The organism is Streptococcus infantis, from assembly GCF_047463175.1.
GTDB classification, from domain to species: Bacteria; Bacillota; Bacilli; order Lactobacillales; family Streptococcaceae; genus Streptococcus; species Streptococcus infantis_AC.
Map to the genome: position 1 here is coordinate 517313 of NZ_JASHEJ010000001.1, position 57309 is coordinate 574621.

Genomic DNA, 57309 nt, shown 5'->3' on the forward strand with positions numbered 1-57309 from the left:
AAATTCTTTCAAATTCCTCCCTTTTCAACTTGGCTAACTTGACCTGCATTACCTAGGTCGCTTTGCTTTAAATTATACTTTTTTCTTAAACATTTGATACGAGTAGGTATTTCTTGTGAGTAATTTTCATCAAAAAATTTCATAGATAAGTCCTATATATAATCATGGTAAAGTAGTAAAAATAGTTGTTATCCTAGTTGATTAAAAAAGTCTTTGATTTCCTCATCTTTTATAAAATAATATATAATTTTCCCCTCTCTTCTAGTATCCAAGATGTTTTGATTGGCTAGTTTACGAAGATGGTGGGAGGCAGATGCCATACTGAGATTTAGTAAACAGGCTATATCACATACACAGAGTTCTTCAACAGCAAGAAGATAAAAGATGATATTTATCTGTTTATTATCGGTAAACTTTGATAAAATACGAAGTGATTTTTGGACTTTTTCCTTTTCAAGGTAGTTCGTTGCGGTTGTAACATTTTGTTGATTTATAATATTCACTTGGCAGATACTATCTTTTTTCATAATTTTTTCTCCTAGCCGAACACAGTCCTTAGCATGTCAAAGCTGTTGTTTTCAATCAGGATATACATCCCCAATCCTAAATAAACAACGGCAATAAACCATCTGCTATATTTTTCCAAAGTTTCTCCAACAGAAGGGACTTGTGCCAATTTTTGGGCAGAAAAAACCAAGAGATAAATCATGACTAGAAAGGTAAGTAAAGCCACTATCAAATTCGCTAAATTTAAGGTAATAAAATATGGGACAAAAACACCTATATTGTCAGCACCACAACTTGCAAAAGTAATCATAGCGACTAGAAAAATCAGGTTTTTATCATCTTTGCGCAAACCATCTTTTGCAATAGCTTCTCCATCAGAATCTCCTAAAAGCAAAACTTTGAGTCCTAGGAAAATTGGAATCAAACCGAGAAAACCTAAAATCTCTTTACTAGGAATATAATTTAAGACAAATGCAAAAAGTAAACTTAGCAATATTAGACTAACAGAGCCTAGAAATTGTCCTAAATAGATGTTAATAATGTCTTTTCTGCTTTTTCTTTTGGCAAAAAATAACATTAGGATAATAAGTAAGTCTACGGCTGTCCCAGAATACAGGATTATTGAAGTAACAACATTTTGAACCATAAAACACCTCATTCAAATATATTTTTGAATGTATTTTAACATTAAACTTTGTAGATGTCAACTTCAGCTCCATCAAAGTATAGATAAGAAGGTAGAGATTGGACTGAAATATAGTGAAATGTATTAAAATTGAAAAAAGAAAAAACGCTTGAAATCAGAGTTTTTCTTATGTATTGATTCGTATTGAATGCTTAATTCACTTCTGTAAAAATTAACTTCTACACCTACAAAGCTTATTCTGACAGACTTTATAAGAGTCTAAGAAAAAAAGTAGAGATCCATACAGTATCTAGATTTTCCAAAGATTCTTTATCATCAAATATTATTAACAAAACTATCCAAACCAAATCCGATGCATTGCTTCAAAGAATTCTTTAGTTGTTTGACTAGCGAGGTCTTTAATTAAAAAATTTTTTCAAATAATTACCACATTGACACATAAAATTCTTGCTTTCTAAATTTAAGTGTGATATATTTATAACATAACATTTAAATGTTATATATTTATAACACAAAAAAGGAGTCTATCATGAAAAAAAGTCAAAAAATGCGTGGCCTCATTGCAATGATTGCCGTAGCTCTCATTATTGATTTTATTGTTTTATTTGGTTCTAATCTTAGTTGGGGACCCAAGTTAGTTATTACTGGTATTTCAGTGCAATGTCAAATTGTAGCTATTTGGAGCTGGCTACATATGAAACTATGGTCTCATAAAAGTCAGAAAGGTAAGGGAAAGATTATTTTTGACTTGTCTGCTAAGCTTTACACGATACTTTTGTTTGCAGCAAGTATTTTTTATACATTAGGAATTTGGGTTGCGACCCCAAGCTTAAGTTCTGGTATTAAAGAATGGATTTTGGGAATTGGCCTCGTTATTGAAGTGATTTTATTTGCTTTTTTCTGTTTGAAAAATGTCAAGGAAACTCCGGACGAACGCTTTTATGCTAATTTAGGCAAGGCAGCTAGCTTGATGTTTGTTTTTATACTAGGCGCACTGATGATCCTAGCAGTTATCATTGGGTATATGGGGTCTCTCACTCTTTACATGGGACAGATATTTTTTAGCATAGCTGCCTTGATTTGCATCTTTGCGGTTGTCTATCTTATCTTGGAACGGAGAGGATAAGCATGGCCAAAGAAAGCAATATTATTACTAATCTCAAATCTGTTCGTGAGTCCACAGGCATGACCCAGCAGGAGTTAGCCGACCTCATCGGCATGCGACGCGAGACAATTCTGCACTTGGAAAATAACCGTTACAATCCTTCACTGGAAATGGCTCTTAAAATTGCTCAAGTTTTTAATCTGAAAGTAGAAGACCTCTTTGAACTCAGACAGAAAGAGGAAGCATAATTCTTTTTAAGAACTAGTATTAAGTTCATTGATTAATTAGGAATTGAAGCCAAAGGGAGAGCGGATACTGGAACAATACCAGGACATTTTCGACCGTCATCCAAAGAAAAATCTCTAATCAAACTACTTTTTAGTTGATTTCCTCTTAAACTACCTTGTGACTAATATTTGAAATCCACTTCTTTTTAGGGTACAATGGTAGAAATGATTTTTGAAAGGACTAACATGAAAAAACTAGCTACACTACTACTCATTTCGACTTTTGCTCTCGGTGGATGTACAAGTATCCAACGTGCACTTCGTGGTGATGATTACGTGGATTCTAAGATTGCTGCTGAGGAGAGTTCCAAGGCTGCTTCCCAAGCAGAAAAAGATTTGAAAGACGCTTTAACCAACGAAAATGCGAACTTCCCTCAACTTTCTAAGGAAGTCGCTGAAGACGAGGCTGAAGCTATTCTCCACACTAGCCAAGGGGATATCCGTATCAAGCTCTTTCCAAAGTTAGTTCCACTTGCGGTTGAAAACTTCCTTACTCACGCTAAGGAAGGCTACTACAATGGGGTTACTTTCCACCGTGTGATTGACGGATTTATGGTACAAACCGGAGATCCAAAAGGGGATGGTACAGGTGGTGAATCTATCTGGCACGATAAGGACAAAACCAAGGACAAGGGGACCGGTTTTAAAAATGAAATCTCTCCATACCTTTATAATATCCGTGGTTCCCTATCTATGGCCAATACTGGTCAACCAAGCTCAAATGGTAGCCAATTCTTCATCAACCAAAGTACCACAGACTATTCAGCTAAACTTCCTACTAATATCTATCCTAAGAAAATTATCGAAGCCTACAAAGAAGGGGGAAATCCAACTCTTGATGGTAAACACCCAGTCTTTGGTCAAGTGATTGATGGTATGGACGTAGTAGATAAAATCGCAAAGGTTGAAAAAGACGAAAAAGACAAGCCGACTACTGCTATCACTATCGACAGTATCGAAATTGTTAAAGACTACGATTTCAGTAAACAATAACACCATTGACTATAACTATAAGGAGATGTTAAAATGATTCTATTTTGGGGGTCAAAAGGTTACCAAAAAGTGTTGGGACATACACAAACTGCTATCGAATGTGGCCATTGTAACAATGTTGGTACTTGGGAAATTACGGAATACGGACGTAAGTTTACTCTTTACTGGATTCCGCTCTTCCCTTATGGTAAAACTTATTTCGTTTCTTGCCCGATTTGTCACTACGGTAAAGAAATTCAAAAATCTGAGATTGAAACCTATTTGAATTACTAGTCAAAAAGCCAAGTCACACAGACTTGGCTTTTTCCTATTCTAGTTTTGCGAGTTTCTCTTTTTATGTTAGCTCATTAAAATCCCAGATTTGATCCATCCATCCTTCATAGAAGTCTGGTTCATGGCAAACCATGAGGATAGAACCCTTGTATTCTTTCAGAGCACGTTTGAGTTCGTCCTTGGCATCCACATCCAAGTGGTTAGTAGGTTCATCTAGAACAAGGACATTGTTCTCACGGTTCATCAAGAGACAGAAACGAACCTTGGCTTGCTCTCCACCTGAAAGAACTTGAATTTGACTTTCGATGTGTTTAGTCGTCAAACCACAACGGGCAAGGGCTGCACGAACTTCAGCTTGGTTAAGTGCAGGAAAGGCATTCCAGACCGCTTCTAGAGGTGTTTGGCGATTGCCACCTTCCACTTCCTGTTCAAAGTAGCCGAGTTCTAGGTAGTCCCCACGTTCAACCTCCCCAGCAATTGGTGGAATAATTCCCAAAAGAGATTTCAAAAGGGTTGTTTTCCCGATACCATTGGCACCGATAATGGCAACCTTTTGATTGCGCTCAAAGGTGAGGTTTAAGGGTTTAGTAAGAGGACGGTCATATCCAATCTGCAAGTCCTTGGCTTGGAAGATAAAGCGTCCAGGTGTACGAGCTGTTTTGAAATCAAAGGACGGCATTGGTTTCTCACTTTGAAGCTCGATAATGTCCATCTTGTCCAATTTCTTCTGGCGAGACATGGCCATATTTCGAGTTGCGACACGAGCTTTATTACGGGCCACGAAATCCTTGAGATCCGCAATTTCTTTCTGTTGACGCTCATAGGCTGCTTCCAGTTGCGATTTCTTCATGGCATAGACTTCTTGGAACTGGTAGTAATCGCCTGAATAACGTGTCAACTGTTGATTTTCAACGTGATAGACGATATTGATTACATCGTTGAGGAAAGGAATATCGTGCGAAATAAGAACAAAGGCATTCTCATAGTTCTGAAGATAACGCTTGAGCCAGTCAATATGTTCGGCATCGAGATAGTTGGTCGGCTCGTCCAGAAGCAAGATATCTGGCTTTTCAAGGAGGAGTTTTGCCAAAAGTACCTTGGTTCTTTGTCCACCTGACAAGGCTGTTACATCTGTATCCATACCATAATCCATGACACCAAGAGCACGCGCGACTTCGTCAATCTTAGCATCTAAGGTATAGAAATCACGACTCTCCAAACGGTCTTGAAGTTCTCCAACTTCTTCCATCAATGCATCAATATCAGCGCCCTCTTCTGCCATTTCCATGTAGAGTTCATTGATACGCGCTTCGGCTTTGAATAATTCGTCAAAAGCTGTACGCAAAACATCACGCACAGTTTGACCTTCTTTGAGCACAGCATGCTGGTCCAGGTAACCTGCTGTCACGTATTTAGACCATTCCACCTTACCTTCATCAGGTAGCATTTTACCAGTCACGATGCTCATGAAGGTTGATTTCCCTTCACCATTGGCACCGACCAGACCGATATGTTCACCTTTTAAAAGACGGAAAGACACGTCTTCAAAAATCGCACGGTCTCCAAAACCGTGACTCAAATTTTTAACTTCTAAGATACTCATTCTAATTCCTTATCTTGTTTCTATGTAGTAGTTTATAAAGGACCCAAGCCAGGTAGCCACCCAAAGTATTGGTCCATAAATCATCAATCTCAAATACCCGGTTAAAATCAAAGAAAAAGTCTAAAACTAGTTGCGTACACTCGATGCTCAAGCTCAATAAAAAGCTAAACAAAATTACTTTCTTCGTTTTTCTTAGAGCAGGTATAAGATAGAGAAGCTGGAAAATTAATGGGAAGAGCAAGAGGACATTTAAAGCATTTTGCAAAAAGATCCAAAATAGCTGTGTGATACTTGTTACTTCTCCCAGTTTCCAAAGGGAGTTAAAAGGCGTCAAAAGAAAAACCAGGCGTCCAATAGTTTGAATACCTGGAGTTTCCACTCCTATCGGAAGTTTTGGCTGAGGAGTAAAACAAAAACAGATAATACAGATACTGTATAGCACGACTCCCAAGCTAAGTATTTTTTTTCGTTTCATCTTATGGATTTACTTCAGCTACTACTTTTTGGCGATCACGTTTCATGGTATTTGAACGCAATTGTCCGCATGCGGCATCGATATCTGTACCGTGTTCCTGACGAACAACACAGTTGACACCTTTTTTCTTGAGCGTATCATAGAAGGCCATGACACGCTCTTTGGGACTACGACTATATTGGTCATGCTCACTGACCGGGTTGTAAGGAATCAAGTTGACGTATGACAATTTCTTAATGTTCTTGAGCAATTCTGCCAACTCAAGCGCTTGTTCGACTCCGTCATTGACTTCATTAAGCATGATATACTCAAAAGTCACACGGCGGTTGGTTGTTTCGATATAATACTCAATCGCTGCAAAGAGTTTTTCAATTGGAAAGGCACGGTTAATCTTCATAATGCTTGAACGCAGTTCATTGTTTGGAGCATGAAGGGAAACAGCAAGGTTAACCTGTACTCCTTCATTGGCAAACTCACGAATCTTATGAGCCAAGCCAGAGGTTGATACGGTGATATGACGAGCGCCGATAGCCATTCCCTTATCGTCATTGATGGTACGGATAAAGTTCAAAACGTTATTGTAGTTATCAAATGGTTCTCCAATCCCCATAACAACGATATGGCTAACACGCTCATCTTGACCACGTTCGTCAAAATATTTTTGAACAAGCATAATTTGAGCCACAATTTCTCCGTTATTGAGGTCGCGTTGCTTCTTGATCAAACCTGACGCACAGAAGGTACAACCGATATTACATCCTACCTGCGTAGTGACGCATACTGATAAGCCGTAGTGTTGACGCATAAGTACAGTTTCAATCAGCATACCATCTGGCAACTCAAAGAGGTACTTCACAGTACCATCGGCTGACTCTTGAACGATACGTTGTTTCAAGGGATTGACTACAAACTGCTCGTTGAGTTTGGCAATCAAATCCTTAGACAAGTTAGTCATTTCTTCGAATGTCTGAACACGTTTACGGTAAAGCCATTCCCAGATTTGATCCGCTCGGAATTTCTTTTCTCCTTGCTCTAAGACCCATTCTTGCATACCTTGGCGTGTTAAACTATAAATCGACGGTTTCATCTTTTCTCCTTATTTTCTAGTCTTTCTTACGGATGACGAAATGACGTTGTCCCTTTTCTTCATTCTGAGGTTTCTGTTCTTTACGGCGACGTCTATTTCTCTTGTCCGTATGATTTTTTTTCTTATTTTGAGAAGACTTTTTCCCTTTACGGGTGTCTTTCTCTTCTTCTTTCTTGCGCATTTTTTGGTCAAATGGTGCTCGTTTAGGAGTCTCATTTTCTAAGACAAAATAGGCACATCCATAGCTACAATACTCGAGTAGATAATCTTGTAAACGACTGATTTTCTCGAGAGATTCTTCAGCTCGCTCATTCTTGTAGAATCCTCTCAAGCGCAACTGCTCATTGCTCCAGTCTCCTACAATATAATCATACTTGTTTAAAACTTCCGAAAAGCGTTGAGTAAAAGCTGTTGCATCAAAGGCTTCCTTACTATTTTCAACCAAGTTGAAGGTGAAACCTTCAGCCTCGACTTTATCTCCAGATAGATGAAATTCTGGACCAGGGAATTTATTGTAATTATATAATTCAGGTGCAATTTCTTTACGCATAATATTCCTTTTTAACGTTTACTTAATACTCTATTTTACCATATTTTTGCCATATTTACATCTTTTGATTTAAAATGAAAAAAGTCTGACGATTTCACCCTTTAATTCTAAAAGACACAACTGTACAAAAAAGAAAAAACTGGGAAAACCCAGTTTTTAAATTTTATAGGTAAAGTAATTTGAAAAGTGCTACAGCGGCAATAGCAGCAACAATCGGTGCAACTACTGGTACCCAAGCATACCACCATTTTGAATCACCCTTGTGTTCCCCAAGGATTGATTTAGGAAGTACTGCGTGAAGAAGACGTGGTCCAAAGTCACGAGCTGGGTTCAAACCTGGTCCTGAAGGTCCACCAAGAGATGTTACCAAGGCCATTACTAGGAAACCAAGAGCCAAGTGTGCAATACCAAGACCTGGTGACAAGAATGGAGCCACTTGAGTTTTTGCTTGTTCAAGATATGTAGCGACTTGTTCTTGAGGAATTGTTTGACCTTGAGCAGTCGCTTGTGCCACTTGTTCATTAATCAATGCTTGAGCTTTTGTAACTAACTCAGCACCAAAGAAGTTCTTTGTTAAACCAAGTGCTGCAAAGAAAAGAACAAATGATCCAATAAACTCATTGATAAATCCGTTCACAGTTGCTGCATAACGTGATTCTTTTGTTCCGTGGTCGATACTTGAAATTGTTGAAAAAGTTCCCAAGATGTTATTTGGATTTTCTGTTTTCAAGTAGTAGGGACGGTGAGTCGCAACAACCAAGGCTTGTCCGAAGATTGCTCCCAAAACTTGCGCGATGATGTATTGGGCTACTTGTGACCAAGGGAAGAGACCGCTAACTGCAAGTCCAAGAGTGAAGGCTGGGTTGATGTGGTTACCAGAAACGTTACCAAACATCAAAGCTGGGATCATAACCCCCATACCGTAACCAACAGCGATAACGAGCCAGCCACTTTGGTGACCTTTCGTACCTTTAAGTTCAACGTTGGCAACTGCACCATTACCTAAGATAATCAAGATAGCTGTTCCCAAAAATTCAGTGGCATATTTGACTGCCCATGTGAAATCCATTGATAGATTCTCCTTATTATTTTTTAGACAATCCCTATTCTATCAATTTTTAAACCTTTTAGCAACAGATTTTCTAAAAGAATCCTATGGAAACGCTTTTATTTAGGGATTTTAAAAAGAGAGTGGGACAGAAATCGGTAATTCGTTAGAATTCGATTTCGTCGTCCCACCTCCGCACAGTTGAGTAGGGCTGTAAAAGCTGATGAAATCAGCGAAGTAAAGCCCACTCAACCACTGCGTCTTGCTCGACAATCCAAAGAAAATTGAGAGGCTAGGACTTTTGTCCCAGCCTCTTCATATCCTATTACTGACGCTGACCAAAGTCCTTAATCATCTGCTCCATTTCCTCACGACTTGGTGTCGTAAGCATATAGAGATAGTCTCCTTGCAATTCAGCAAAGGCTGCCGGCATAATTTTCTTTACTTTGAACTGCTGACCATATTTAGCGAGCAAGTCTTCTTCTGAATAAACATAGTTAGCATTGGCGCGACGAGATGTTGCCAAGCAATACTGGGTTTCAAACGGAGACTCTGGGAAGGGTTCACCTGCAACGATAGCTGCATAGCCCTTGTACAAATCCAAGGAATGCGCATAGTTATAGACATCAATAGTGAAGCCACCCGCTGGACGGTTATTGTACTCAATGGCAATATAATCATCACCCTCACGGAAGAACTCGATATGGAAGAAACGTTCTTTCATACCAAACTCCTTGACAATAGCCTCACCATATTTACGCAATTTTTGATCCATATCTTTAAGAACATAGTAAGAATTGTCCATCTTGTAAATCATGAGATCAAGGGGTGTATGGGCATAGTCAAAGGTAGTTGAAAAGACAATATTTCCATCTCTATCTACCAAACCATCAAAGGTACAGATTTCACTAGAGGTAACAAATTTTTCAAAGAAATAAATGGTTGAGTGGTCCCATTCAGCCTTAAAGTGGTTTACATCATCTTCTGTTTCAAGTTTGAAGGTTGCTGCCGCACCTACTCCATTGTCAGGTTTTGCAATCATGGGAAGACCGATTTCTTTCACAGCTTTGTCAACATCTGCTTCTGTTTCAATGACAGCTCCTGGAACGACTGGTACTCCCGCTTTTTTGAAGAGTTTCTTCATCTCAGACTTGAACTTGGTCTTCTTGAGATCTTCTGGTTTGGCACCAAAAACATTGAACTGTTCACGAAGGGCAGCATCCAACTCTAGCCAGTATTCATTGTGTGATTCAATGCGATCAATTGGGCCATGCTTATAGAAAAGAAAGGCAACTGCTCGTTTAACCTCATCCATATTTTCAAGATTATCAACTCGGAAGTACTCCGTCAAACTATTGCGCAATGGTTCATCTAGTTGTTCGTAGGGTTCTTGCCCAATCCCTAGAACTGTGATTCCTTTATTGGCTAACTCAATACTAAATTGCTGAAAATTTTGTGGGTAATAGGGTGAAATTACAAGATAATTCATAAGCAACTCCTTTTATAGACTCATATGACCGAGGAAATAAGGCATTTGTTTGCGCCACCATTCCCAGTCATGGGCAACATCGTGCCCCCATTCTGCAAACCAGGCAGGAATTTGTTTTTGGTCAAAGGCTTCTTTTAACTTGTAGTAAGAAGGAAGGCCATCCTGTTCCCAAGCACCTAGTCCAGTACAAATCACAATCTCAGCCTGACGGTAACGATCAATAAACCAACCATCATTTTGATTCCAGATATAGTCTATTGGTGAATTTTGATAGATAGCATCATCGTTGTAGTAATCTCCAACAAAGAAACGAGCATCATAGACACCACTGAGGGCGATTACCTTGGTAAAGACATCTGGATGTTGGAGGAAGAAATTCAAAGCGTGATAGGCTCCCATAGAGCAGCCTGTTGTCATCATACCGTCAAACCAGCCTGTCTTGTGCTTGATAAAAGGAATAGCTTCTTCAATCACATATCGTTCATAGGCACGGTGCATCTCAGCTTGATCATGACTATTTTTCCAAGTCGCAAGCCAGCTCTCACTATCTACACTTGAAAGGGTAAAGAACTGCACGCGACCTTCTTCAATAAAGGATGCACAAGCATCAATCATTCCAAAATCATAGTATTCATTGTGGCTACCACCTGAAGAAGCAAAGACAACAACTGGGATGCCTGCATGTCCGTATCGATTGACATACATTTCACGGTTAAGATGACCACTCCAGTGGCTAAGATGTTCAATATGCATATCCTGTCTCCTTTATACTAATTACCAATTTTCTGCAAAAAAACGTAGGCAAGCTGGAAGATTTTCTGACCATGGAATTTCATGGTGGATGGCTCCAGCCTGAACCTTGAGAGAGAGATTTTCCAACTCAACTCCTCCTGCTATCAGATCATGATAATAGCGAAGAGAAGAGTCAATATAGGCCTGCTTAATATTACCAGCCATAAGGGTCTTATCCGTGTCATCTGCTTCTTCCGTCCCGACATAGATAAAGACTCGCTGGTCTGGCAATAGTTTTTTACGCTCTATATAGCGATCAAAAGCCTCTTGGTGAAGCCAGTTGGCTGATGAGAACACTCCCAAACACCCAATCTGATCCTGATACTCCAAGCCAATAAACTGGGTAATATTGCCACCTAGAGAAGACCCAACCATAGCAGTGTGTTTACGGTCTGATTTTGTACGATAGTTTTCATCGATAAAGGGTTTGACCACTTCCATGACAAACTCAGCGTACTCGACTCCCTTACCACCAAACTGTTGACCGGGAATATTAGACTCTTGGAATTTCCATGCCGCATACTCATTCATTCGTCCTAGACCATCATTATCAATGGCCACTACAATCATACGGCTGATATCCGGATTACGTTTAATGGTAGGAATGATCTTCCATGAATGACCGACATAGGATTCTTTACTGTAAAAGACATTTTGACCATCATGAAAATAAACAACCGGATAAGTGCGATCCGTGTCTTTCTCGTAGTTTTTCGGGAGGAGAACACGTACACGGCGGTCCTTGCCTGTGTATGGAACCTTGAGTTTATGCTCTCGCATTTTCAGGTAAAAGTAGGATTGATTCATTGTCAGAAAACTCTCTATATTCAAAATTTTACCTAATTATATCATAAAAATAGAAAAAAAGTCAGTTTCCATCCAGATTTAGGACAATAAACTAACTTTTTTTACTTATTTTATCTTTTCCTCTGGTTTTTCTGATTAAAGGAGGTCATCAATTAACTCATCAACCGCATCTTTCTCAGCTTGAGGGGTAATTTCAGTAATCATAATTCCTGCTACTGCTCGCTCAACCAATCCTTCAACATCCATACGTGTTTCATACTGTTCAGCATTCTTAATCTTTGGATTTGTTTTGGGACGATCAGGCGCAAAAATCGTACAGCAGTCTTCAAAAGGTTGGATAGAAATTTCAAAGGTATCAATTACCTGAGCAATATCTATGATTTCCAACTTATCCATGGTCACAACTGGTCGGATAATCGGTGTATTGGTTACGGCGTTGATAGCCTGCATACTTTCTAGGGTTTGGCTTGCCACCTGACCAAGACTTTCACCATTGATGATGACCAAACCATTTCTCACTTCACGGATACGGTCTGTAATGCGCATCATAAAGCGGCGAGTCAGAGTCATGAGGTAAGCTTCTGGTGCCTTAGCCTTAATCTCTTCTTGAATCTCCGTGAATGGCACTTCGATAAACTGGATATTCCCACCGAACTTGGTCAATTTACGGGTCAAATCCTGCGCTTTCTTGAGGGCACCTGGACTAGTATACGGTGGGCTCGCAAAGTGAACAGCCTCGATATCTACTCCACGTTTTAGAGCTAGATATCCAGCAACAGGTGAGTCAATCCCACCTGACAACATGAGCATTCCTTTACCAGAAGTTCCAACTGGCAAACCACCAGCCCCACGAATGGTCTCATAGGAAAGATAAGCCGCCTCTTCACGAATCTCCACTTGCAGATTAATATCAGGATTTTTCATTTGTGCTTGCACATTTGGAATAGCATCAAATACTGCTCCACCAAGAGTTTGGTTGAGTTCACGACTGTCTAACTCGAAGTTATGGTCACTTCGCTTACTTGAGATTTTAAAGGTCATCCCTTCCTTATAGATGTCTTTCATAATCTCTTGAACAGCAGACTTAAGAACTTCTACGGATTTTTCAACCTTATACACTGGAGAAAAGTTTTGAATCCCGAAAACCTGTTTGAGAGACTCTGCTACTGCTGCATAGTCGGCTCCATTAAGATAAGCATGGGCACGGTCGCGATCAGCAGTTACCTTGACTTGAGGATAGATAGATAAAACATCTGAGATATTATTACGTAGTTTATTGATGAAACGCATACGGTTTTTACCTTTGGTTGAAAGCTCCCCATAACGAATCATAATTTCTGAATATTGCATGAATACTCCTATCTTACTTTTCTAGTTTGATTGTAAATTAATTTTAGCTTAGTCAAAAATTGCTCAACTTGACTCATGTCATTTTCTAGGTCTAGACTGAGGCGGACTGCTGACTGAGCCTTATCTTTTTCAACCCCCATGGCAATCAAGGTGCCTGCAGGTTTTCCTGCCTTGGACGAGCAAGCAGAGGTTGTGGAGATGAAAATATTATAGTCCTCAAATGCATGAACGATGACTTCACCACGGACACCCTTAATCCCAAAGGTCAGAATATGAGGAGCAAAATCCTCTTCTCCCGAGAAGACAAAAATATCAGGATAATCAAGAAGGGCTTGACGGATGACTGCCTTCATCTGACTTGTTTTGCTCGTAAACAAATCCAGATTTTCCATAGCCAAACGTAGGGCCTTGGCTGTCGCAGCAATACCCGCTATATTCTCAGTAGTTGAACGATAGTCACTCTCTTGGCCACCACCAGTTAATAGGGGAGTAATCTTTTTACCTGACTTGATATAGACAAATCCAACACCACGAACTCCGTGGAATTTATGACTAGAGAAGGTCACAAAATCCACTCGGTCAGTCAAATACTTTTCTGTCGGAATCTTAGCTAAAGCTTGAACCGCATCAACATGGAAGGAAATCGTTGGCTTATCTGCTAATAGTTCTGAGATAGCTTCAATAGACTGGATTGATCCAATTTCATTGTTGACTGCCATAACAGAGACTAGCGTTGTATCAGGACGAAGTAGATTTTCTAAAGCAACTACATCTACAAATCCTTTTTCATCAACTGGTGCAAAATCCACCTCGAATCCTTGAGCCTGAAGCCAAAGAGCAGACTCCTTAACCGCTGGATGCTCAATTTCTGACACGATGATGTGTTTACCAAACTGAGCTTTTTCAAAAGCGACACCTTTGATAACCCAGTTATCTCCTTCGGTACCGCCAGAGGTAAAGAATACTTCTTCGCTTTTCTTACCAATTAAGTCTGCAATCTGCTGACGAGAAGCTTCTAAAATTCTGGTAGATTGGTCGCCCAATCGATGGAGACTGGAAGGATTTCCTATAATTTTTGAAGCAACTTGCATATAGGTCTCTAATGCTTCTGGGTAAGGCTTGGTCGTAGCTGAATTATCAAAGTAAATCATGGTTTCTCACGCTTTCTAAAATCACTCCTTCTATTGTAACACGAAACAGTTCAGGCGACAAGAAATGCCGTTCAGGTTCATTTAAGTTTTTTTTAAAGATTTTGGGTATAATGAATCATGGTAAAGGAGAGAAATTATGTCTAACTATCGCAGAAAATTAAAACCTAAAACTGAACATATCAAAAAAGGCTTTACCGTCTTTCAAAAAACAATTGCAACTTTAGCCAGTATCCTTGGTTTGATTACAGCTAGTATCACTATCATGAATGCTTTAGATAAAAACAAGGATCATAAAGATACGACTCCACAAACAACCATTATCAAGGAAGTTCAAAAGGAAGCTCCCGCTGAATCCAACGCACCTGCACAGAATCAAGGAAGCAACCAAGAAACTAATTCTGCAAATGGTGGAGTTAACGATAAAAACAATAATGTTCAATCAGAAGAGACTACTCAAGCTTCTAACAACGTCCCAAAAAATCAAACTGATGGAGTTGCTCAATCTGATACAGTTGCGACAGACAATAAAACAAACCCTTAACAATAAAGCTTCTCTCCAGTTTCGGAAAGAAGCTATTTTTTTATTGTTGTAAGACTTTTCGAGGTTTTGTCCCTTCAGCAGGACCAATAACTCCAGCCATCTCTAATTCTTCCATCAATCGAGTTGCTCGGTTAAAACCAACAGATAGACGGCGCTGAATCATGGATGCACTTGCTTTTTGTGTCTCGATGACAAGAGCTTTTGCTTCTTCAAAGAGAGGGTCTCCAGCATCATCGCTAGAGCCAAAATCACCTTCTGACTCAGATACTTCTCCTGGGTCAAAGCTTTCATCATAATCCGCATCAGCTTGAGCCTTAATGAAGTTTACGATGCGTTCCACATCATCATCTGAGATAAAGGAACCTTGGAGACGAACAGGATGGTTTTCATCAATTGGTTTAAAGAGCATATCCCCTCGGCCGAGCAACTTCTCCGCACCATTTTCATCCAAAATCGTACGTGAATCCGTTCCTGAAGAAACAGCGAATGCTACACGTGACGGCACATTAGCCTTAATCAAACCAGAGATAACATCAACTGAAGGACGCTGGGTTGCAAGAATCATGTGAATACCAGCTGCACGCGCCTTCTGTCCAAGTCGGATAATGGCATCTTCTACTTCCTTGCTAGCAACCATCATGAGGTCAGCCAACTCATCCACAATCACAACGATTAAAGGTAGAGGTACTTGTTTGTACTCTGATTGAGCGTTGAATTCCTCAACTTTAGCATTGAAACCAGCAATATTTCGAACTCCGACTTTGGCGAAAAGTTCATAGCGGTTTTCCATCTCGTCAACGACTTTTTGAAGGGCCTTGCTGGCCTTACGAGGGTTGGTTACAACTGGAATCAAGAGATGAGGGATATCGTTGTAAACTGATAACTCGACCATCTTAGGATCCACCATCATAAACTTGACTTGGTCTGGACGAGCCTTCATCAGAATACTTGCGATAATACCATTAACTGCAACAGATTTACCAGAACCTGTAGACCCAGCTACAAGTAAGTGAGGCATTTTAGCCAAGTCAAAACTACGAGCCGTACCATTGACTGCTTTCCCAAGAGGGATTTCTAGAAGGTTTTCAGGCTTAGTTTGAGACTGTTCCCATAGTTCTCGGAAGGAAACTGTTGCGATTTCTGAGTTTGGAACTTCTATACCGACTAGCGACTTTCCGGGAATCGGTGCTTCAATACGGACATCCTTAGCAGCCAAGGCCAGAGCCAAGTCGTCTGCTAGATTGGAAATACGATTGACACGAACACCAACTGCGGGTTTAACCTCATACTTGGTCACCGATGGACCGATTTCTGCTCTTTCTACAGTCACTTTAATACCAAAACTTGCGAAGGTCTCTTCCAAAATTTTAATATTTTCTCGAACGATTTTCTTTTCTTTTGACTGATCTTTTGGTTTATCTGGCGCAAAGAGTTGCAAGCTTGGGAGCTTATACTCCAAGGCCTTTTTAGCAGAAAAATCTACTTCAACCTCTTCGTCATCATCATCTTCTTCAGAGAAAACTTCTTCCTCTGGATAGTCTCCTTCTTCAGGATAATCAAAATCAGCTTGCGGGAGAATAATCTCAGGTTCTACCCATTCCTCCTCTGGAAGTGAAGGAAATTCTTGCAGTGGTTGGTCTGATAAGATTTCTCCAGTTTCCATATCTACAGGCTGCATGTCAAGCAAAGCCTGCTCTTCTCTTTCTTTTTCAAGTCTTGCTTGCTCTTCTACTTCTCTTCGTGCCTTTTCCTCTTCACGCTTGATAAAGCGCTCTTGTTTTTTCTGTTCACGGCGCTCCATCCAGATAGCAAATCGAGCTGAAAGAAAATCGGCGATATCATAGATAGACCATGGACTCATTAAAAGAGCTCCGATTAGGATTAAGATTGCCCCGATGAAATAGGTACCGATATTTGAGAACAAAAAGGCTACCGGAATGTAGAGACCTACCCCTAACAAGCCTCCCCCTGCAAAGCTGGTCACTTGAAAGCTAGTTAAATCTTTAAAGATTTGTCCAATCGTTCCTTGAAAAATAGCATTTGCCATGCTAAGCTTCCAGACAAGATAAGCTTGAAATATGAGGAGTAAACCTGCAAAAATAAAGAAGAAACCTGCTAACAAGCCTTCTTGTTTATGAATCCATTTAAAGAAGAATAGATAAATCAAGAGAGAGAAAATAGCTAAGTATGCTAAACTCCCTACGAGTAAGCGAATCAGGTTATAAACTGTGATTCCGACAGCTCCCCATTTGAGGGCTGCAAAAATTAAACAGATAGCCAAAGCTAAAGAAATCAGCATTCGTTGAATCGCTTGTTTTCTTTCCAATTCTGCTTTAGACGGTCTTCGTCTTGTTTTAGTTGTATTCTTGTTTGTCATGCTTCTATTATATCATATTTCAGAAACTTTTCGAGGGGTTAAAAAATGACTGCCCACTTTCGCGTTCAGTCATTTGAATGTGTTTGTGATTATTTTTCTAATGGTTTACGAAGGTAACCGTAAACTACACCACTAACAAGTGCTCCTACCAAGACAAAGACAAGATAAAGAAGGGCATTTGTTGTAAGGGCGATAACGAAGATTCCTCCGTGAGGTGCCATCAGTTTGATACCTGCAAGACCAACAAGTCCACCTGCCACTGCTGAACCAAGGATAAAGCTTGGGATAGCACGAGCTGGGTCAGCTGCACCAAACGGAATCGCACCTTCAGTGATGAATGACAAGCCCATAACAATGTTAGTCAAACCAGAGTTGCGTTCTTCTTTGGTAAATTTGTCCTTGAAAAGAAGAGTCGCAATGAATACTGCTAGCGGAGGAACCATTCCTCCAGCCATAACTGCTGCCATAGCTACTGAACCACCTGTTGACACTGTTGCTGCAAGAGTACCAGTACCAAAGACATAAGCGGCTTTATTGACAGGTCCACCCATATCGACAGCCATCATTCCTCCAAGAACAAGACCAAGAAGAATAGCAGATCCTCCACTAAGACCAGCGAGGAAGTTATTCATACCAGTATTGATTGCGGCCATTGGGATATTAACAGCTAGCATAACAAATCCTGTCAAGATTGTTCCAAAAAGTGGCAAGAGAAGGATTGATTTAGCACCTTCAAGTGAGCGAGGAACCTTCACGTATTTCTTAACTAAGAGTACCAAGGCACCAGCGATAAATCCACCAACAAGAGCTCCAAGGAAACCTGATGATACACCTGCAAGAGCTGAAGTTGCTTCACCACCTTGAGCATAAGGGATTTTACCAAAGGCAAAACCTTCTTTAGCAATAGCTCCAGCTACGAAACCTGCTACCAAACCTGGTTTTTCAGCGATTGAGTAAGCAACATATCCTGCAAATACTGGAAGCATCAAACCAAAGGCTGCGCCACCGATTTTCATGAACATAGAAGCGAGTTCATGGTAAGATCCAAGATTTCCGAGGCTATCGTTTGGTACACCCATAGCACCATCAATCAAGAAAGCAAGGGCAATCATAATACCACCACCGATAACGAATGGCAACATTTGAGATACACCACTCATCAAGTGTTTGTAGAAAGCACCACCGACACTTTGTTTTTCGTTAGATGCTGTTGAAGCTTGCGCTCCATTTGCAGCACGATATACTTCAGCATTACCAGAAAGAGCCAAGTTGATCAACTCTTCTGTCTTACGAATGCCATCTGCAACTGGACGATTGACCAACGGTTTGCCATCAAAACGATCCATTTCAACTGCCTTATCAGCAGCGATGATAACAGCTTTAGCCTTACGAATATCTTCTGATGTCAATTTGTTGCCAACACCGCTAGCACCATTGGTTTCAACCTTGATACCGACACCCATTTCCGCGGCCACTTTTTGAAGAGCTTCTTTTGCCATGTATGTGTGGGCAATTCCTGTTGTACAAGCTGTAACTGCTACGATAAAGTCACCAGATTCATTCGCAGGAGCTTGTACTGGTTCTTGAGCTTTTTCTGAAGCTTGGTCAAAGAGTTCAATGACTTGATCAGCTGATGTTACTTGACGAAGTTTATCAGCAAATCCGTCTTTCATCAAATATTGTGACAATTCTGCCAAGGCAGCCAAGTGCGTATCATTGGCACCTTCTGGAGCAGCAATCATAAAGAAGAGGTCTGTTGGTTGCCCATCCAAGCTTTCGTAGTCAACACCCTTGTTCGACTTAGCAAAGAGAACAGTAGCTTCCTTTACAGCAGCATTTTTGCTGTGTGGCATAGCGATACCGTCGCCCAAGCCTGTAGAAGTCAAAGCTTCACGCGCTAAGATTCCTTCTTTAAAGGTTTCAAAATCTGTCACGTATCCGTGTTCAACCAAGCTATGAATCATTTCTTCGATAGCTGCTGTTTTTTCAGTTGCTTGCAAATCAAGCAACATGACATCTTTTCTCAATAAATCTTGAATTTTCATCTTTTTTCTACCTCAACTTTTTCATAAGTTTCTTTAATAAATGCTGCAGTTGCTAAATCATCTGAGAAGGTGGTTGCTGTTCCACATGCCACTCCCCACTTGAAGGCTTCTACTACGTCTTTTGATTTGACAAACTCACCAGTAAATCCAGCAACCATCGAGTCACCAGCTCCCACTGAGTTTTTTACTGTTCCCTTGATCGGTTTAGCAAAGTAAGCTCCCTCTGATGTTACCAGAAGGGCACCATCACCAGCCATAGAGATAATAACGTTTTGAGCACCTTTAGCTAGCAATTCTCGAGCGTATTTCTCTATTTCATCAAGGCTTTCAAGCTTGACTCCAAAGATAGCTCCCAGTTCATGATTATTTGGTTTGACCAAAAGTGGTTGATAATCCAAACTATCAATCAAGGTTTGACCTTCAAAGTCACAGACTACTTGTGCGCCTGTCTGACGGGTCAAGGCAATCAAATCCTTATAGATGACATTGCCTAAGTTTTTAGCACTTGATCCAGCAAATACTACTGTATCTTCTGCTGTCAGACTTAAAAGAATGGCTTTTAACTCTTCAAGTTGTTCGGGCTCAACATTAGGACCTGTCCCATTGATTTCAGTTTCTTGGTCTGCTTTGATTTTGACATTGATACGCGTATCTTCTGCCACTTGGACAAATTGCGTTTCAATTTGTTCTTCAGCTAAAGTATCTGTGATAAATTTTCCAGTAAAGCCTCCGATGAAACCTGTCGCTGTATTTGGAATATCCAAACGCTTCAAGACACGGCTAACATTGATACCTTTACCGCCAGCAAACTTATCATCACTATCCATACGATTAACACTACCAACTTCTACTTTGTCCAAACGGACAATGTAGTCTATAGATGGATTGAGTGTGACTGTATAAATCATACTTCTATTACCTCCGTTTTCTCTTTGATAGCTGACAAGAGCTCGTGACCCTTGCTTGTAATGACAATAGCACGTTTTATAGGAGCTACCTTAGCAAAACAAGACTGACCAATCTTGGATGAATCTGCCAAGACATATGTCTGTTTAGCATTTTCTAGGATAGCACGCTTGACGGCGCCCTCCTCCATATCTGGAGTTGTAAAGTAACCTTCATCTATACCATTCATTCCAATAAAGGCACGATCAAAGTGCAGTTGGTTAATCTGATTGAGAGCTACTCCTCCGATACTGGCATCAGTTGTCATCTTGACTCCACCACCGATAATGACTGTTGGGATTTGCTTATCCACTAATTGCACCGCATGGTGAATGGAATTGGTTACCACTGTAATGTCTTTTCGCTCCAATTCCTTAATGAGAAAGGCTGTCGTACTTCCTGCATCCACAAAGATAACATCTTTTTCTTTGATGAGAGAAGATGCTTTTTGAGCGATCAACTTTTTCTCTTGAAGGTTTTTGACAGATTTTTCTTGAATGGTTTCTTCTTCTTGCAAGGAGTGAGGCAACTCTGCTCCTCCATGCACTCGACGAAGTTTATTTTCAGACTCCAATTCATCTAAATCACGTCTAACTGTTGATTCTGAAGTATCTAACAAGCCTACCAATTTCTCTAGAGAGACGATTTTATGCTGTTTCAATTCTTCTAAAATCACCTGTTTTCGTTCACTTTTTAGCATTAGTTTACCTCCTGTTAACGATTACATTATTCATTCTATCATAAAAAATATCAAAGTCAAGCATTTTTTATCATTTTCTTTCATTTTCTATCACTGGCTCCTCAACTTCAAATAAATTTGCAAGAAAGAAGGCTTTATGGTAGACTAGGTTAGTAAACAATGGAAGATTACTCAAGAGGCTTAAGAGGCCGTGTTGGAAACGCGGTAGGCGTGTTAAAGCGTGCGTGGGTTCGAATCCCATGTCTTCCGTTTATTTTCAAAAAGATACCCAAGAAATCTTGGGTATCTTTTTTCTTATATGCTTGTTTTATAACTCGGGTGAATTTCTTAGAAAATATCAAATAACAATTTCACATTGAGAATTGTTAAGATAATGGAAACGATATAGCCAAGGATGGTATTCCATTTGGCATTGGTAAATTCTCCCATCAGTGATTTCTTAGAAGTTAGATAAATCAGTGGGAAGATTAAAAATGGAAGAGCAATCGAAAGAAAGACTTGTGAATAAACCAATAACTGATCCAATGTTTTTTCCTGATGACCAAACAGAACCGCTACAATCATGACAGGCAACAAGGCAAAGAGACGAGTTGCCAAACGAATGAACCATTGAGGTAATCTCATATGCAAGAAACCTTCCATAACGATTTGTCCAGTCAAGGTACCCGTAATTGTCGAATTTTGACCACTGGCTAATAAAGCCAAGGCAAACAAGGTTGATAAGGTCGAGCTAGCTATAGCTCCTGCAATAGTAGAATCCTGCAAGGCATTATACATTTGAGAGAAGGCAGAAATCTCAGATGCATGGCCGAAAAAGAGAGCCGCCCCGAGAATTAATAGAAGGGAGTTAACGATAAAGGCCAAGGACAGTTGAAGATTTGAATCCCAGGTCATAAAGCGCACCGCTTTTCGAACATCTTCCTTGTACTTGTGATTGATTTTCCGAGTTTGAGACAAGGAAGAATGTAAATAGAGGTTATGGGGCATAACCGTCGCACCTACAATCCCCAGAGCTAAAGTTAATTGACTTTCATGTCCTGGCAAAGGACTCTCAAATAAGGTCGAATTGGGTAAATAACCCTCAGCTATTCCCTGGAAACTTGGGTGTGACAAGGCTACTAGATAAGTAAAGATTGCTAAAATCGTTAAAATCAGTGTTGTCACAATAGCTTCAATCTTCTTAAAGCCAAATTTCATCAAAAGCAATAAGAGAAAGACATCTAGAACCGTCAAAAGGATGGCTATCATAATCGGAATCTTAAAGAGAAGATTGAGAGCAATGGCTGAACCTAGAACTTCTGCCAGGTCTGTCGCCATCAAGGCTAACTCCAAAATCACCCATAAGCTATAACGAAGCCATTTTGGTGAGTGATGAGCTGTTGCTTGAGCCAGGTCCATCTGGGTTACAATCCCTAGCTTTCCTGCCATCTGCTGAAGTTGCATGGCAATGAGAGATGAAATCAAGATAACAAACAAGAGACTATACTTATAGGAAGCACCACCGACTACACTGGTAATCCAGTTTCCTGGATCCATATAACCAACTGCGACAAGAGCACCCGGACCCAAGAAGGCCTTTAAATTTTGCCAGAAATGATTGTTATTTGGAGTATCGATAGATTGATTAATCTCAGAGAGTGACACTTTTTTATGAGAAGACATAGATACTTACCTCTTTCTATACCTACTTTTTCATTATTTTCTATTAGAGAAAAATAAGATTGACTTTAAACTATTAAAACAATGAAAACTATATGAAAAACATTTAGTTTTTTCATTATTTTTCTTAAGGCACCTTAATTACAACACAAAATATGATAAAAACTTAAGAAAATTCAGGACTTGATTTGATATTTAGGATACAACAAAATGTTGTATTCTTTTTTTGCAAAAGAATACCAAAGAATACCAAAGAACAAAATAAAAAACGCTGTACTTACAACGTTTTAGAAAGATTTACAAAACAATGTAAATTATTAATGGAGCCGGTGGGAGTCGAACCCACGTCCAAACACCTGCTAACATATTTGTCTACAACCATAGGTTATGTATTGTTTTAACAGCTCCTCGACACATAACTCAAGCCTAGGAACTGCGAGTCTATCAATCTCTTATCAAACTGCTAGACAAAGTTTGATCGTATCTCGCTAAAATTAAGACCTGTCATCAGACACGAGCAATCCGAATCGGGTCACGCCTGCTGGTTTTTAGGCAGCTAGAGCGTAAGAAGTGTTATTTTTTGCAGTTATATTTAACTGAGCGTTTACGTCGCCACACGAGTCGCAAAATATGCCTCATAATGCCTGTCGAATCCGTAACGACCCCAAAGACTATAAAGATATTATACCTTATCTAGGTTAAAAAAGCAAAAATGCAAGTAGATGTTTAGAAAAGTCTAGTTTTCAAGGTTTCTGATAGAGCCTGATAGCCAGAAACGCTAAGGTGAAGCCCATCTGTTGTATAGTCTGATTTGAGTTGCCCTTCCTGATCGAGTAGCTCTTCAAAAACAGACACATATTCTACCTGCATGTAGGCAGAAGCTAGTTCTTGATAGGCTTGGTTCCAGCCCTTGATTTTCTCATTTGTACGAATATAAACTGTCTGTTTGTATTCTTCCCCTTGATGAACTGGCAGAATAGAAACTAGCTTAATCTGTGACAGCGGATAGTCACGAGAAATACTTTGAATCACACTTTCGAGATTGGTTAGTACTTGACTCATTGGAACATCTTTTCCAATGTCATTGGTCCCAATCAAAAGCACAATTTGATCCACTGCATCACCATAGAGGTGGGCATCAAGGTTATCAAGTAAAAGTCCAGTTTGATATCCTCGAATACCTCTATTTACAATGGTCTTTGTTGTCCCTAGCAATTCCTGTAAGGGATAATACTCAACAATAGAATCTCCAATAAAGATGATATCTGGTTCAATTACCGAAATCTGATTGAGTTCACGATACTTGGTTTGAATTTTTTCCTGCTCTTTTAAGAGCCAGTTTTCTAATAGCTGTACTGCCAAGTTATTCTCCTCTTTCTAGCCAGTTTTCTAAAACTTTGTAAACACCTGCCCGACTGTTGGCTGGAGCTACTTTTGTCGCAACTCTCTTAACAGCCTCTTCTGCATTTTCCATAGCGTATGAAATTCCTGCCAACTCTAACATTTCAATGTCATTTTCACTATCACCAAAGGCCATGATTTGTTCAGGTTTTAAGTTCCAACGTTTGAGCAATTCTACTAACCCCCACGCTTTATGAATCCCATCTTGTAAGATATCAATACAGCCATAACCGCTGGAAACAGCTCGCACATGCCCATCAAATAGGTCATTAATTTCCTGTAAAACCGATTCGGATCGCTCTTCACCAACTACCATGCTCATCTTGAGAACACCACCGAAGAGATGAGGGTCAAATTCATCAACAAAGTTCATTCGTTGATAGAGCTTCTCAATCATCTCTGGAGTCATAAATTTATCAAGTTCTGTAAAAACAGTACCTGTCTTTACAAAACCACCATTCATAGCAGTTACGACAAACTGATCCTGACATTCTCTACCTTTAAAGTGCCCCAAAGCTTTATCAACCATGGCATCATCCCAAGTTTGTGCTTGAATCAATTCATTGTTCTCGAATATCCGAGCACCGTTAGCAACTACGAGAACCACTCTCTCTGCTAAATGTCCCAGTAATTGTCTCATACGATGAACTTCATTTCCCGTTGCAATGACAAAACGAATATCACATTGGTCCAGCTTGTCCAAAATTTTCTCTAAGCGAGGAAGGTCTAGTTGACCTCTTGGATCTAACAAAGTACCATCCATATCCGTTGCTACTATCTTAATTTCCATTTTGTCTCCTTGAGATTCAAATCACTACCACTTCAAACCTACATGTTCATTCATTTCTTTATAGGCTGTATCAATCCGTTCCTTGGTAGCCTCGTCTAACTGACTACGGTATTTCCCACCCTCAATAAAGTCTTCCAGGATATAAGTTTGGTAAAGATAGAGTGGGTATCCTTCTGGAGAATAGCCTCCCTTTGGAGTCCTACTCACCCAGCTTGGATGGACTTGGGCAGTTTCGATAGTCGTTTTACCGGATTTCTTCTTAATGGTCACATCCATGAGAACTCCACGTTCCGTCCACTTGGCATTTTCAACATCCTGCATGGTTTCAATCCGTTGATTTGAGATGAAATTCCCCATAGAGTAAATGATAAGCTTTTTATCACCTTCTTTTTCAACCGTTTCAGCTGGTTCAACAACGTGAGGATGACCACCAAAGATAATATCTGCTCCCCAATCAATCATTTTATGGTAAAGTTTCTTTTGCTCCTCAGTCGGCTCAATTTGATACTCAACTCCCATCTGAGGCATGATAATTGTAATATCTGCCTCTTTCTCTGCTCGCTCAATTTCAGCCTTCATTTTATCTTCATTTAAGTCTGAAAGATAGCGATTATAATCCTCTTGAGAAATGCTTTGTTCAATGCCATTAAAACCATAGGAATAGGCTAAAATAGCAACTTTAATTCCATTGACTTCCTTGATAACTAAAGGCGCCTTATCTCTAGATTCATGAGTATAAACCCCGACTGGTATCATTCCTGCCTTTTCAATAGCATCCGCAGTTGATACCACTCCCTCAATCTGAGAATCCAAGATATGATTGTGAGCCAAGTCTAGCACTTGATAGCCTGCATCCTTTATAGCATCCATGACTTCTCCTGGTGCATTAAACAAAGGATAACCTGCAAGATAGTGGTCTTTATTTACGGTTCCTTCAAAATCACCAATAACTAGGTCTGCTTGTTTGAGCCAAGGTTTTACATACTCAAAGTTTTCATGAAAATCATAAGTCCCATCTTCCTTTAGGGCAGTTCGATAAATCGGAATATGATAGAGGAGGTCACCATTTGCCATGATGCGCACACTTGTTTCTTCTTCCGTTACGGAATTCTTACCTTTAGGTTCTGAATTCTGATTCACTGCAGGTGCATTCCTATTCCACAATGGAACTCCCTTAATTCCTTGAGCTAATAAAGTCAAAGCCATCGAAATCGCAACAACAATCAACAACACAACAACAAAGGTTTTATTACTCCACTGTCGATAGTTTTTGAAAAATTGGATAGACTCTCTGACAACTGGTAATCCTGAATGCTTTTTTCTTCTACTACGTTTTTCCATATCTTTTCTCCTTGCTTTTTGATGCAAGTCTCCTTACCTTATTATACCACAGACAAATAGCTATTTCCCTTTATTAGCAACTTCTGTGACTTTCTTTCTCAACTATTTTGTGTTATCATGGAATTGTAATGGAAGGAAGGAGAGAAGATGTCTGCTATAGAACGTATTACAAAAGCTTCACATTTAATCGATATGAAAGATATTATCCGCGAGGGCAATCCAACCCTACGTGCAGTTGCTGAGGAAGTCACTTTCCCATTGAGCGATCAAGATATCATCCTTGGTGAGAAAATGATACAATTTTTAAAACATTCACAAGACCCAGTTATGGCTGAAAAGTTAGGTCTACGTGGAGGAGTCGGACTTGCTGCACCACAATTAGATATCTCAAAACGCATCATTGCTGTTTTAGTTCCTAATATCACCGAGGAAGGTGAAACACCTCAAGAAGCCTATGACTTACAAGCTGTTATGTACAATCCTAAGATCGTCTCACACTCAGTCCAAGACGCTGCTCTAGGAGAGGGAGAAGGTTGCCTATCAGTCGATCGTGCTGTCCCAGGTTATGTTATCCGCCATGCTCGAGTAACTGTCGACTACTTTGACAAAGATGGCGAAAAGCATCGCATCAAGCTAAAAGGCTACAACTCCATCGTTGTACAACATGAAATCGACCACTTAAATGGTATTATGTTTTATGATCGTATCAATGAAAAGGATCCTTTCGCAGTCAAAGAAGGTTTACTCATTCTGGAATAAAGAAAATCCCGTTCGACAACGGGGTTTTATGTTATAATAGAGCCATGAAAACAAATGATATTGTCTATGGCGTTCACGCCGTTACCGAAGCACTGTTAGCAAATACTGGAAACAAACTCTATCTCCAGGACGATTTACGAGGTAAGAATGTAGAAAAAGTCAAGGAACTGGCGACTGAAAAGAAAGTATCCATCTCTTGGACTTCAAAAAAATCACTTTCCGAGATGACTGAAGGAGCTGTCCACCAAGGTTTTGTCCTACGTGTTTCTGAATTTGCCTATACTGAACTTGAGCAGATTCTTGCTCAGACTCGTCAAGAAGAAAACCCACTAGTATTGATCCTCGATGGACTAACTGACCCTCATAACTTAGGTTCTATCCTAAGAACAGCCGATGCAACCAATGTTTCAGGCGTCATTATTCCCAAGCATCGAGCTGTTGGTGTGACACCCGTAGTTGCAAAAACAGCAACGGGTGCCATCGAGCACGTTCCTATCGCTCGCGTTACCAATCTCAGCCAAACCTTGGACAAGCTAAAAGAAGAAGGCTTTTGGACCTTTGGAACTGATATGAATGGAACTCCTTGCCATAAATGGAACACCAGTGGAAAGGTCGCCCTCATTATCGGAAATGAAGGAAAAGGTATCTCAAGTAACATCAAAAAGCAAGTGGACGAGATGATCACTATTCCAATGAATGGACATGTACAGAGTCTCAATGCAAGCGTTGCTGCTGCTATTCTTATGTACGAAGTCTTCCGCAATCGATTATAAAAAAGTGAGGTTGGGACAAAAGATCCCGACCTCACTTTTTATTAGCAATCAAACTTTGACGCGGTAGCTGATTGAACTTTTTGTTCGTCTTTTAGACTCCAAAAAGCTCCTAATCATCCTCGCGGGGCTGGGACTACGAAATCGAGACTTTGTCTATCGATTTCTGTCCCACCGCCTTTTTAACTGTGTTCAGTAATATATTTATAGGCTTCTTGACCTGCAATAGCACCATCTCCAACTGCTGTTGTAACTTGGCGAAGGTCTTTCTGACGAACATCTCCAACTGCAAAGACACCTGCAACACTTGTCTTCATGTGGTCATCTGTCACAATCCAACCTGACTCATCTTGGATTTGTAAATCTTTTGTAAAATCGCTAACTGGATCTAAACCAACATAGATGAAGACACCTCCAAAGGCATGTTCAGTCACTTGATTTGTTTTAACATTTTCAATGACAACTGACTCCACACGGTTTTCACCCTTGATTTCTTTGACAACAGAATCCCAAATGAAGTTGATTTTATCATTGGCAAAGGCGCGGTCTTGCAAGACTTTTTGAGCACGAAGCTCATCTCGACGGTGAACGATGGTTACAGTTTTGGCAAACTGTGTTAAGAAGATTGCTTCCTCAACCGCTGAGTCACCACCACCTACAACCAACAAATCTTGGTCACGGAAAAAGGCTCCATCACAAACCGCACAGTAGGAAACTCCACGACTATTCAGTTCTTCTTCTCCTGGAACTCCTAAGAGGCGATGTTTTGAACCAGTCGCTACGATAACTGTGCGAGTTCCAAATTCTTCATTGTCTGTTATTACTTTCTTAACATCACCATGGTCCTCAATATTTTTTACAAAGCCATAGAGATGTTCAACACCTAGATTTTCAAGAGGTTCAAACATCTTTTCTGCTAACTCAGGTCCACTAATGTTAGCATAACCTGGATAGTTTTCAATGTCAGAAGTATTGTTCATCTGACCGCCAGGAAGACCACCTTCAATCAAAGCTACTTTGAGATTGCTGCGAGCTGCATACAAGGCTGCAGTCATCCCAGCAGGACCTGCACCGATAATAATCGTATCGTACATTCTATTTCCTTCTTTCTTGTTGTAACTATTCTTATTCTAACGGATATAATCCTATTTGACAACTATTAAGCCTTGAGAACCAACAAGATGCTCATGGTTGCAAAAGACAATACTGGAATTGTTAGAACTCCAATCATAATCATATCATAGAGGTGAGCCTGACGCTCCTTAGCAGTTTTATCCACACCTGATAGAGCTCTTAAACCAATCCAAATCCCTAAGACAACCAAGACTAGTAAAATCGTCAACACCAAACTCTCTAAATACAAAGCAAATAGCTGAACTAGCATACTCTCTCTCATTTCTATTATTTTTAAAGAGCAAACCCAGTTAGCTTAGCCAACTGAGTTTTTCTTATCTTCTATTATATCAGATATAGGTCCGTTTGTAACTAGCAAAGAACTCTTTTGTTCGTTCTTCTTTGGGATGGTTGATAATCTCATCCGGTGTTCCAGATTCAATAATCTTTCCTTTATCCAAGAATAAAACCTTGTCAGCTACTTGAGCAACAAACGACATATCGTGACTAACCAAAACCATGGTTTGACCTGATTTTGCAGCATTGGCAATCGATCTTTCTACCTCACCCACCAATTCTGGATCCAGTGCTGAAGTTGGTTCATCCAAGAGTAAGACGTCTGGTTTCATGGCTAGGGCACGCGCTATAGCTACCCGTTGTTTTTGCCCCCCTGACAAGTGACGCGGATAATGCTGTTCACGATCAGAAAGTCCAACCTTAGCTAGCTCTTCCTTAGCAATTTCAGTCGCTTCTTCGTCCGATAGTTTTTTAACGACCACCAAGCCTTCTTTAACATTGTCTAGCGCTGTTCTACGCTCAAATAAATTAAACTGTTGGAAAACCATCGATAGTTTGCGACGAAGAGTTAGAATTTCTTCTTGCGTAATTTGAGAAAAATCAACTTTGAAATCATCAATCTGAATACTTCCACTATCAGGAGTTTCTAGATAGTTTAGGCTACGAAGAAAAGTTGATTTCCCAGCTCCTGAAGAACCGATTAAGGCAACAACTTCTCCTTTTTGAATATCTAAGTTCAGATGATCCAGAACGGTTTGACCTGAAAAGGATTTGCTTAAATTTGAAATTTTAATCATTAGCGAAGCTCTCCTTTCACATCTGTCTCAACATTATCTGGTGCTGTAATAGCCATTTTTCTTTCAATGAAACGGCCAAGATTTTCAATAACGATATTTACCACCCAGTAGACAAGGGCAACTGAGATAAAACGTTCAAAGTAACGATAGTCTGCACCACCCAAAATCTGAGCTTGGGCAAAGACTTCTACAACACCTGCACTGAAGGCTAGGGAAGTCCCCTTGGTCAAGCCAATCAAAGAGTTAATCAAGGTTGGTGTTGCAACTACTGCTGCATTGGGAATAATCACACGACGATAAACTTGCGCACGTGTCATACCAAGACTACGAGCAGCTTCAATCTCACCAGGATTTACAGAAAGAATTGCTGCACGGATGGTTTCACTAGCATAGGCCGCCTCGTTAAAAGCAAAAGCCACAATCGCAAATGTTGCTGCTGGAATAGCATTAATGTTCAGAGAAGTTCCCCATTGTTGATTCAAGGCTTTCAAAGCTAATGGAATCCCATAATAAGTCAACATTAGTTGAACTAAAATTGGAGTTCCTTTTAAGAAACTTACAAAAAAGGCTTGTAATGGGTATATAAATCTAACTCGGTTGATTTTAACGATAGCAAAGATTAGGGCTAGCATGATACCAAAAAAGGCACCAAATACCGTTAACATCAATGTTGTAGGTAATTGCTGTACAATTCTTGGGATCCCATCAAAGACAGAACGCCAACTAAAAAGTTTGCCATCTGGAATATATTGCATCAAATTTTGATACCAATCAGATGCTAAAATCGTTGTAACATTCATAGAAACATCCTCTCAAGATAATGATTCATTCTATCATACTTATGCTCTAATTAAAAATATTTGCTACGAGCATATCAGATTTCATCTACCTTCTAGTGTATCATACTTTAAAAGTGGGAGGTTATATATATTATCTATCAAGGAGATAGAAAAAAACTAATTCAAATCCAAATTATTGTATGATTTACGATAGCCAATTTGTTTTACAAGTCCATTTTCAACTAGTATCGGACGTTTCAACAGCATACCATCACTGGCCAAGAGTTTGGCTGCTTCTTTGTTTGACAATGTTCCAACTTTATCTTTCAAACCCAGTTCACGGTATTTGATACCACTAGTATTGAAAAATTGCTTCAATTCAAATCCCGAAGTTTCGAGCCAGTTTAAAATGACCTTTTCACTCGGAGTCTCTTCAACGATATGAACGTCTTTATATTCTAGTCCGAGTTGATCTAATTCTTTCTTAGCTTTTTTACAAGTTGTACATTTTGGATATTCGATAAATTCTAACATTTTCTTCTCTTTCTATTTTTTATTTTCTTGATAACTTGCACCTTCATGCCTCAAGAGCCAAGCCTTCTTTTCGAGTCCCCAAGCATAGCCTGTCAGACGTCCTCCAGCACCTAGCACACGGTGACAGGGTACAAGGATAGACCAGGGATTGCGACTTACTGCTCCTCCGACTGCTTGAGCAGAAGCCACCTGCAAGTCCTTAGCTATTTGCCCATAAGTAACTGTCTGACCAAAAGGAATTCCCCGCAAGTAGTTCCAGACTCTTTTTTCAAAGTCACTACCGACAGGAGCTAAAGGTAATTCAGATAAGTCTTGATCTTGCCCCTTAAAATAAGTCTCTAAATAGGAAGTAATTTGATTTAAAATGGGATGACTCTCAACAACAGTTACATCATTTTCAGATAATCCCTTCTCAAAATCGCTCTCTTCTTCAATCCATATCCCAAACAAATAGTGGTCATCTGCTACCAGAGATAGGGGACCAATCGGTGACTTGTATAGCATCTTTACATGCTTCTTAGACATTTGATTTTAATTTTTGATAGGCCAAGCGTTCCCCGTCTACTGGAACTTTACCAACCTGTTTGAATCCAAGCTTTTCAAAAATATGCTGCATAGCCTTGTTCTTAGCGTGCGTATCTGAACGAAAATCTAGGTAATCGAAGCCTTCAATCAAGCCTTCTAAAAAGGTCTGAGCAACACCTTGACCTTGCGCGTCTCTAGCAACAGCAATACGGTGAAATACTAAGTATTCTGCTTCATTTCCCTCCCAGTTGCCATCATAAATTGCTTCATAAGCTTTTTCTGGGCTCTTAGTCACTGCTGCATAAGCTAAGAGGTCCCCTTCGTCTAGGGCTACATAAGCTTGACCAGAGATAATATCTTCAATTATGGTATCTGCATCTGGGTAGCCGTTTTGCCACTGAGTGCTACCAGCTTCTGCCAAATATTTCTTGGCTCCCTCAATCACTTGCATAATTGCATCAACTTCGTTTGGAAATGCTAAGCGAATCTCCATCATTTATCCTCTTTTCATACTATTTCTCTCATCATAGCATAAATTATTTCTTTCTACAAGCACTTGAAACTTGACTTATTATTTCTAATATTTTATAATCTAGTTATTAAAACTAGATAAAAAGGAGTTGAAAATGAATACCACTTTTTCCTATCCAAAATGGGAAGAAATTCCAAGTATCAATCTCTATCTGGACCAGGTTCTGCTCTATGTCAATCAAATCTGTCCTCCAGCTTCTCCTGACAAGGAGAAAGGTTTGACAGCATCCATGGTGAACAACTATGTCAAACACGGTTATATCAGTAAACCTGAAAAGAAAAAATACCAACGCAAACAAATCGCACGATTGATTGCTATTACCACTCTCAAGTCTGTTTTTTCTATCCAAGAAATTGCTCAAACCCTTAATACCCTACATACAGACACTAATTCAGAAGAACTTTACAATGCTTTTGTGGACTATATGAATGAAGATATTGATCCAGCTAATCCCATTATCCAGGCAAGCTGCCAAACTGTCAAACTCTATCATCAAACACTTGCACTAGTCCATACAGAAACCGAAAAGGAGGAAACAAATGAATACTAGTTTCAAACTTAGTAAACGACTTAGTTTTGGAGAAGAAATTGCCAACAGTGTCACCCATGCTGTAGGAGCATTTATCATGCTCATCCTACTTCCTATTTCATCAACCTATAGTTATGAGGTGCATGGTTTCTTATCGTCTATCGGTGTTTCCATCTTCGTCATCAGTCTCTTTCTCATGTTCTTATCATCAACTATTTATCATTCTATGGCTTATGGTTCAACTCATAAATATGTGTTACGAATTATTGACCATTCTATGATTTATGTTGCCATTGCAGGTTCTTATACCCCGGTGGTTTTAACCCTGATGAATAATTGGTTTGGTTATCTCATTATTGCTATCCAATGGGGGACAACTATTTTCGGTATTCTTTATAAAATCTTTGCCAAGAAGGTCAATGAAAAATTCAGTCTCATCCTTTACCTCATCATGGGATGGCTTGTATTGGCTATCTTACCAGCAATCATCAGTCAGACAAGTCCAATGTTTTGGAGTCTTATGGTATCAGGTGGCCTTTGCTATACAGTTGGCGCTGGATTCTATGCTAAAAAGAAACCATACTTCCATATGATTTGGCATCTCTTCATTCTAGCAGCCTCTGCTCTCCAATATATTGCTATTGTTTATTACATGTAAAAAAGAAGTTGGGAAAAATCCCAACCTCTTTTTTTATTTACACATATTCATAAAGTACTGATGCAAACGGAGATCATTTGTCAATTCAGGATGAAAGGAGGTTACCAGCATATTTTTTTCTTGTGCCGCTACGATTTGATCGTTCACAATTGCTAAAACTTCAACATCCTCACCAACACTACTGATAATCGGGCCACGGATAAAGGTCATTGGAATTTTACCAACGCCCTTGCAGTCAGCTTCTGTATAAAAGCTTCCTAGCTGACGTCCATAGGCATTGCGCTCTACTACTATGTCCATAGTCGCTAGATGGCTTTCCTCTTGAGAAGTGATTTGTTTTGCTAGCAAAATTAAACCCGCACAAGTTCCAAAGACTGGTAACCCATTGAGAATAGCTTCTCTTAGAGGAATGAGCATCTGCTGATCTCGCAACAGTTTCCCCATAGTTGTAGACTCTCCCCCTGGCAAGATTAACCCCGACAGGTCACTCTGGTGTTGCTGAAAATCTTCTAGGTTTCGCAGTTCAATACTTTCAACTCCTAGTTGATCAAGCATTTTCTCGTGTTCTACAAAGGCACCTTGTAAGGCCAATATTCCGATTTTCATCTATTTTCCTCGCTCAGCCATGAGAATTTGGATCTCGTTCTCGTTGATACCTACCATGGCTTCTCCTAAATCTTCAGAGATTTCAGCTAGAATTTGAGGATTTTGATAATTCGTAACAGCCTTAACAATAGCAGCTGCACGTTTGACAGGATCACCTGACTTGAAAATCCCTGAGCCAACAAAGACGCCTTCCGCACCGAGTTGCATCATAAGAGCTGCATCTGCTGGTGTTGCCACACCACCGGCCGCAAAGTTGACAACTGGTAATTTCCCATGTTCGTGGACGTATTGAACTAATTCTACTGGAACTTGGAGTTCTTTTGCTGCGACATAGAGTTCATCTTCACGGAGATTTTGAATGCGACGGATTTCTTGATTCATCATACGCATATGACGGACTGCCTGAACGATGTCTCCTGTTCCCGGCTCCCCTTTTGTACGAATCATTGATGCTCCTTCAGCGATACGACGCAAGGCTTCTCCTAGGTCTTTAGCACCACAAACAAAAGGAACTTGAAATTCTTTCTTGTCCACATGGAAACGATCATCAGCTGGAGATAGAACTTCGCTCTCATCAATATAGTCAATCTCGATTGCTTCTAAAATTTGAGCTTCGACAAAATGTCCAATTCGAACCTTAGCCATAACTGGAATGCTGACCGCTTCTTGGATTTCCTTAATCATCTTTGGATCACTCATGCGAGAGACACCACCCGCTGCACGAATATCAGCTGGGATTCGCTCCAAAGCCATAACTGCTGCTGCACCTGCAGCCTCTGCAATTCTTGCCTGTTCAGGGTTTTGAACGTCCATGATGACGCCACCCTTGAGCATCTGTGCCAAATTTTTGTTTAATTCATAACGATTTTCAGTCATTTTTTCTTCCTCAATAGTTGTGTTGGTAGCTACAGTTTTATTGTAAAGTAAAAAAGACTGCATAACAAGATAAAATAAATCAATTTGTCCGGGTACAATTATTTTTATCACAAAAAAGTACCCACATAGGGGTACTTTTATTTCTTAGATTTTTTAATACTTTTCACAAGATAAAAGAGATATCCTGAAACCATGTAGGCAACAAAGATAGTTGCTGCCCATTTAAAGACAAAGCCCCAACCATGTTTGGTAGCATTCAAAAAGAAATAAGGGAAGGGACTATCCTTAGCATTAGGGACATCCATCTTTAAAACAAAACCGTTTAAGAGGGCAAAAATCATATAAAGCAAAGGAAGGCTAGTCCAAAGCATGGGATCAACCAACTTATATTGACGACTCTTATCAAAAATAATTGTATCTGCTAAAAACCAGAGAGGGACAATATAATGGCAAAGGAAATTCTCCAAACGGTAAAAATCTGTCGTTAAAGGAGCTAGCATGAAATGATAGATGACACAAGTAATCATAATACTCATGGTGACTCCACCTTTGAGGCGTAGAATCCCAGAACTCTTCCAACTATCACCGCCACTACGCATCTTTATCAAAAGATAGCCTGTAAAGATTACAACCAAAAGGTTAGAGAGGACTGTATAGTAGAGTAACATCCCTAAACCACCACGTTTGGTAATCTCCAAGTATACACCAGTAAAGGCTGCTATAAATAAAAAGATACGACTATAAAATATTACTTTTTCATTTTTAATCATGATTAAATCTTCTTCACAAATTCTGATTTTAGCTTCATAGCTCCAAACCCATCAATCTTACAATCGATGTTGTGGTCACCCTCTACAATACGGATGTTTTTCACACGAGTTCCTTGTTTGAGGTCTTTAGGAGCACCTTTAACCTTCAAATCTTTAATCAAGGTTACTGTATCTCCATCAGCTAGTTTGTTTCCATTTGCATCGATAGCAACAATGCCTTCTTCTGCTTCTGCTTGCTCAGCAGGATTCCACTCGTAAGCACATTCTGGACAAACTAGAAGTGCGCCATCTTCATATACATATTCTGAATTACATTTTGGGCAATTTGGTAATTGACTCATGTTATCTCCTTAAAAAATTTATGATTATTTGATTGTCAAATTTTCTTCAACAGCAACTATTATACCTTAAAACAGACTATTTGACAAATTATGATAAAAAACGACAAACCGAAATTCAGTTCATCGTTTCTATAGTTCTTATAAATGTTTTTGAGCTTCTGATTTAATTTTTTCAACAACTTCTAAAATAGAGAGGCCAGTCGTATCCAAATAGATTGCATCCTCAGCTTGCTTGAGAGGTGAAGTTTCACGATGACTATCTTTATAATCACGCGCAGCAATCTCTTCTTTCAAAGTTTCCAAATCTGTTTCGATTCCCTTTGAAAGATTTTCCTTGTAACGACGTTCCGCACGCTCATCTACAGATGCTACTAGAAAAATCTTCAATTCAGCCTGAGGCAAGACTACTGTTCCAATATCGCGACCATCCATGACAATACCACCTTGTCGGGCAATTTCTTGCTGGAGGGCTACTAATTTTTCACGAACAGCTGGAATCGCTGCAAAAGCAGAAACAGTGTTGGTTACTTCATTTTCTCGGATTGGATTTGTTACATCTACATCTCCAACAAAAACAAGCTGCTCTCCTGTTTCAGCGCGGCCAAAACTAATCGGGTATTGTTCCAATAATTCAAGAAGTTGAGATGGCTCATCTGGGCTAATTTGGTTTCTCAATGCGATGTAAGTCGCCGCACGATACATAGCGCCTGTATCCAGATAAGTATAGCCAAAGTCCTTAGCAATAATCTTAGCTACTGTACTCTTACCACTGGAAGCTGGCCCATCAATCGCAATCTGAATTGTTTTCATTGTCACTCCTATCTTGTCTTAAGGACATCACCAGGATTTGCAAACCAAGTTCCTGAAGACATATGACCAGGATTCAAGGCTTCAAGTTGAGCAATGGAGATTCCAGCGCGAGCCGCAATGGCTGCTTCACCTTCTCCTGGCAAAACAGTAATAGTTCCTTCAGAATCAGTACGTGCCTCTGTATGTTCTTGTTGAGTTGTCTCTGCTTCTGTTGCCTCTGTTGACTGAGCAGTAGTAGCCACTGTTGTAACTTCTTCTACTTTTGGAGCTGAAGAATCATAAAAATCTTTCAAAGCTGAAGTGCGATCACTTCCGCCTGATGACAAGTAGACCAATACGACTACCATCCCAACAACAATCACAAAGAAGAGAATAGCTAGAACCGTTAAAATACGATTGGCAACGACACCTGAACCTTTTTTGTTTCGTTGACGGCGTTCTGTTCTTGATTCCTCTTCTTGGTTTTCATAAATATCTTCTTGCCACGGTTCCTTTTCCATACCTTACTCCTTGAGTTTTTTTTAGTTTCTTATTACAATATAAATATGAAGATTAGACTTATACCTGAACGTTGCATCGCTTGTGGGCTCTGCCAAACTTATTCAGAATTATTTGATTACCATGATAATGGTATCGTCCGTTTTTACGATGAATCTGAGCAATTAGAGCGAGAAATTGCTTGCAACGATGACATTTTAGAAGCCGTTAAAAATTGCCCTACTCGTGCTCTGATCATAGATGAATCTTAAAATTTGGTGGAACATCGATCTCTAATTTCCACTCCTTCTAGTTTAGCATATTTTTCTAGAAAATTATAGTCTTTTGCTAGCTATTTTCATACAATTTTACTTTTATTTGTTCCAGCATTTCAATAATCAATAAACTGTTCTTTTAAGACATTTTTCTATCACTTAAGCACTAATCAAATTTTTATTTCAACCACATATAAAGTTATAAAAAAAGAGGAATTACTTCCTCTTTTTTTGTTTAATCAAACGATTAGTCATCAAATCCATTTGGATGTTTGCTTTGCCAACGCCATGCATCTTCACACATTTCTGTAATACCAAGTCCAGCTTCCCAACCTAGTTCTTCCTTAGCTTTTGCTGGGTCTGAGTAGCAAGCTGCGATATCACCTGGGCGACGTTCAACGATACGGTATGGAATTGGGCGTCCAACAGCTTTTTCCATATTTTGGATAATTTCAAGAACTGAGTAGCCTTTTCCAGTACCAAGGTTATAGACATTGAGTCCTGAGCCTTTTTGAAGCTTCTTAAGGGCGGCAACGTGTCCTTTTGCTAGATCAACGACGTGGATATAGTCACGAACACCTGTTCCATCTTCAGTATCGTAGTCATCTCCGAAGACTTGAACTTGTTCTAACTTACCAACTGCGACTTGTGTTACATACGGTAGAAGGTTATTTGGAATGCCGTTTGGATTTTCTCCTAGGTCACCACTCTCATGCGCACCAATTGGGTTGAAGTAACGAAGTAAGACAACGTTCCACTCTGAATCTGCTTTATGGATATCTGTCAAGATTTCTTCCAGCATAAGCTTGGTACGGCCATAAGGGTTGGTAGCTGAAAGTGGGAAATCTTCTAGGATTGGAACAGTATGTGGATCTCCATAAACTGTTGCTGATGAACTGAAGATAATGTTCTTACAGTTGTTTTCTTCCATTGCCTTCAAAAGGCTAACTGTACCGGCAATATTGTTATCATAGTAGGCAAGAGGGATACGAGTTGACTCACCAACTGCCTTCAAACCTGCAAAATGGATGACTCCTGTAGGTTCTTCCTGTTTGAAAATGTCACGAAGCGTATCTGTGTCACGAATATCTGCTTCGTAGAAAGGAATTTCAACTCCTGTAATTCTTTCCACTACTTCTAAACTTTTACGGTTACTGTTGACCAAGTTATCCACTACAACAACCTGATGTCCAGCTTGGACCAATTCAATGACAGTGTGAGTTCCGATAAAACCTGCTCCACCTGTTACCAAAATCTTTTCTTGCATCATTTTTCCTCTATTCTTAAATTATTTTTTTCATTTTACCATTTTTGATAGGGAAAGTCATTTGCTATCCTAATCCTATCGTAAAAACTAGGTAAAAAGTTTACGATTATTTCTCTTTAATATATCTTTCAGTCGGATAATCCGCTGGATCCAAGACTCCATTTTCCCCTTGAAGCATTTGGGCTAGGTGATAGCCTATAATGGGTCCAGTTGTCAATCCTGACGATCCTAATCCACTCGCAACAAATACTCCTGACAAGTTTGGCACCTGTCCGAAAAACGGCGAAAAATCACTCGTATAAGCTCGAATACCCACACGTTCACCACTTATCATTGCATCTTTTAAGCTAGGGTAAAACGAACTTGCTACTTCAGCCATTTGTTGGAGCAAATTCCTATCAACTGCTAGGTCAAATCCCATGTCATTTTCATGGGTAGCTCCTAGAGATAATTTACCACCGGGAAATGGTATCAAATCCCACTCACCTTCCGGCATAACTACAGGGTAAGCTCCCATGTCTTGTGGCACTTGGTAATCTCGGAGTTGCCCCTTTTGAGGACGAACGTCTACCTCATATCCTAAGGGCTCTAAGATGTGGCCAAGCCAAGCTCCTGTGGATAAGATGACTTGGTCAAACATTTGATCGTCTATCTGATAGCCCGATGATAGGGGGGTTAGACTGACCTCTTTATTTATGACCTTCACTTGACTGGCTTCTAGCAAGCGAGTCACCAAGAGTTGTCCATCTACTCGAGCTCCACCAGAAGCATAGAGTAAACGTTCAAATCCCTCTAGACCGAGAAATAAGTTACTAGCAGTCGCTTGGTCCAAAATGGCTAATTCTCCAATCAAGGGAGATTCATCTCTACGTTGCAGAGCCAGTTGATAGAGCTCCTCTAGCTTAGAGTCATCGTTTTTAAGAAGAAAGACACCAGAACCTTGGTAAAAATCAACTTTTTGACCCGATTTTTCTAGGTCAGCTAATAAATCTACATAGAAATCAGCTCCTAGGCGCGCCATCTTATACCAAGCCTTATTGCGCCGTTTAGAAAACCAGGGACTAATAATTCCTGCCGCGGCCTTGGTTGCTTGGCCGTGTCCAAAATCAAAAACAGTTACTTCGATATCAGCTTCCTTAGAAAGATAGTAGGCAGCTGTGGCCCCTACAATTCCTGCACCTACAATGGCAACTTTTTTCATTGTCTTTACCTTCTAACTAGATTTGATGGAATGGATTGGTGGACGCTTGACTTGCGATAACCTCTAAAGGCCAAGCATTCTCTTCCTTCCATTCATTCAGGAACGCTGCAATTTTTTCAACAAAAAACACCTCAATATAGTGTCCTGGATCTAGAGCCAATAAACCATCTGATAGCATGTCCTGAGCTGTATGGTAATAAATATCACCAGTAATGTAAACATCTGCTCCTTTTGTTAAAGCATCAGAGTAGAAAGACTGCCCACTGCCACCACAAATAGCTACTCTTGAGATTGTTTTTTGCAAATCAGTCTCTTTATAATACACCATACGAAGGCTATCTAGACCAAATACTTCCTTAACATGACTAGCAAATTCTTCAAACATTTGAGGTTTAATATTACCAATACGCCCGATGCCACGTTCAGGACCTGTTTCCTGTAGAAAAATTGTATCCTTAATATCCAATAGTTGGCAGAACCAGTCATTAAGGCCGTTCTCAACGATATCAATATTGGTATGGCTGACGTAAACTGCAATGTCGTGCTTGATGAGGTCGATATAAATCTGATTTTGAGGGCGACTAGCTACCAAGTCCTTTATCGGACGGAAGATAGGCGCGTGCTTAACGATAATCAAATCTACACCCTTTTCAATAGCTTCTGCCACTGTATCTTCACGTATATCAAGGGCAACCATGACTTTCTGGATGTCCTTGTCTAAGGTACCAATCTGCAAACCACGACTATCGCCTTCCATAGAAAATTCTTGGGGGCAATAGGTTTCATAACGCTTAATCACTTCACTTGCTTTCATGGAGCACCTCCTTGATGGCTTGAATTTTATCTACTAAAATTTGACGTTCTTCATGATTCTTTTCTGGGATTTGACTAAGGGCAAATTCGAGCTTACTTGCTTCTCTTTGCCACTTTTGGACAAATACGGGGCTAAGTTCTTTAGATAGAAAAGGACCAAAACGGATATCGCTAGCTGATAAATTCATTTTCCCAGCTTCCACTACTAGAATCTCGTAAAATTTTCCAGCTTCCTCTAAAATACTTTCAGCTACAATCTGAAATCCATGCTCTTGTAACCAACTACGTAACTCATCTTCACGATTATTAGGTTGAAGAATCAATCGCTCAACATTGGCTAGTTTGTCCAAACCCTCTTCTAAAATCGTAGCAATCAAACGACCACCCATTCCTGCAATAGTGATAACAGAGACCTGGTCACTTTCTTCGAAAGCTGCTAAACCATTGGCTAAACGAACCTGAATTTTCTCAGTTAAGCCATGACTTTCAACATTTCTAACTGCAGATTGATAGGGTCCCTCTACAACTTCACCCGCGATGGCAGCTTCAATATGACCTTTTTCAACTAATTCAATCGGTAAATAAGCATGGTCGCTACCGACGTCCAGCAAAACAGCTCCTTGGGGAACAAAAGAAGCTACTGTTTCTAATCTCTTTGAAATCATCTTCTCTCACTTTCAAAAACTCTATTTCCCTTTATTATACCATATTTTATCTGGCAATCCTGCACCTAAAAAAGACCGCAATCATGGATTGCAGTCTTTCTTTATCTTTTAACTTGATAACGACTTGTCAGTATGAAAATCACAATAAAGACGAGCATCATTATGCCATAGATAGGCAATGTTTGACCTGTAAGTGTTGAAATTTCAAGCAATTTTTGGATTCTTGGGAATAGAGCTGTTCCAAGGAAACCTACAACTGACCAAATAATCAATAGCACACGCCACAAGCTAAATGGCAAGCAAGCTCTAACTACAGACATGAAACCAATCGATGCCAATAGATAATACAAAAGTGTCGAAATTTCAATGTCGGTCCAGCCTTGACTGGTTCCAAAAATTTTAACAAAGAGAACACTAAAAACTACCATCAAGGCACTTGGTAAAGCTCGAAGCATGGATTTTCTGAGGAAGTTTTGTTCAACAGGTTTGATATTTCGTTCAAAAGTTAATACAAACGGTGGGAATCCTTCCACAAACTGGTCAATCATAGTTATCTGAATCGGAATGAATGGGAAAATCAAAATCCATTCAGTACGTCCCAACAATGCACTGGCAATACAGATAACTGCTAGCAAGAAGGAATAGATTGTCTTAATCAAGAAAATCGGAGCAATGTGGGCAATATTATTGACCACACGACGACCTTCGAAGAGAATCTCAGGAACATCATTGAAATCTGAATTCAAGAGGACCAGATTTGCAATCTGACGAGTTGCTGGGTCTCCTTCAGCCATAACAATGGAACAGTCTGCCTCACGCAGAGCTAGAATATCATTGACACCATCTCCGGTCATTGCTGTAGTATGTCCTGCTTTTTTCAGAGTTTGGATGATCAGTTTCTTTTGATGAGGTGAAACACGTCCGAAAATGGCTGTTTCCTCAGCCATGGCTATCAATTCTTCATCATTAATTTTCGAACAATCTACATAACTCTGATAGTCTGCAAAACCTGCTTTTTGAGCAATACTTGAAACAGTGACTGGATTATCACCAGAGATAATTTTCAGCCCTACTTCCTGAGAACGAAGATAGTCTAGCGTCTCAGCAGCACCTTCTCGAATCGGATCTAGAATCTCAAGCAAAGCCAAAGCCTGAATATCAGATGGCTTTTGTGGCTTGTGATGGTCAAGTTTTTCTTGACTGAGCGCTAACACCAAGACACGAGATCCTCGTTCAAGAGCTTCTCTAGCTTCAGGAACTTCAGCATTCAACAACATCTCCGGTGCGCCTAGGAAAACAGTTCCTAGACCTTCCAACTCCATTGCTCCCCATTTTCGATCACTTGAAAATGGAAGGCTAGAAATCATCTGATAAGCTACCTCTCCCGCAAAACGCTTTCGAATAGCTTGGGCAGTTGGATTTTTATCCTCACTGTGTGCCATATAACTAGTTAGTATTTTAGCAATGGTATCTTTGTTATAAGCTGGAGTAAGAGGAAGGACCGTCTCAACCTGCATCTTCCCTTGGGTGATTGTCCCTGTCTTATCCAAGCAGAGCATATCTACGCGCGCCAAGGTTTCAACAGAGTACATCTCCTGCACTAAAACCTTTTTCAACCCAAGCTTGATAACAGCAGTTAAGAGAGAAGTGATGGTCAAAAGGGCGATTCCCTTAGGCAACATTCCTAAAAGAGCTGTAGATGAATTGACTACAGAAGACTTGAGTGGCAGACCTTTTAAGGCCAAGGCTTCAAGCAAGAGAGCAATACCAAAAGGAATGATGATTTTCCCAGTAAAGCCAGCTAACCGGTCTAGCGATTTCATGATACGAGAGTTAATTGGCTTCACTGTCTTAGCTTCAAGCATGAGTTTAGCAGCATAATTATCTGCCCCTACATGATGAACTTGAGCAAAGACAGAACCACTCGCAAGAAAGCTACCCGACAACATTAAGTCTTCTACTTCTTTTTGCACCAAGTCGCTCTCACCCGTTAACATAGCTTCATTAACTTCTGCAAAACCTTCTAATACAACTGCATCGCTTGGAATCTGATCCCCTGCAGACAAGCGAATCACATCATCCAAAACAAGCTCTTCAGGGTCTAAAGCAATCTCTTGTCCATCACGGATAGTGGTAATCTTTTCTTTATTCAGGAGATTGAGTTTATCTACCATATGTTTAGCTCGTAGCTCAGTTACAATCCCAGAAAATGCATTAAAACAGATAACCGCAAAGAAAACTAGGTTGCTCCAAGCTTGAACAAAGGCGAGCGCTAGGGCAATGGCAAAGTTTAAAGCATTGAATAAAGTAAAGACATTTCTCTTCACAATCTGCCATGTACTAGTACTAGCTGAAGCTTGGAAATCATTGACCTGTCCCTGTTTCTGACGATCTTTGACTTCTGATTGGCTTAAGCCCATTATTTTATTTTTATCCATAAATTCTATCATATCATTTTTTTTTGAATATTTCTAATTTCATATGAAAAGCTATTCCGCCTAAACAAAAAACATTTGCCTGTCCTAGTATGATAAGGTATAATAAAAGAAAGAAAACTGAAGGAGACATCATGTTTTACACTTATCTGCGTGGGCTGGTTATGTTGATTCTATGGTCAATTAATGGAAATGCTCACTTTCACAATACTGAAAAAATTCCAAGTTTAGATGAAAACTATATCCTTGTTGCGCCACACCGTACCTGGTGGGATCCAGTCTATATGGCTTTTGCAACAAAACCAAAGCAATTTGTCTTTATGGCAAAAAAAGAACTCTTTTCAAATCGCATCTTTGGTTGGTGGATTCGCATGTGTGGTGCTTTTCCTATCGACCGTGATAACCCAGGTTCTTCTGCTATCAAATATCCAATTAATGTTCTTAAAAAGAGCAATCGTTCACTGATTATGTTTCCAAGTGGTAGTCGTCATTCCAATGATGTTAAGGGTGGTGTAGCCCTCATCGCAAAGATGGCTAAGGTTCGTATTATGCCTGTTACCTATACTGGTCCTATGACTCTAAAAGGGCTTGTCAGCCGTGAACGTATTGATATGAACTTCGGAAATCCGATTGATATCTCAGATATTAAAAAGATGAATGATGAGGGAATTGAGATAGTTGCAGACCGCATCCAATCTGAATTTCAACGACTGGATGAGGAAACAAAACAGTGGCACAACAATAAAAAACCAAATCCACTGTGGTGGGTCATCCGTATCCCTGCCTTGATTCTAGCAATTATAATCGGAATTCTGACAATCCTCTTTACCTTTGTTGCAAGTTTTGTTTGGAACCCAGATAAAAAGAGAGAGAAATTACAATAGTCTAATTTTCACAGCCCAAGTTTATTACTTGGGCTTTTCCAATGAGTTAGCATACTAATTAGCATATTGACAAAAGCTTAAATCTATAGTATACTTTCAAAGTAAGCTGATTTAGCTCAGTAGGCAGAGCGCATCCATGGTAAGGATGAGGTCGCCGGTTCGATCCCGGCAATTAGCATCAATTCATCAGTTCCTTTTTTAGGGACTGTTTTTTTCTTGACAAAGTATTGGCTCTATAGTAAAATAAAATCTGCGATGAGTCGATATGTAGCGAAAGCTACAATTGCGCAAAGGAGGTCATAACGCAGGAGCGGACCTTGAGAAATTGTGTGAACCAGTTTCTCACATGGAGATGCCTCTCACACTCTCTGGTTTTTCCAGAGAGTTTTTTTCTTAAACGAATCGTGTTCTGGATCTTATGAAACAAAAAAAGACCTATCATACAAGCTGTAAAGCCTGATATGATAGGTTTTTAATGTTAGATTAACGTACAGTGCGGATACGCATTGTGTTTGTACGAACTGCTTCACCAAGTGGCACACCTGCAACGATAACGATATCGTCACCAGATTGTACAAGACCTGCTTCAACTGCTTTACGTTCAGCAATTTCAAACATGTCATCAGTTGATGATGGAGCTTCTGTCAACATTGGGATAACACCCCAGTTCAACATCAATCCACGTTCTGTCAATTCGTCAAATGTCAATGCCAAGATATCAGCATTTGGACGGTATTTAGAAATCAAACGTGCTGTGTGACCAGTCTTAGTCAAAGTTACAACCAATTTGATATCCATTGAGTTTGCTGCATCTTTAACTGCTGATGCCATAACTTCTGTTTTAGAGTTACGTTCAAATGAATCTGAGTTCAAACGTCCGTATTCGTTAAGAAGAGTTTGAGCGTTCTTGTCGATTGTAGCCATTGTACGAACAGACTCAAGTGGGTATTTACCGTTTGCAGACTCACCTGAAAGCATCGTAGCGTCAGTTCCGTCGATAACAGCGTTAAATACGTCTGATACTTCTGAACGAGTTGCACGTGGTTTTTCAGTCATTGTTTCAAGCATGTTTGTTGCAGTGATAACAACTTTACCAGCAGCGTTCACTTTAGTGATGATCATTTTTTGATAAACTGGAACCATTTCGAATGGTACTTCGATCCCCATGTCACCACGAGCGATCATGATACCGTCAGCAGCTTCAATGATTTCGTCTAAGTTATCGATACCTTGTTGGTTTTCGATCTTAGCGAACAATTGAACGTGACCATTACCAGTTTCTTCACAGATTGCACGAACTTCGTTAACGTCTTTAGCAGTACGTACAAATGAAATCGCGATGAAGTTGATACCTTGTTCAAGACCGAAGCGGATATCAGCGTTATCACGTTCAGCAAGAGCAGGGAAAGGAATTTTAGTATTAGGGATGTTCACACCTTTTTGTTTAGCGATCACACCGTCATTTTCAACTTCACAAACGAATTCACGACTTGCGTCGTCTTTTTCTACAACACGAAGACCCAATTTACCATCGTCAACCAATACTTGGCGACCAACTTCAACGTCATCATAGATGTCAAGCGCACCTGCAACGTTCAAAGCAATCACTTCACGAGTTGATTTGATTCCTTGTTTAGTTGCAACACGGATTTTTTCACCAGTTTTGTATGAGTACTCTTTAGCTTCACCTTCGAACAATTCAGTACGGATTTCTGGACCTTTAGTGTCAAGAAGGAAACCAACTTTTTTACCTGCAAGTTTTTCTGCAAGTTTAACAGTTGCCATACGGTCACCTTGTTCTTGGTGGTCACCGTGTGAGAAGTTGAAACGGAAAGTGTTAGCTCCTGCTTCAATCAATTGAGCAATATTTTTAGCTGAAGCTTCAACGTCAAGTTTTTCACCCCAGTATCCGTCATCACCGAATTTTTTACCACCACGGATTTCTACCGCAGGACCCAAAGTTGCAACGATTTTTACACGTTTGTTCATGATTTTGTGACTCCTTTATATAATTCGACCTTTTATGGTCATTTTACCAGATTAGTTAAAGTTGATTAAGACAAGCTCTTATTTAAAGCAGAAAGTTCAATATCAGCTTTGTGAGGGTTATTGACAACAATCTTACCATCAGCTGTTAAGCTAAACAAAGCTCCCTCTTCTGCTGTTCCAAGAATTGGATTTTCAACCATTTTCTCGTTACGAATACCGACAGCGACACCACCGATTCCTTGTTTAAGGAGTTTAACAGCATGTGCACCCATACGAGATGCCAATACACGGTCACGAGCAGTTGGTGAACCACCACGTTGGATGTGACCAAGTTCTGTGACACGAAGGTCGCTTGTATCGCCAGCTTCTTTTAGTTTTTGACCAAATTCAGCTGCTGACATAACACCTTCTGCTAAAACGATAATGTTGTGTTTTTTACCGTGTTCATATCCAGCTTTGATGCTTGCTACGATATCTTCAAATTTGAAGCCTTCTTCAGGGATGATGATTTCGTCAGCACCAGTTGCGATACCTGCCCAAAGAGCGATATCACCTGCGTTACGTCCCATTACTTCAACAACGAAAGTACGACGGTGACTTGATGATGTATCACGAATCTTATCGATTGCATCCATTACAGTCGTAACTGCAGTGTCAAATCCGATTGTAAAGTCAGTACCTACGATATCGTTATCGATTGTTCCAGGAAGTCCAATAGCAGGGAATCCATGCTCAGTCAGTCGCATAGCTCCATGATAAGAACCGTCACCACCGATAACCACGACACCTTCGATACCGTGTTTTTTCAATTGCTCAATCCCTTTAAGTTGACCTTCGAGTTTTGCAAACTCAGGGTAACGAGCTGAGTGAAGGAAAGTACCACCACGTGAAATGATGTCTCCTACTGAAGCAGCATCAAGTGGATAAATTTCACCAGCAACCATACCAGCGTATCCATCATATATACCAAAAACTTCCATTCCTTCTGAGATTGCTTGACGAACAACTGCACGAATGGCAGCATTCATACCAGGGGCGTCCCCACCACTAGTCAAAACAGCAATACGTTTCATTTGGTTTTGCTCCTTTTTCTTTTAACATTCTAACTGATTATACCATATTTAAATTTAAAATTCTTTTATTTTCATTGATTTTTAACGATAAATCGTTTTCATGACAATCTGTTTTAAAGATTCTTGTAAGCCAGCGTCTTTTGCAACTAAATAACCAGGCAAAAGAATATTTTTTTGTTCATTTTCATAACGAACGACAACAGGAATTTGTCCCTTGTACTGATCTAAAATATGATAAATTTCAGAATCGTGGTCATGATTGGGAACTTGAATCCAAAAACGCTCACTCACTGCCTCTTTTAAATTATTTAAAACTAATTGAAGTCGTCCGTCCCTAGCCTGAACTTTCCCATTTAGGTAATAGAAACTTCCTTCGTTCAAAAGATTTTTAAATTGGCGGTACTGTTCAGAAAAAACAGTGACCTCCAGACTTGTTTTACTATCAGTAACTTTCAAAAAGGCCATGTTTTCACCTTTTTTAGTTCGAATCACTCGGATAGATTGAATCTCAACGAGCACTGTAGCTGTCTGTCCCTCGGAAAGCTCAGATAAACTCACGATCGGATACAAAGGATTCTTCGCTAAAACCAGCAATGGGTGTTGGCTAATTCCAACTCCTAACCATTTCTGCTCTTTTTGGAATTTCTCAATATTTGAAAAGTCCTCTGTATCTGTCCAACTATAGCTAGAATCTGCAAAGAGGCTACCTAACTCTTCTACAAAGATAAATAGAGTTGGTAGGTTGGTTAAGATTTTTCGACGATTTTTCTCAAAGTTATCAAACAATCCAACTTCTACCAGAGGAATTAATAAACTCTCCTTTTGATAATTTTTGGGTAATCGTGTGATAAAATCTTCAACACTGCTAAATGGACGATGCTCGATAATCCAGTAGGCAAAATCACGGGGCATTCCCTTAATACTCTTAAGTCCTAGATGAATTGTCTTATCTGCTAGTTTATCTTGATATGGAACCGTATTGATAGAAAGCGGAGCTAATTCAAAGCCCATTTCAAGTGCATCTAGAATATAATCCCCGCTGGCATAATTGAGCATGACCTGATAGAAGATTGCTGGAAAATGTGTTTTAAAGTAGGCAAGCTGAAAAGCTAAGGCAGCATATGCATAAGCGTGCGAACGGTTAAAACCATAACCGGCAAATTTTTCCATTACGGCAAAAACTTCTTGGGCCTGTTTTTGTCCATGCCCTTTTTCGAGGGCCCCTTGGATAAAACTCTCCTCCATTCGGTGCATCTCAGCCGCATTCTTTTTCCCCATAGCACGACGTAACATATCGGCTTTCCCGAGGCTAAAACCAGCGTAACGCTGAGCTGCTTGCATCACCTGCTCTTGGTAGAGCATAATACCATAAGTCGGAGCTAAGATATCTTCTAGCACAGGGTCCAGAACCGTAACCTTTTCTTTACCATGTTTTCTGGCAACAAAGTTATCTATATAGTCGCTCGCACCTGGTCGGTTCAAGGAAGTCGTCGCCACTACTTCTTCAAAATTTTGTGGTTTCACACGTTTCAATAAGCGTATGGCTCCAGGTTGTTCAAACTGAAAGATTCCCTTGGTCTTACCTGCAGCAAAGAGGGCTAAGGTTGCCTTATCTTCAAGATCAATATCCTCAATTCTTAGTGAAATACCTTGAGTTTCATATAAGAGCTCCTGCATTTTTTGAGCGAAGGTTAAGTTTCGTAGGCCCAAGAAATCCATCTTGAGCAAGCCATTTCCTTCAACTCCATGCGCATCATATTGGGTAATCAGCATATCCTCGCCATACTTGAGAGGGATATAATCTGTTAGATTTTTATCACTGATAACGACACCAGCTGCATGGATAGAAGTCTGTCGTGGATAACCTTCTATCTTTTTAGCAATAGAGAAGGCCTTTTGGTACTCAATCTTACTCTGAATGAGTTGTCTAAAACCTAGATTTCCTTCATAGGCTGTCGTTAGAGTATCTTTAGACCCAATTTTTTTCGTAATGGCCGTCAATTCATATTCAGGGACACCATACCGTTTAAAAATATCTCGGATGGCTTGCTTGGCTCCAAAGGTTGAATAAGTAACAATCTGAGCAGCATGGATACTACCATAACGGTCACGAACATAACGAATAAACTCAGGGCGATAGATATCTGGAATATCAATATCAATATCTGGCATGGTGTAACGTTCACGATTCAAGAAACGCTCAAAGATAAGATTTTTAGCTACAGGATCAATTCCAGTGATATCTAAGGCATAGGCCACTAGACTTCCAACTGCAGACCCACGGCCCATCCCCATATAATATCCTTGAGAACGACCGAAACGTAAGAGGTCCCAGACAACCAAGAAATAATCATCGAATCCCATATCATGAATCACTGATAACTCTTCTTCTAAACGAGCCTGATAAATCTGATTCCATAATCCTTTCTGTTCCAATCCCTGAATCGCTCTTCCCCGAAGTTCTTCAACAGCAGGTCTCTCTGGATTAAAACGTGGAAGCTTGAGACTACTATCAATCTCGTAGGAAGTTTCCTTAATCAATCTTGCAAGGTTATCCAGTGCAATTGGGAACTTCTCTAGAAAAATCTGTTCAAGACGGTCAGCCGGTAAAAATAAGCCCTGTTGAGATTGAACATCAACCTCTCTCAAAGTCACGTTCTCTTTAATCGATTTAAGCATCTGTAGAACTTCTAAATCCTCAGACTCGAAAGAGTTAACACGATAAAGAGGGAGAATGGGGTGAGAAAAATTCGACTGAGCTGTATCTGGATAAACTCCGATATAGTAGTCATGTCCCAAATCCAAATTTACTATTTCCTGAAAGTAGGGAACAATGATGCAAATATCTTCAAGGTAGGAAGAGAAATCAGCCCATTCTCTTTTACCTGTCATCTTTAGAGACGACAGCTTCATCAGGTTTTGATAACCTCGGTTTGACAGGGCTAGAAAACGTAGATTGATCCATTCATCTTTATGATGAACAGTCATCTCAAGACCTAATAAAGGCTGTATTCCTTGTTTTTGGCATTCTTTGATGAAATAATAGGCTCCATAGAGATTGTCTTCATCCATGATTCCAAGTGATGAATAGCCATATTCTTTCCCAAGGCTGACATATCTCTTGATTGAAACCATACTCTCCATGAAACTATAGACAGTTTTCGTATCCAGTTGGGCAATCATTCTTTCTCACCTCCCTTTTTCTTTTTCTATTATACCATTTTAGAAAATAGAAACACAATTTCTTTCTAATCATGAAACTAAAAAACCACAGCCTTAAAGGCTATGGTTTTATGATATGAAATAAGTTCGAAGAAGAGTTGCGCCTGGCTTTTTTAACTTAGTTACTTGTATCTTTCGTTAAAAATATCCCGATTAGAACTAGAACTAGTGAGAGATAAGGAAAAACCCTAAACATCTGCCAATCCGGGTCGAATGCTAAAAGTCCGGAAAGCAAATAAAATCCTGCACTCGCATACAAGAAATTTCTATTTACTTTCTTGATTCCTATCCTAGTTAAAAAAGTTGCTATAACGTAAGTAATTAAATTAGGACCTAGAAAAATCAAGAATACAATTCCCCATGGAGCAGTAAATAAAGCAAGAGTTATAAATAGAAGAATATAGGTAAGTGCCAAATAAAATGAGAAAGATAGAAGAGCCGAAGGTTTCTTAACTGCTTTTGGACCATTCTTCATATCTTCTACCGAATTATTTTCTACAATTAGTTTATCTTCTTCTTTGTTTAGCTCTACATTTGGATTTTGGTCTGACATTTTTTTCTCCCACTAATTTGTTAAGTTATTTTTATTATATCCCAATTTGTCACATTAAGCTAGATAGAAAAAGCCATCTATGTTAGTCTCAGATAAACGCTCACATTTGTCTGAAAGAAACTAACATAAATGACCTACACTACTCCGTATCAAGTTTTTCTGAGTCAGGTAAAATTGTCTCGCTCAATTTGACAAATGAGGAGTTTTTATTATTTTTCACGAATCACTTCTACCTTGTATCCATCTGGATCTTTAACAAAGTAATAGTTTGGTTGTGTTCCTGGAAGTCCATTTGGATTTGTCACTTCGTAACCCTTGTCGCTATGTTCTTTATGAAGAGCCTCAAGGTCAGGTGTGCTTAGAGCGATGTGCGCAAAACCGTCACCTACAACATAAGGCCCATGATCGTAGTTGTAAGTCAACTCTAATTCATAATCATCGCCATCAAGACCTAGATAAACAATGGTAAAAGCGTGTTCTGGGAAGTCCAGACGACGCAATTCCTTAAATCCAAAAGCATCTTGATAAAAAGCAATTGATTTTTCAAGATTTTCTACTCGCAAGCAAGTGTGTAACATTTTTGAAGCCATTTTTTCTCCTTTGTTTAAAAAAGACTGGGACAAATTTGCACCAGTCTTGTGAATAATTATTTACCAAGTTTTGCTTTAGCTGCATCTGCAAGAGCTGTGAAAGCTGCTGCATCGTTAACAGCCAAGTCAGCAAGCATTTTACGGTTAACTTCGATCTCAGCCAATTTCAAACCATGCATCAATTGTGAGTATGAAAGTCCGTTCAAACGAGCTGCCGCATTGATACGTGTAATCCACAATTTGCGGAAGTCACGTTTCTTTTGACGACGGTCACGGTATGCATAGTAGTAAGAGTTCATTACTTGTTCTTTTGCAGTACGGAACAAGATATGTTTAGCTCCATAGTAACCTTTTGCTAATTTTAAAATACGTTTACGACGTTTGCGTGATACAACGCCACCTTTAACACGTGCCATTTATATTTCCTCCAATATTTCCTAGAATTGTTAACTTACAAATACGCGATTATTTCAAGCGAGTAAGCATTGCTTTGATACGTTTGAAATCTCCTGAATGCACCATAGATGCTTTACGAAGATGACGACGTTGTTTCTTAGTTTTTCCGTGGAAACGGTGAGAAGTGTAAGCACGGAAACGTTTAAGTCCACCAGAACCTGTACGTTTGAAACGTTTAGCTGATGCGCGGTGTGTTTTTTGTTTTGGCATGATATTTTCTCCTTTTTTTAACTTTCTGACAGATTATTTCTTGTCAGTTGCTGGGGCCAACTGCATGAACATTTGACGACCATCCATTTTAGCACGTTGTTCGATGATAGCAATATCTTGAGTTGCTTCAGCGAAATCGGCTAAAACTTTTGCTCCAATCTCTTTATGGGTAATCATACGTCCCTTAAAGCGAATGGAAACCTTCACTTTGTTCCCTTTTTCAAGGAACTTGCGAGCACTGCGAAGTTTCGTATCGAAATCACCCTTATCAATAACTGGGCTCAATCGAACTTCTTTCACGGTCACAACGCTTTGTTTTTTGCGTTGTTCTTTTTGTTTCTTCTGGTACTCAAATTTGAACTTACCGTAGTCCATAATTTTCGCAACAGGAGGTTTAGCTTGAGGTTGAATGAGAACCAAGTCCACATTAGCGTCGTCCGCAAGTGCTTGCGCTTCACCAAGTGGTTTGATACCCAATTGTTCGCCCTCAAGACCGATTAAGCGAACTTCACGTACACGAATTTCATCATTGATGAATAAGTCTTGCTTTGCTATGGTTTTCACCTCTTTTTTTATTTTAGAGAAAAACAAGAGCGGACTTGCTAACGCAAATCCGCTCTACATGATTATAGTTCATTTCTGAAACTTGATCTGTAGGGGCCAGACAACGTTAGTCGCAAGGCGAGAAGTTCTCACTTCTGCTTTTCTCATCCTGTATATGATATCAAGTTTTTCCCTACTTGTCAAGATAAAAATAATCTTTTTTAGTTTTTTCTAATAATTGAATTTAAATCCAATTATTGGGTACGAGAATAATAAATACCATGTGATTTCAAACCTGTATTGAGTAGTTCTGATACAGTCACAAAGCTATAGCCTTGACCCTGCAAATACTCGATAACCCTTGGTAGTGAATTTACTGACGTCTGGTGAATATCATGCATCAATATAATAGAACCATCTGTCGTTTGACGTTGAATTTCTGTAAAAATAGCAGCTTCGTTTTTACTCTTCCAGTCCAAACTATCAACATCCCACATGATAAAGCTCAAATCGAGACTATTACGAATATCATCCGAAATAGCACCATATGGTGGACGCATCAATTTTGTGCTCTTCCCAAGCACACTTTTAATAGCATCTTCTGTATCTGTAATTTGTTTCTTAGCATCTTCTAATGGCAGTTTTGTTAAAATTGGATGATTCCAACTATGGTTTCCAACTTCATGGCCTTCAGACTGCATACGTTTAAGAATTGACTCATTGCCTGCAATATTTTTCCCTTGGACAAAGAAGGTAGCTTTGATTTTGTACTTAGCTAAGATATCCAAGGCTTGTGGTGTTGTATTACCATCAGGACCATCATCAAAGGTAAGAGCTACCACTTTTTTATGTTTATCCGCTTGAACTTTTTTATAAAGTTCAGCATCTTTTTCTGTTAGATAGGATGTTTGAATATAATCAAAGAAATCTGAAATAGGCATTGCTATTTCTTCTACATTAGTCATTGCTTTGACTGGATATAGAACCAATTGACTATCTTTGTAAGCAAACTTCCAGCTTGACAATTCTGCAGCTGAGAAATCAGCTGAAACTTGGTCAACAACTGATTGATCTACTTTTTTATCTTGTAGAGTTGACTTAACTCCCTCAAGGATTTTTTCTTTGGCTGTGGATGGGTCTGTAAAGAATTGATCCAAGGTAAAGATAGAGCCATCCTCTTTCAGATACAGCTGGTCTAAAGTAGTATTTTCCAATTCAACGACATTAGAATTTGCCAAGTCATAGGCCTGTTTTTTAATCAAACGATTTTCAACCCCAGTTAAAGAGGAATCCCCTTTTTCTGAGTAATAAAAAATCAATTGATCTTTTCCCTCTACCTTGTCAGTGATGTCCTTTATAATCTCATTCTTAACAGAGGAGATAACACTATCTCCAACCATTGGATAATAGGTGATAATTTCAGATTTTTCCTTGCGAAAATGCTCTTTTTGACTTCCTTGGGAGTAGGCGTCATCTTTTTCCTTCTTGAGACTCTCAATCTTCTGTTCAAAGGCTTGCTTGTTCAACACTTTATAGGTGATCACAATACCGAGTGCTAACATTGTTAGAAACAAAAGCAAGACAAGAGTGCCAAGCTTTTTATTATTTTTCTTCTTTACTTTATTCTGGGGTAATCTCTTTTTTGTCATAGTCTTATCATATCAAATATGAACTATAATTTCAATGAAAACATGGCAGGGAAAGATTTAAAATAAGTAAAGAAAAGTAAAAGAACCCTAGAAAAATCTAGGATTCTTTTATAAATTAGAAACGAATACTTTCTCTTGTTTTTTCATAAGAAGTAACGAAGCGATTGGTAACACCAGGCTCAGCAACTTCTAATGCTTGAGAGATTTTTTCGAAAGATGCTTGGTAATCAAATGTTGTTTCAAAGATATTCAAAGCTTCTTGGAAAGCTTGTTGAATACGATCATCAAATGATCTGTAACGGTTCGAATATTGAAGCAATTGTTCTGTCAAGGTTGCATTTTGAACGATACTGTATGTTTCTTCTTCCAACATATTCATATCATTTGTCGCAATCTCAAGGATGCGATTAACAGATTCGATATTCACTTGCGCTTGTTCCAGCTCAGCCATCAAGTCTTCTGTACTGTGGCTTGCATCAAAGAAGAGCTTCAAGAATTTTTGTGGAATTCCTGGAAGATTTCTCTTCTCCATGTAGCGTTTAATCGTATGCAGACGGTTGACATATACATTTGCTTTTTGACGAGCATTGATGTCATCTTTTTCAATTTGAACGAGACGCTCACTAACACCGATTTGGTCATCTTCGATATCTTTTAATGTAGATTGGAGATTTTCCAAACGTTCTTGTAAGACAGAATATGCTTCTGAAACTTCTGACTCTGCATTATTCATTTCTTCAATAGTAGCATTCAAGGCTGAGATATCAGCTTGAAGACGACGAACTCGATTCACATCGCTTTCTGAAATTAAATAGGTTTTTCCAAGACGTTCGATATCTTTAACTAGTACCTGATTGTTTTCTTTCAAGTGTTTAAGATAGGTAGGAAGGGTAGTTACCAATTTCTCAAAAGCTTTATGGGCTGCAATTTCACGAGTGAAAATATCATAAAGTGTATTGATTTCTTCTTGGATTTGAGTATTTTCATACTCTGCATTATCCAACTCCAATGTACGGATATTTTCGTGATTTTTCTTCAAGGCTTCATAGAGAAGTTGAAGACGAGATTCGATATCAGTTTCTACAAAATGGTAGTTTTCATCTAAAAGCTTGCGGTAACCAGCTTCTAAATCTTCAAGTTGTTCTGGCAATTCAGTAGTAAGCTTAGTGACAATCGCTGGAATTCTTTCAACGATATGTGTCAAAGCTAAAATATGATTTTCAGCGTTATCTAAAATGCCTGCTGCTTCAACCGGATCTCCTGATGAATTCAAGGTTACAAATTGAGAAAACTCAGATTGGATGTTCTCCAATTGTTTTTCAATTTCTGGAAGAGCTTGACCATATTTTTCAGGATCTTCAGCTACAGTATTTTGTAGTTTCTCAAATAAATCTAGGGCATGCAGAACACGTCCACTATTTTTTGACTCTTGTTTTTCCAACTCAGACAAGGCATTACGAATTGCTGCAATATCTTCTTCAACAAGTTGGATTTGACTTTCAATTTGATCAATCTGGTGCTTAGCTTTCAAGAAACGGAATGAGTTATTGTATCCTTCAGCTTCAAAGAGGTTATTCTCAATATCTGCAAAAGAGTTAAGAGACAAATCTACCCATTTTTGGTTCCATTCTCTAAAAGCAATCTGACTTTGACCGATCAGATGCATGTTTTTTACAACCTCTACCTCATCATTAACAGGAAGGTTATATAGTTCTTCTTTTCTTTCTTCTAAAGCTGCAAGTCTACTCTCATTTCGTTTACGTAGCAAAATTGCTACTGCAAAAGCAATAAGAAGCAGGACTGCAATTCCAATCAAAGTAATAATCAACTGATTATTTGACATATCAAACTCCTTTTATACATGACACAATTGTAATGATTATATCATATTTTTCAAACCTTGGGAACTATTTCCCAATATTTTTATACGTCAAGAGTACTGTAAACAGCGTTTTCTTCGATAAATTCTCGACGTGGTTCTACTCGATCACCCATGAGCATATCAAAAATCTTATCTGCTTCTGCAGCGTCATCTACTGATACACGAGCCATGAGACGATGTTCAGGATTCATCGTAGTTTCCCAAAGTTGGTGGTCATCCATCTCTCCAAGACCTTTATAACGTTGAATGGTTGGTTTAGAACGACCTTCGCTGTAACGAGCCAGGGCTTCTTGTAGGCGGATTTCTTGGTCTGCGCCAGGTTGAATATATTCTTTAATTTCACTACCAACTTTGACACCGTAAATTGGTGGTTGAGCGATATAAACATAACCAGCCTCTAGAACGGGTTTCATATAACGATAAATCAGAGTTAACAAGAGAGTACGAATATGTGCTCCATCGACATC

At 39.5% G+C, this 57309-nt stretch carries 61 protein-coding genes, 2 tRNA genes, 1 other RNA gene and 1 other annotated feature (1 of these 65 running past the window's edge); of the genes, 13 read left to right on the top strand and 51 right to left on the bottom strand.

The features are described from left to right. Positions 1-8: 8 nt before the first annotated feature. From QM859_RS02730 to QM859_RS02740, 3 genes are read right to left on the bottom strand one after another with little or no spacing between them, the layout of a single operon-like run. Positions 9-143, bottom strand: a complete 135-nt coding sequence (locus QM859_RS02730; protein WP_002889641.1) for a hypothetical protein — start codon at positions 141-143, stop codon at positions 9-11. 45 nt (positions 144-188) lie between these two features. Further along, entirely contained in the window at positions 189-527 is a 339-nt protein-coding gene (gene cadX / locus QM859_RS02735) for a Cd(II)/Zn(II)-sensing metalloregulatory transcriptional regulator CadX (protein ID WP_000711083.1), read from the bottom strand. A gap of 11 nt (positions 528-538) precedes the next feature. Further along, on the bottom strand, positions 539-1153 hold the full coding sequence (locus tag QM859_RS02740; protein ID WP_414262046.1) for a CadD family cadmium resistance transporter: 615 nt from the start codon (positions 1151-1153) through the stop codon (positions 539-541). Between the two features lie 529 nt (positions 1154-1682). On the opposite strand from QM859_RS02740, the gene QM859_RS02745 reads away from it, so the two are divergent. The 4 genes from QM859_RS02745 to QM859_RS02760 all read left to right on the top strand — a co-directional run bounded on the left by QM859_RS02745 (position 1683) and on the right by QM859_RS02760 (position 3811). Beyond that, positions 1683-2279: a DUF3796 domain-containing protein gene (locus tag QM859_RS02745; protein ID WP_414262047.1), complete on the top strand. Its 597-nt coding sequence runs from the start codon at positions 1683-1685 to the stop codon at positions 2277-2279. Between the two features lie 2 nt (positions 2280-2281). Then, positions 2282-2506 (top strand): helix-turn-helix transcriptional regulator, encoded by a 225-nt coding sequence (locus tag QM859_RS02750; protein WP_042769224.1) that lies wholly within the window; start codon positions 2282-2284, stop codon positions 2504-2506. Positions 2507-2731: 225 nt separating this feature from the next. Further along, positions 2732-3538: a peptidylprolyl isomerase gene (locus tag QM859_RS02755; RefSeq protein WP_414262048.1), complete on the top strand. Its 807-nt coding sequence runs from the start codon at positions 2732-2734 to the stop codon at positions 3536-3538. A 33-nt stretch (positions 3539-3571) separates the two neighbouring features. Further along, complete coding sequence (locus tag QM859_RS02760) at positions 3572-3811, top strand: zinc-ribbon domain-containing protein (protein ID WP_251935555.1); 240 nt, start codon at positions 3572-3574, stop codon at positions 3809-3811. A gap of 61 nt (positions 3812-3872) precedes the next feature. Here QM859_RS02760 and QM859_RS02765 read toward each other — a convergent pair whose 3' ends face one another. The 10 genes from QM859_RS02765 to QM859_RS02810 all read right to left on the bottom strand — a co-directional run bounded on the left by QM859_RS02765 (position 3873) and on the right by QM859_RS02810 (position 14163). Continuing rightward, a complete protein-coding gene (locus QM859_RS02765) occupies positions 3873-5414 on the bottom strand; it encodes an ABC-F family ATP-binding cassette domain-containing protein (protein ID WP_414262049.1) in 1542 nt (513 codons plus the stop codon). 1 nt (position 5415) lies between these two features. After that, positions 5416-5889: a VanZ family protein gene (locus QM859_RS02770; RefSeq protein WP_414262050.1), complete on the bottom strand. Its 474-nt coding sequence runs from the start codon at positions 5887-5889 to the stop codon at positions 5416-5418. Between the two features lies 1 nt (position 5890). Beyond that, complete coding sequence (rlmN, locus tag QM859_RS02775; protein WP_414262051.1) at positions 5891-6976, bottom strand: dual-specificity RNA methyltransferase RlmN; 1086 nt, start codon at positions 6974-6976, stop codon at positions 5891-5893. A gap of 16 nt (positions 6977-6992) precedes the next feature. Next, entirely contained in the window at positions 6993-7526 is a 534-nt protein-coding gene (locus QM859_RS02780; protein WP_414262052.1) for a YutD family protein, read from the bottom strand. A gap of 163 nt (positions 7527-7689) precedes the next feature. After that, positions 7690-8595 carry an aquaglyceroporin Gla gene (gene gla / locus QM859_RS02785; protein ID WP_414262053.1) on the bottom strand — a complete coding sequence of 302 codons (906 nt, stop codon included), beginning with the start codon at positions 8593-8595 and terminating at the stop codon, positions 7690-7692. A 304-nt stretch (positions 8596-8899) separates the two neighbouring features. Further along, positions 8900-10063: an ATP-grasp domain-containing protein gene (locus tag QM859_RS02790; RefSeq protein WP_414262054.1), complete on the bottom strand. Its 1164-nt coding sequence runs from the start codon at positions 10061-10063 to the stop codon at positions 8900-8902. A 12-nt stretch (positions 10064-10075) separates the two neighbouring features. Further along, the gene (locus QM859_RS02795) at positions 10076-10816 is read right to left on the bottom strand and encodes an esterase family protein (protein ID WP_414262055.1); all 741 of its coding nucleotides are present in this window, start codon (positions 10814-10816) and stop codon (positions 10076-10078) included. Positions 10817-10837: 21 nt separating this feature from the next. Then, positions 10838-11662 carry an alpha/beta hydrolase gene (locus tag QM859_RS02800; protein WP_414262056.1) on the bottom strand — a complete coding sequence of 275 codons (825 nt, stop codon included), beginning with the start codon at positions 11660-11662 and terminating at the stop codon, positions 10838-10840. 135 nt (positions 11663-11797) lie between these two features. Beyond that, a complete protein-coding gene (gene thiI / locus QM859_RS02805) occupies positions 11798-13012 on the bottom strand; it encodes a tRNA uracil 4-sulfurtransferase ThiI (protein WP_414262057.1) in 1215 nt (404 codons plus the stop codon). A gap of 8 nt (positions 13013-13020) precedes the next feature. Next, entirely contained in the window at positions 13021-14163 is a 1143-nt protein-coding gene (locus tag QM859_RS02810) for a cysteine desulfurase family protein (protein WP_414262058.1), read from the bottom strand. A gap of 136 nt (positions 14164-14299) precedes the next feature. Here QM859_RS02810 and QM859_RS02815 point away from each other — a divergent pair, with 136 nt between their 5' ends. Further along, a complete protein-coding gene (locus tag QM859_RS02815; RefSeq protein ID WP_414262059.1) occupies positions 14300-14704 on the top strand; it encodes a DUF6556 family protein in 405 nt (134 codons plus the stop codon). A 40-nt stretch (positions 14705-14744) separates the two neighbouring features. On the opposite strand, the gene QM859_RS02820 is transcribed toward QM859_RS02815, so the two are convergent. The 4 genes from QM859_RS02820 to QM859_RS02835 form a co-directional block, all read right to left on the bottom strand. Further along, positions 14745-17081: a DNA translocase FtsK gene (locus tag QM859_RS02820; RefSeq protein WP_414262060.1), complete on the bottom strand. Its 2337-nt coding sequence runs from the start codon at positions 17079-17081 to the stop codon at positions 14745-14747. A gap of 89 nt (positions 17082-17170) precedes the next feature. Then, entirely contained in the window at positions 17171-19126 is a 1956-nt protein-coding gene (locus QM859_RS02825) for a PTS fructose transporter subunit IIABC (protein ID WP_414262061.1), read from the bottom strand. Continuing rightward, positions 19123-20034: a 1-phosphofructokinase gene (gene pfkB / locus QM859_RS02830; protein ID WP_414262062.1), complete on the bottom strand. Its 912-nt coding sequence runs from the start codon at positions 20032-20034 to the stop codon at positions 19123-19125. Before pfkB ends, QM859_RS02825 begins: the two co-directional genes overlap by 4 nt. Then, complete coding sequence (locus QM859_RS02835; RefSeq protein ID WP_414262063.1) at positions 20031-20771, bottom strand: DeoR/GlpR family DNA-binding transcription regulator; 741 nt, start codon at positions 20769-20771, stop codon at positions 20031-20033. The genes pfkB and QM859_RS02835 overlap by 4 nt, the downstream gene beginning before the upstream one ends. A gap of 161 nt (positions 20772-20932) precedes the next feature. Between QM859_RS02835 and QM859_RS02840 the strand changes: the two genes are divergently transcribed. Continuing rightward, positions 20933-21020, top strand: a tRNA-Ser gene (locus QM859_RS02840). 78 nt (positions 21021-21098) lie between these two features. Here the strand turns inward: QM859_RS02840 and QM859_RS02845 are convergent. From QM859_RS02845 to QM859_RS02865, 5 genes are all read right to left on the bottom strand, one after another. Continuing rightward, a complete protein-coding gene (locus QM859_RS02845) occupies positions 21099-22433 on the bottom strand; it encodes an Nramp family divalent metal transporter (protein ID WP_414262064.1) in 1335 nt (444 codons plus the stop codon). A gap of 315 nt (positions 22434-22748) precedes the next feature. Next, positions 22749-23096: a transfer-messenger RNA gene (ssrA, locus tag QM859_RS02850) on the bottom strand. Positions 23097-23156: 60 nt separating this feature from the next. After that, entirely contained in the window at positions 23157-23792 is a 636-nt protein-coding gene (locus QM859_RS02855; RefSeq protein WP_414262065.1) for an SGNH/GDSL hydrolase family protein, read from the bottom strand. A 1-nt stretch (position 23793) separates the two neighbouring features. Further along, positions 23794-24621 (bottom strand): Cof-type HAD-IIB family hydrolase, encoded by an 828-nt coding sequence (locus tag QM859_RS02860; RefSeq protein ID WP_414262066.1) that lies wholly within the window; start codon positions 24619-24621, stop codon positions 23794-23796. 24 nt (positions 24622-24645) lie between these two features. Continuing rightward, a complete protein-coding gene (locus QM859_RS02865; protein WP_414262067.1) occupies positions 24646-25962 on the bottom strand; it encodes a CapA family protein in 1317 nt (438 codons plus the stop codon). A gap of 147 nt (positions 25963-26109) precedes the next feature. On the opposite strand from QM859_RS02865, the gene def reads away from it, so the two are divergent. Further along, on the top strand, positions 26110-26721 hold the full coding sequence (gene def / locus QM859_RS02870; RefSeq protein WP_414262068.1) for a peptide deformylase: 612 nt from the start codon (positions 26110-26112) through the stop codon (positions 26719-26721). Between the two features lie 44 nt (positions 26722-26765). After that, positions 26766-27494 (top strand): 23S rRNA (guanosine(2251)-2'-O)-methyltransferase RlmB, encoded by a 729-nt coding sequence (gene rlmB / locus QM859_RS02875; RefSeq protein WP_247913009.1) that lies wholly within the window; start codon positions 26766-26768, stop codon positions 27492-27494. A 179-nt stretch (positions 27495-27673) separates the two neighbouring features. On the opposite strand, the gene trxB is transcribed toward rlmB, so the two are convergent. From trxB to QM859_RS02910, 7 genes are all read right to left on the bottom strand, one after another. Next, positions 27674-28585 (bottom strand): thioredoxin-disulfide reductase, encoded by a 912-nt coding sequence (gene trxB, locus QM859_RS02880; protein WP_414262069.1) that lies wholly within the window; start codon positions 28583-28585, stop codon positions 27674-27676. A 65-nt stretch (positions 28586-28650) separates the two neighbouring features. Continuing rightward, positions 28651-28875: a DUF4059 family protein gene (locus QM859_RS02885; protein WP_006152536.1), complete on the bottom strand. Its 225-nt coding sequence runs from the start codon at positions 28873-28875 to the stop codon at positions 28651-28653. 79 nt (positions 28876-28954) lie between these two features. Continuing rightward, positions 28955-29698 carry an amino acid ABC transporter ATP-binding protein gene (locus QM859_RS02890; protein ID WP_004253930.1) on the bottom strand — a complete coding sequence of 248 codons (744 nt, stop codon included), beginning with the start codon at positions 29696-29698 and terminating at the stop codon, positions 28955-28957. Next, positions 29698-30498 carry an amino acid ABC transporter permease gene (locus QM859_RS02895; RefSeq protein ID WP_223332766.1) on the bottom strand — a complete coding sequence of 267 codons (801 nt, stop codon included), beginning with the start codon at positions 30496-30498 and terminating at the stop codon, positions 29698-29700. Before QM859_RS02895 ends, QM859_RS02890 begins: the two co-directional genes overlap by 1 nt. A 156-nt stretch (positions 30499-30654) precedes the next feature. Then, positions 30655-31011, bottom strand: coding sequence for a Spx/MgsR family RNA polymerase-binding regulatory protein (locus QM859_RS02900; protein ID WP_006148818.1), 357 nt, complete (start codon positions 31009-31011; stop codon positions 30655-30657). A gap of 12 nt (positions 31012-31023) precedes the next feature. Further along, on the bottom strand, positions 31024-31515 hold the full coding sequence (locus QM859_RS02905) for a methylated-DNA--[protein]-cysteine S-methyltransferase (protein ID WP_414262070.1): 492 nt from the start codon (positions 31513-31515) through the stop codon (positions 31024-31026). Positions 31516-31528: 13 nt separating this feature from the next. Next, positions 31529-32029: a GNAT family N-acetyltransferase gene (locus QM859_RS02910; protein WP_414262188.1), complete on the bottom strand. Its 501-nt coding sequence runs from the start codon at positions 32027-32029 to the stop codon at positions 31529-31531. 133 nt (positions 32030-32162) lie between these two features. Between QM859_RS02910 and QM859_RS02915 the strand changes: the two genes are divergently transcribed. Next, the gene (locus QM859_RS02915; RefSeq protein ID WP_414262071.1) at positions 32163-32618 is read left to right on the top strand and encodes a DUF1836 domain-containing protein; all 456 of its coding nucleotides are present in this window, start codon (positions 32163-32165) and stop codon (positions 32616-32618) included. Then, positions 32608-33255, top strand: coding sequence for a PAQR family membrane homeostasis protein TrhA (trhA, locus tag QM859_RS02920; protein ID WP_006152533.1), 648 nt, complete (start codon positions 32608-32610; stop codon positions 33253-33255). The genes QM859_RS02915 and trhA overlap by 11 nt, the downstream gene beginning before the upstream one ends. A 33-nt stretch (positions 33256-33288) precedes the next feature. Here the strand turns inward: trhA and pdxT are convergent, their stop codons facing one another. The 6 genes from pdxT to QM859_RS02950 form a co-directional block, all read right to left on the bottom strand. Then, entirely contained in the window at positions 33289-33861 is a 573-nt protein-coding gene (gene pdxT, locus QM859_RS02925) for a pyridoxal 5'-phosphate synthase glutaminase subunit PdxT (RefSeq protein ID WP_247913003.1), read from the bottom strand. Continuing rightward, a complete protein-coding gene (gene pdxS, locus QM859_RS02930) occupies positions 33862-34737 on the bottom strand; it encodes a pyridoxal 5'-phosphate synthase lyase subunit PdxS (RefSeq protein WP_045615501.1) in 876 nt (291 codons plus the stop codon). Positions 34738-34874: 137 nt separating this feature from the next. After that, positions 34875-35507: a Pr6Pr family membrane protein gene (locus QM859_RS02935; RefSeq protein ID WP_247913002.1), complete on the bottom strand. Its 633-nt coding sequence runs from the start codon at positions 35505-35507 to the stop codon at positions 34875-34877. 2 nt (positions 35508-35509) lie between these two features. Beyond that, complete coding sequence (locus tag QM859_RS02940) at positions 35510-35848, bottom strand: zinc ribbon domain-containing protein YjdM (protein WP_006152514.1); 339 nt, start codon at positions 35846-35848, stop codon at positions 35510-35512. A 138-nt stretch (positions 35849-35986) separates the two neighbouring features. Further along, a complete protein-coding gene (gene cmk, locus QM859_RS02945; protein ID WP_247913001.1) occupies positions 35987-36658 on the bottom strand; it encodes a (d)CMP kinase in 672 nt (223 codons plus the stop codon). A gap of 8 nt (positions 36659-36666) precedes the next feature. After that, positions 36667-37158, bottom strand: coding sequence for an SAG1386/EF1546 family surface-associated protein (locus QM859_RS02950; protein ID WP_247913000.1), 492 nt, complete (start codon positions 37156-37158; stop codon positions 36667-36669). A 45-nt stretch (positions 37159-37203) separates the two neighbouring features. On the opposite strand from QM859_RS02950, the gene QM859_RS02955 reads away from it, so the two are divergent. Further along, a complete protein-coding gene (locus QM859_RS02955) occupies positions 37204-37407 on the top strand; it encodes a ferredoxin (protein WP_006148835.1) in 204 nt (67 codons plus the stop codon). Positions 37408-37657: 250 nt separating this feature from the next. Here QM859_RS02955 and galE read toward each other — a convergent pair whose 3' ends face one another. The 5 genes from galE to QM859_RS02980 all read right to left on the bottom strand — a co-directional run bounded on the left by galE (position 37658) and on the right by QM859_RS02980 (position 43794). Beyond that, positions 37658-38677 (bottom strand): UDP-glucose 4-epimerase GalE, encoded by a 1020-nt coding sequence (gene galE / locus QM859_RS02960; protein WP_247912999.1) that lies wholly within the window; start codon positions 38675-38677, stop codon positions 37658-37660. 106 nt (positions 38678-38783) lie between these two features. Beyond that, positions 38784-39878, bottom strand: coding sequence for an NAD(P)/FAD-dependent oxidoreductase (locus QM859_RS02965; RefSeq protein WP_414262072.1), 1095 nt, complete (start codon positions 39876-39878; stop codon positions 38784-38786). Positions 39879-39894: 16 nt separating this feature from the next. Continuing rightward, positions 39895-40692 carry a Nif3-like dinuclear metal center hexameric protein gene (locus QM859_RS02970; RefSeq protein WP_414262073.1) on the bottom strand — a complete coding sequence of 266 codons (798 nt, stop codon included), beginning with the start codon at positions 40690-40692 and terminating at the stop codon, positions 39895-39897. Then, on the bottom strand, positions 40679-41356 hold the full coding sequence (locus tag QM859_RS02975; RefSeq protein WP_414262074.1) for a tRNA (adenine(22)-N(1))-methyltransferase: 678 nt from the start codon (positions 41354-41356) through the stop codon (positions 40679-40681). Before QM859_RS02975 ends, QM859_RS02970 begins: the two co-directional genes overlap by 14 nt. Before the next feature lie 101 nt (positions 41357-41457). Further along, entirely contained in the window at positions 41458-43794 is a 2337-nt protein-coding gene (locus tag QM859_RS02980; RefSeq protein ID WP_414262075.1) for a cation-translocating P-type ATPase, read from the bottom strand. Positions 43795-43925: 131 nt separating this feature from the next. Here QM859_RS02980 and QM859_RS02985 point away from each other — a divergent pair, with 131 nt between their 5' ends. Both QM859_RS02985 and QM859_RS02990 read left to right on the top strand, forming a co-directional pair. Next, positions 43926-44675: a lysophospholipid acyltransferase family protein gene (locus QM859_RS02985; RefSeq protein WP_414262076.1), complete on the top strand. Its 750-nt coding sequence runs from the start codon at positions 43926-43928 to the stop codon at positions 44673-44675. A gap of 105 nt (positions 44676-44780) precedes the next feature. Next, positions 44781-44853 (top strand) — tRNA-Thr (locus tag QM859_RS02990). 305 nt (positions 44854-45158) lie between these two features. Here the strand turns inward: QM859_RS02990 and pyk are convergent. The 11 genes from pyk to gyrB form a co-directional block, all read right to left on the bottom strand. Then, complete coding sequence (pyk, locus tag QM859_RS02995; protein WP_414262077.1) at positions 45159-46664, bottom strand: pyruvate kinase; 1506 nt, start codon at positions 46662-46664, stop codon at positions 45159-45161. Between the two features lie 65 nt (positions 46665-46729). Beyond that, positions 46730-47737, bottom strand: a complete 1008-nt coding sequence (gene pfkA / locus QM859_RS03000; protein WP_414262078.1) for a 6-phosphofructokinase — start codon at positions 47735-47737, stop codon at positions 46730-46732. A gap of 81 nt (positions 47738-47818) precedes the next feature. Further along, a complete protein-coding gene (locus QM859_RS03005; protein WP_414262079.1) occupies positions 47819-50920 on the bottom strand; it encodes a DNA polymerase III subunit alpha in 3102 nt (1033 codons plus the stop codon). Between the two features lie 157 nt (positions 50921-51077). Next, on the bottom strand, positions 51078-51512 hold the full coding sequence (locus QM859_RS03010; protein ID WP_414262080.1) for a hypothetical protein: 435 nt from the start codon (positions 51510-51512) through the stop codon (positions 51078-51080). A 209-nt stretch (positions 51513-51721) separates the two neighbouring features. Continuing rightward, a complete protein-coding gene (gene gloA, locus QM859_RS03015) occupies positions 51722-52102 on the bottom strand; it encodes a lactoylglutathione lyase (RefSeq protein WP_004253875.1) in 381 nt (126 codons plus the stop codon). 56 nt (positions 52103-52158) lie between these two features. After that, entirely contained in the window at positions 52159-52518 is a 360-nt protein-coding gene (gene rplT, locus QM859_RS03020; RefSeq protein WP_000124830.1) for a 50S ribosomal protein L20, read from the bottom strand. A gap of 49 nt (positions 52519-52567) precedes the next feature. After that, positions 52568-52768: a 50S ribosomal protein L35 gene (gene rpmI / locus QM859_RS03025; RefSeq protein WP_001125942.1), complete on the bottom strand. Its 201-nt coding sequence runs from the start codon at positions 52766-52768 to the stop codon at positions 52568-52570. Positions 52769-52801: 33 nt separating this feature from the next. After that, on the bottom strand, positions 52802-53332 hold the full coding sequence (gene infC / locus QM859_RS03030; RefSeq protein ID WP_004253871.1) for a translation initiation factor IF-3: 531 nt from the start codon (positions 53330-53332) through the stop codon (positions 52802-52804). 15 nt (positions 53333-53347) lie between these two features. Continuing rightward, positions 53348-53478: a sequence feature (ribosomal protein L20 leader region), on the bottom strand. Positions 53479-53565: 87 nt separating this feature from the next. Beyond that, complete coding sequence (gene pgdA, locus QM859_RS03035; RefSeq protein WP_414262081.1) at positions 53566-54960, bottom strand: peptidoglycan-N-acetylglucosamine deacetylase PgdA; 1395 nt, start codon at positions 54958-54960, stop codon at positions 53566-53568. Positions 54961-55075: 115 nt separating this feature from the next. After that, positions 55076-56803, bottom strand: coding sequence for a septation ring formation regulator EzrA (gene ezrA / locus QM859_RS03040; protein WP_414262082.1), 1728 nt, complete (start codon positions 56801-56803; stop codon positions 55076-55078). Between the two features lie 80 nt (positions 56804-56883). Then, on the bottom strand, positions 56884-57309 hold the final stretch of the coding sequence (gene gyrB / locus QM859_RS03045) for a DNA topoisomerase (ATP-hydrolyzing) subunit B (RefSeq protein WP_414262083.1). Its footprint extends 1521 nt past the window's final position; 426 of the gene's 1947 nt are visible here — the last part of the coding sequence; the start codon falls outside the window, past its right edge — the gene reads right to left on this strand; its stop codon occupies positions 56884-56886.

Bases quoted from the DNA above. Each gene is read 5' to 3' on its own strand.
- QM859_RS02730 (WP_002889641.1), bottom strand. From the start codon at position 143: ATGAAATTTTTTGATGAAAATTACTCACAAGAAATACCTACTCGTATC.
- cadX (WP_000711083.1), bottom strand. From the start codon at position 527: ATGAAAAAAGATAGTATCTGCCAAGTGAATATTATAAATCAACAAAAT.
- QM859_RS02740 (WP_414262046.1), bottom strand. From the start codon at position 1,153: ATGGTTCAAAATGTTGTTACTTCAATAATCCTGTATTCTGGGACAGCC.
- QM859_RS02745 (WP_414262047.1), top strand. From the start codon at position 1,683: ATGAAAAAAAGTCAAAAAATGCGTGGCCTCATTGCAATGATTGCCGTA.
- QM859_RS02750 (WP_042769224.1), top strand. From the start codon at position 2,282: ATGGCCAAAGAAAGCAATATTATTACTAATCTCAAATCTGTTCGTGAG.
- QM859_RS02755 (WP_414262048.1), top strand. From the start codon at position 2,732: ATGAAAAAACTAGCTACACTACTACTCATTTCGACTTTTGCTCTCGGT.
- QM859_RS02760 (WP_251935555.1), top strand. From the start codon at position 3,572: ATGATTCTATTTTGGGGGTCAAAAGGTTACCAAAAAGTGTTGGGACAT.
- QM859_RS02765 (WP_414262049.1), bottom strand. From the start codon at position 5,414: ATGAGTATCTTAGAAGTTAAAAATTTGAGTCACGGTTTTGGAGACCGT.
- QM859_RS02770 (WP_414262050.1), bottom strand. From the start codon at position 5,889: ATGAAACGAAAAAAAATACTTAGCTTGGGAGTCGTGCTATACAGTATC.
- rlmN (WP_414262051.1), bottom strand. From the start codon at position 6,976: ATGAAACCGTCGATTTATAGTTTAACACGCCAAGGTATGCAAGAATGG.
- QM859_RS02780 (WP_414262052.1), bottom strand. From the start codon at position 7,526: ATGCGTAAAGAAATTGCACCTGAATTATATAATTACAATAAATTCCCT.
- gla (WP_414262053.1), bottom strand. From the start codon at position 8,595: ATGGATTTCACATGGGCAGTCAAATATGCCACTGAATTTTTGGGAACA.
- QM859_RS02790 (WP_414262054.1), bottom strand. From the start codon at position 10,063: ATGAATTATCTTGTAATTTCACCCTATTACCCACAAAATTTTCAGCAA.
- QM859_RS02795 (WP_414262055.1), bottom strand. From the start codon at position 10,816: ATGCATATTGAACATCTTAGCCACTGGAGTGGTCATCTTAACCGTGAA.
- QM859_RS02800 (WP_414262056.1), bottom strand. From the start codon at position 11,662: ATGAATCAATCCTACTTTTACCTGAAAATGCGAGAGCATAAACTCAAG.
- thiI (WP_414262057.1), bottom strand. From the start codon at position 13,012: ATGCAATATTCAGAAATTATGATTCGTTATGGGGAGCTTTCAACCAAA.
- QM859_RS02810 (WP_414262058.1), bottom strand. From the start codon at position 14,163: ATGATTTACTTTGATAATTCAGCTACGACCAAGCCTTACCCAGAAGCA.
- QM859_RS02815 (WP_414262059.1), top strand. From the start codon at position 14,300: ATGTCTAACTATCGCAGAAAATTAAAACCTAAAACTGAACATATCAAA.
- QM859_RS02820 (WP_414262060.1), bottom strand. From the start codon at position 17,081: ATGACAAACAAGAATACAACTAAAACAAGACGAAGACCGTCTAAAGCA.
- QM859_RS02825 (WP_414262061.1), bottom strand. From the start codon at position 19,126: ATGAAAATTCAAGATTTATTGAGAAAAGATGTCATGTTGCTTGATTTG.
- pfkB (WP_414262062.1), bottom strand. From the start codon at position 20,034: ATGATTTATACAGTCACACTCAATCCATCTATAGACTACATTGTCCGT.
- QM859_RS02835 (WP_414262063.1), bottom strand. From the start codon at position 20,771: ATGCTAAAAAGTGAACGAAAACAGGTGATTTTAGAAGAATTGAAACAG.
- QM859_RS02845 (WP_414262064.1), bottom strand. From the start codon at position 22,433: ATGTCTTCTCATAAAAAAGTGTCACTCTCTGAGATTAATCAATCTATC.
- QM859_RS02860 (WP_414262066.1), bottom strand. From the start codon at position 24,621: ATGGAAATTAAGATAGTAGCAACGGATATGGATGGTACTTTGTTAGAT.
- QM859_RS02865 (WP_414262067.1), bottom strand. From the start codon at position 25,962: ATGGAAAAACGTAGTAGAAGAAAAAAGCATTCAGGATTACCAGTTGTC.
- def (WP_414262068.1), top strand. From the start codon at position 26,110: ATGTCTGCTATAGAACGTATTACAAAAGCTTCACATTTAATCGATATG.
- rlmB (WP_247913009.1), top strand. From the start codon at position 26,766: ATGAAAACAAATGATATTGTCTATGGCGTTCACGCCGTTACCGAAGCA.
- trxB (WP_414262069.1), bottom strand. From the start codon at position 28,585: ATGTACGATACGATTATTATCGGTGCAGGTCCTGCTGGGATGACTGCA.
- QM859_RS02885 (WP_006152536.1), bottom strand. From the start codon at position 28,875: ATGCTAGTTCAGCTATTTGCTTTGTATTTAGAGAGTTTGGTGTTGACG.
- QM859_RS02890 (WP_004253930.1), bottom strand. From the start codon at position 29,698: ATGATTAAAATTTCAAATTTAAGCAAATCCTTTTCAGGTCAAACCGTT.
- QM859_RS02895 (WP_223332766.1), bottom strand. From the start codon at position 30,498: ATGAATGTTACAACGATTTTAGCATCTGATTGGTATCAAAATTTGATG.
- QM859_RS02900 (WP_006148818.1), bottom strand. From the start codon at position 31,011: ATGTTAGAATTTATCGAATATCCAAAATGTACAACTTGTAAAAAAGCT.
- QM859_RS02905 (WP_414262070.1), bottom strand. From the start codon at position 31,515: ATGCTATACAAGTCACCGATTGGTCCCCTATCTCTGGTAGCAGATGAC.
- QM859_RS02910 (WP_414262188.1), bottom strand. From the start codon at position 32,029: ATGGAGATTCGCTTAGCATTTCCAAACGAAGTTGATGCAATTATGCAA.
- QM859_RS02915 (WP_414262071.1), top strand. From the start codon at position 32,163: ATGAATACCACTTTTTCCTATCCAAAATGGGAAGAAATTCCAAGTATC.
- trhA (WP_006152533.1), top strand. From the start codon at position 32,608: ATGAATACTAGTTTCAAACTTAGTAAACGACTTAGTTTTGGAGAAGAA.
- pdxT (WP_247913003.1), bottom strand. From the start codon at position 33,861: ATGAAAATCGGAATATTGGCCTTACAAGGTGCCTTTGTAGAACACGAG.
- pdxS (WP_045615501.1), bottom strand. From the start codon at position 34,737: ATGACTGAAAATCGTTATGAATTAAACAAAAATTTGGCACAGATGCTC.
- QM859_RS02935 (WP_247913002.1), bottom strand. From the start codon at position 35,507: ATGATTAAAAATGAAAAAGTAATATTTTATAGTCGTATCTTTTTATTT.
- QM859_RS02940 (WP_006152514.1), bottom strand. From the start codon at position 35,848: ATGAGTCAATTACCAAATTGCCCAAAATGTAATTCAGAATATGTATAT.
- cmk (WP_247913001.1), bottom strand. From the start codon at position 36,658: ATGAAAACAATTCAGATTGCGATTGATGGGCCAGCTTCCAGTGGTAAG.
- QM859_RS02950 (WP_247913000.1), bottom strand. From the start codon at position 37,158: ATGGAAAAGGAACCGTGGCAAGAAGATATTTATGAAAACCAAGAAGAG.
- QM859_RS02955 (WP_006148835.1), top strand. From the start codon at position 37,204: ATGAAGATTAGACTTATACCTGAACGTTGCATCGCTTGTGGGCTCTGC.
- galE (WP_247912999.1), bottom strand. From the start codon at position 38,677: ATGCAAGAAAAGATTTTGGTAACAGGTGGAGCAGGTTTTATCGGAACT.
- QM859_RS02965 (WP_414262072.1), bottom strand. From the start codon at position 39,878: ATGAAAAAAGTTGCCATTGTAGGTGCAGGAATTGTAGGGGCCACAGCT.
- QM859_RS02970 (WP_414262073.1), bottom strand. From the start codon at position 40,692: ATGAAAGCAAGTGAAGTGATTAAGCGTTATGAAACCTATTGCCCCCAA.
- QM859_RS02975 (WP_414262074.1), bottom strand. From the start codon at position 41,356: ATGATTTCAAAGAGATTAGAAACAGTAGCTTCTTTTGTTCCCCAAGGA.
- QM859_RS02980 (WP_414262075.1), bottom strand. From the start codon at position 43,794: ATGGATAAAAATAAAATAATGGGCTTAAGCCAATCAGAAGTCAAAGAT.
- QM859_RS02985 (WP_414262076.1), top strand. From the start codon at position 43,926: ATGTTTTACACTTATCTGCGTGGGCTGGTTATGTTGATTCTATGGTCA.
- pyk (WP_414262077.1), bottom strand. From the start codon at position 46,664: ATGAACAAACGTGTAAAAATCGTTGCAACTTTGGGTCCTGCGGTAGAA.
- pfkA (WP_414262078.1), bottom strand. From the start codon at position 47,737: ATGAAACGTATTGCTGTTTTGACTAGTGGTGGGGACGCCCCTGGTATG.
- QM859_RS03005 (WP_414262079.1), bottom strand. From the start codon at position 50,920: ATGATTGCCCAACTGGATACGAAAACTGTCTATAGTTTCATGGAGAGT.
- QM859_RS03010 (WP_414262080.1), bottom strand. From the start codon at position 51,512: ATGTCAGACCAAAATCCAAATGTAGAGCTAAACAAAGAAGAAGATAAA.
- gloA (WP_004253875.1), bottom strand. From the start codon at position 52,102: ATGGCTTCAAAAATGTTACACACTTGCTTGCGAGTAGAAAATCTTGAA.
- rplT (WP_000124830.1), bottom strand. From the start codon at position 52,518: ATGGCACGTGTTAAAGGTGGCGTTGTATCACGCAAACGTCGTAAACGT.
- rpmI (WP_001125942.1), bottom strand. From the start codon at position 52,768: ATGCCAAAACAAAAAACACACCGCGCATCAGCTAAACGTTTCAAACGT.
- pgdA (WP_414262081.1), bottom strand. From the start codon at position 54,960: ATGACAAAAAAGAGATTACCCCAGAATAAAGTAAAGAAGAAAAATAAT.
- ezrA (WP_414262082.1), bottom strand. From the start codon at position 56,803: ATGTCAAATAATCAGTTGATTATTACTTTGATTGGAATTGCAGTCCTG.